This is a genomic window from Isoptericola sp. NPDC055881 (genome assembly GCF_053615895.1).
In genome coordinates, this window is the sequence record NZ_JBSHCR010000009.1 from 1 (window position 1) to 57,671 (window position 57,671).

Annotated in this window: 46 protein-coding genes and 3 tRNA genes (1 of these 49 running past the window's edge); 6 read left to right on the forward strand and 43 right to left on the reverse strand. The window is 73.9% G+C overall.

Annotated elements, in window-relative coordinates:
- Positions 1–79: 79 nt before the first annotated feature.
- The 7 genes from ACWGKI_RS04520 to ACWGKI_RS04550 form a co-directional block, all read right to left on the reverse strand.
- Positions 80–2,293 carry an N-acetylmuramoyl-L-alanine amidase gene (locus ACWGKI_RS04520; protein ID WP_452185030.1) on the reverse strand — a complete coding sequence of 738 codons (2,214 nt, stop codon included), beginning with the start codon at positions 2,291–2,293 and terminating at the stop codon, positions 80–82.
- Between the two features lie 186 nt (positions 2,294–2,479).
- On the reverse strand, positions 2,480–2,905 hold the full coding sequence (locus ACWGKI_RS04525; RefSeq protein ID WP_380242535.1) for a MaoC family dehydratase: 426 nt from the start codon (positions 2,903–2,905) through the stop codon (positions 2,480–2,482).
- A complete protein-coding gene (locus ACWGKI_RS04530; protein WP_380242537.1) occupies positions 2,905–3,375 on the reverse strand; it encodes an FAS1-like dehydratase domain-containing protein in 471 nt (156 codons plus the stop codon). The genes ACWGKI_RS04525 and ACWGKI_RS04530 overlap by 1 nt, the downstream gene beginning before the upstream one ends.
- Before the next feature lie 32 nt (positions 3,376–3,407).
- The gene (rpmG, locus tag ACWGKI_RS04535) at positions 3,408–3,578 is read right to left on the reverse strand and encodes a 50S ribosomal protein L33 (protein WP_452185032.1); all 171 of its coding nucleotides are present in this window, start codon (positions 3,576–3,578) and stop codon (positions 3,408–3,410) included.
- A gap of 90 nt (positions 3,579–3,668) precedes the next feature.
- Positions 3,669–3,742: transfer RNA gene (locus tag ACWGKI_RS04540), tRNA-Met, on the reverse strand.
- 62 nt (positions 3,743–3,804) lie between these two features.
- Positions 3,805–3,877 (reverse strand) — tRNA-Thr (locus tag ACWGKI_RS04545).
- A gap of 143 nt (positions 3,878–4,020) precedes the next feature.
- Positions 4,021–4,102: transfer RNA gene (locus tag ACWGKI_RS04550), tRNA-Tyr, on the reverse strand.
- A gap of 114 nt (positions 4,103–4,216) precedes the next feature.
- On the opposite strand from ACWGKI_RS04550, the gene rarD reads away from it, so the two are divergent.
- The 3 genes from rarD to ACWGKI_RS04565 are packed head-to-tail and all read left to right on the forward strand — an operon-like array spanning position 4,217 to position 6,650.
- Positions 4,217–5,155: an EamA family transporter RarD gene (gene rarD, locus ACWGKI_RS04555; RefSeq protein ID WP_452185034.1), complete on the forward strand. Its 939-nt coding sequence runs from the start codon at positions 4,217–4,219 to the stop codon at positions 5,153–5,155.
- A 22-nt stretch (positions 5,156–5,177) separates the two neighbouring features.
- Positions 5,178–5,675, forward strand: a complete 498-nt coding sequence (locus tag ACWGKI_RS04560; protein WP_380242542.1) for a YajQ family cyclic di-GMP-binding protein — start codon at positions 5,178–5,180, stop codon at positions 5,673–5,675.
- A gap of 54 nt (positions 5,676–5,729) precedes the next feature.
- Positions 5,730–6,650 carry an HAD family hydrolase gene (locus tag ACWGKI_RS04565; protein WP_452185036.1) on the forward strand — a complete coding sequence of 307 codons (921 nt, stop codon included), beginning with the start codon at positions 5,730–5,732 and terminating at the stop codon, positions 6,648–6,650.
- Here ACWGKI_RS04565 and ACWGKI_RS04570 read toward each other — a convergent pair.
- From ACWGKI_RS04570 to ACWGKI_RS04645, 16 genes are all read right to left on the reverse strand, one after another.
- A complete protein-coding gene (locus ACWGKI_RS04570) occupies positions 6,619–7,254 on the reverse strand; it encodes a TetR/AcrR family transcriptional regulator (RefSeq protein ID WP_380242547.1) in 636 nt (211 codons plus the stop codon). The two genes, ACWGKI_RS04565 and ACWGKI_RS04570, sit on opposite strands and share 32 nt — an antisense overlap.
- 177 nt (positions 7,255–7,431) lie before the next feature.
- The gene (locus tag ACWGKI_RS04575; RefSeq protein ID WP_452185039.1) at positions 7,432–8,337 is read right to left on the reverse strand and encodes a type II secretion system F family protein; all 906 of its coding nucleotides are present in this window, start codon (positions 8,335–8,337) and stop codon (positions 7,432–7,434) included.
- A 13-nt stretch (positions 8,338–8,350) separates the two neighbouring features.
- Positions 8,351–9,283, reverse strand: coding sequence for a type II secretion system F family protein (locus ACWGKI_RS04580; protein ID WP_452185041.1), 933 nt, complete (start codon positions 9,281–9,283; stop codon positions 8,351–8,353).
- The gene (locus tag ACWGKI_RS04585; protein WP_452185043.1) at positions 9,280–10,725 is read right to left on the reverse strand and encodes a CpaF family protein; all 1,446 of its coding nucleotides are present in this window, start codon (positions 10,723–10,725) and stop codon (positions 9,280–9,282) included. Before ACWGKI_RS04585 ends, ACWGKI_RS04580 begins: the two co-directional genes overlap by 4 nt.
- Positions 10,722–11,555 carry an AAA family ATPase gene (locus ACWGKI_RS04590; protein ID WP_452185045.1) on the reverse strand — a complete coding sequence of 278 codons (834 nt, stop codon included), beginning with the start codon at positions 11,553–11,555 and terminating at the stop codon, positions 10,722–10,724. Before ACWGKI_RS04590 ends, ACWGKI_RS04585 begins: the two co-directional genes overlap by 4 nt.
- Positions 11,552–12,274: a Flp pilus assembly protein CpaB gene (gene cpaB, locus ACWGKI_RS04595; RefSeq protein WP_452185047.1), complete on the reverse strand. Its 723-nt coding sequence runs from the start codon at positions 12,272–12,274 to the stop codon at positions 11,552–11,554. The genes ACWGKI_RS04590 and cpaB overlap by 4 nt, the downstream gene beginning before the upstream one ends.
- A gap of 57 nt (positions 12,275–12,331) precedes the next feature.
- Entirely contained in the window at positions 12,332–13,321 is a 990-nt protein-coding gene (locus ACWGKI_RS04600; protein WP_380242559.1) for a pilus assembly protein TadG-related protein, read from the reverse strand.
- The gene (locus tag ACWGKI_RS04605) at positions 13,309–13,686 is read right to left on the reverse strand and encodes a TadE/TadG family type IV pilus assembly protein (RefSeq protein WP_452185050.1); all 378 of its coding nucleotides are present in this window, start codon (positions 13,684–13,686) and stop codon (positions 13,309–13,311) included. The genes ACWGKI_RS04600 and ACWGKI_RS04605 overlap by 13 nt, the downstream gene beginning before the upstream one ends.
- A gap of 79 nt (positions 13,687–13,765) precedes the next feature.
- Entirely contained in the window at positions 13,766–13,993 is a 228-nt protein-coding gene (locus ACWGKI_RS04610) for a Flp family type IVb pilin (protein ID WP_380242563.1), read from the reverse strand.
- A 293-nt stretch (positions 13,994–14,286) separates the two neighbouring features.
- The gene (locus ACWGKI_RS04615; RefSeq protein WP_452185052.1) at positions 14,287–15,141 is read right to left on the reverse strand and encodes a potassium channel family protein; all 855 of its coding nucleotides are present in this window, start codon (positions 15,139–15,141) and stop codon (positions 14,287–14,289) included.
- 47 nt (positions 15,142–15,188) lie between these two features.
- Positions 15,189–16,082 carry a zinc metalloprotease HtpX gene (gene htpX, locus ACWGKI_RS04620; RefSeq protein WP_380242568.1) on the reverse strand — a complete coding sequence of 298 codons (894 nt, stop codon included), beginning with the start codon at positions 16,080–16,082 and terminating at the stop codon, positions 15,189–15,191.
- A gap of 250 nt (positions 16,083–16,332) precedes the next feature.
- Positions 16,333–17,745 (reverse strand): FAD-dependent oxidoreductase, encoded by a 1,413-nt coding sequence (locus ACWGKI_RS04625; protein WP_452185054.1) that lies wholly within the window; start codon positions 17,743–17,745, stop codon positions 16,333–16,335.
- 177 nt (positions 17,746–17,922) lie between these two features.
- Positions 17,923–18,504 carry a hypothetical protein gene (locus ACWGKI_RS04630; protein WP_380242574.1) on the reverse strand — a complete coding sequence of 194 codons (582 nt, stop codon included), beginning with the start codon at positions 18,502–18,504 and terminating at the stop codon, positions 17,923–17,925.
- Between the two features lie 147 nt (positions 18,505–18,651).
- Positions 18,652–18,948: a WXG100 family type VII secretion target gene (locus ACWGKI_RS04635; RefSeq protein WP_344246257.1), complete on the reverse strand. Its 297-nt coding sequence runs from the start codon at positions 18,946–18,948 to the stop codon at positions 18,652–18,654.
- A gap of 220 nt (positions 18,949–19,168) precedes the next feature.
- Positions 19,169–19,465, reverse strand: coding sequence for a WXG100 family type VII secretion target (locus ACWGKI_RS04640; RefSeq protein ID WP_344246257.1), 297 nt, complete (start codon positions 19,463–19,465; stop codon positions 19,169–19,171).
- 126 nt (positions 19,466–19,591) lie between these two features.
- On the reverse strand, positions 19,592–20,413 hold the full coding sequence (locus ACWGKI_RS04645; protein WP_452185056.1) for a hypothetical protein: 822 nt from the start codon (positions 20,411–20,413) through the stop codon (positions 19,592–19,594).
- A 95-nt stretch (positions 20,414–20,508) separates the two neighbouring features.
- Here ACWGKI_RS04645 and ACWGKI_RS04650 point away from each other — a divergent pair, with 95 nt between their 5' ends.
- Positions 20,509–20,769 (forward strand): hypothetical protein, encoded by a 261-nt coding sequence (locus ACWGKI_RS04650; RefSeq protein WP_380242581.1) that lies wholly within the window; start codon positions 20,509–20,511, stop codon positions 20,767–20,769.
- 13 nt (positions 20,770–20,782) lie between these two features.
- On the opposite strand, the gene ACWGKI_RS04655 is transcribed toward ACWGKI_RS04650, so the two are convergent.
- The 19 genes from ACWGKI_RS04655 to ACWGKI_RS04745 all read right to left on the reverse strand — a co-directional run bounded on the left by ACWGKI_RS04655 (position 20,783) and on the right by ACWGKI_RS04745 (position 55,520).
- Positions 20,783–21,433: a hypothetical protein gene (locus ACWGKI_RS04655; protein WP_452185058.1), complete on the reverse strand. Its 651-nt coding sequence runs from the start codon at positions 21,431–21,433 to the stop codon at positions 20,783–20,785.
- A complete protein-coding gene (locus tag ACWGKI_RS04660) occupies positions 21,430–22,065 on the reverse strand; it encodes a hypothetical protein (protein WP_452185060.1) in 636 nt (211 codons plus the stop codon). Before ACWGKI_RS04660 ends, ACWGKI_RS04655 begins: the two co-directional genes overlap by 4 nt.
- On the reverse strand, positions 22,062–23,525 hold the full coding sequence (locus ACWGKI_RS04665; RefSeq protein ID WP_380242587.1) for a hypothetical protein: 1,464 nt from the start codon (positions 23,523–23,525) through the stop codon (positions 22,062–22,064). Before ACWGKI_RS04665 ends, ACWGKI_RS04660 begins: the two co-directional genes overlap by 4 nt.
- Positions 23,526–23,539: 14 nt before the next feature.
- Positions 23,540–23,839, reverse strand: a complete 300-nt coding sequence (locus ACWGKI_RS04670; RefSeq protein WP_380242589.1) for a hypothetical protein — start codon at positions 23,837–23,839, stop codon at positions 23,540–23,542.
- A 124-nt stretch (positions 23,840–23,963) separates the two neighbouring features.
- Positions 23,964–28,436 (reverse strand): FtsK/SpoIIIE domain-containing protein, encoded by a 4,473-nt coding sequence (locus tag ACWGKI_RS04675; RefSeq protein ID WP_452185063.1) that lies wholly within the window; start codon positions 28,434–28,436, stop codon positions 23,964–23,966.
- Positions 28,437–28,503: 67 nt separating this feature from the next.
- The gene (locus ACWGKI_RS04680) at positions 28,504–28,767 is read right to left on the reverse strand and encodes a hypothetical protein (RefSeq protein ID WP_380242593.1); all 264 of its coding nucleotides are present in this window, start codon (positions 28,765–28,767) and stop codon (positions 28,504–28,506) included.
- Positions 28,764–29,501, reverse strand: a complete 738-nt coding sequence (locus ACWGKI_RS04685) for a hypothetical protein (protein WP_380242595.1) — start codon at positions 29,499–29,501, stop codon at positions 28,764–28,766. Before ACWGKI_RS04685 ends, ACWGKI_RS04680 begins: the two co-directional genes overlap by 4 nt.
- Positions 29,498–31,120, reverse strand: a complete 1,623-nt coding sequence (locus tag ACWGKI_RS04690; protein ID WP_452185066.1) for a serine/threonine-protein kinase — start codon at positions 31,118–31,120, stop codon at positions 29,498–29,500. The genes ACWGKI_RS04685 and ACWGKI_RS04690 overlap by 4 nt, the downstream gene beginning before the upstream one ends.
- Positions 31,121–32,860 (reverse strand): hypothetical protein, encoded by a 1,740-nt coding sequence (locus ACWGKI_RS04695; RefSeq protein ID WP_452185068.1) that lies wholly within the window; start codon positions 32,858–32,860, stop codon positions 31,121–31,123. It lies immediately after the preceding gene.
- The gene (locus ACWGKI_RS04700) at positions 32,857–33,693 is read right to left on the reverse strand and encodes a PP2C family protein-serine/threonine phosphatase (protein WP_380241934.1); all 837 of its coding nucleotides are present in this window, start codon (positions 33,691–33,693) and stop codon (positions 32,857–32,859) included. The genes ACWGKI_RS04695 and ACWGKI_RS04700 overlap by 4 nt, the downstream gene beginning before the upstream one ends.
- Positions 33,690–35,297, reverse strand: coding sequence for an RDD family protein (locus ACWGKI_RS04705; RefSeq protein ID WP_452185070.1), 1,608 nt, complete (start codon positions 35,295–35,297; stop codon positions 33,690–33,692). The genes ACWGKI_RS04700 and ACWGKI_RS04705 overlap by 4 nt, the downstream gene beginning before the upstream one ends.
- The gene (locus ACWGKI_RS04710; protein WP_452185072.1) at positions 35,294–37,840 is read right to left on the reverse strand and encodes a transglutaminase domain-containing protein; all 2,547 of its coding nucleotides are present in this window, start codon (positions 37,838–37,840) and stop codon (positions 35,294–35,296) included. The genes ACWGKI_RS04705 and ACWGKI_RS04710 overlap by 4 nt, the downstream gene beginning before the upstream one ends.
- Positions 37,833–39,194, reverse strand: a complete 1,362-nt coding sequence (locus ACWGKI_RS04715; protein WP_452185074.1) for a DUF58 domain-containing protein — start codon at positions 39,192–39,194, stop codon at positions 37,833–37,835. Before ACWGKI_RS04715 ends, ACWGKI_RS04710 begins: the two co-directional genes overlap by 8 nt.
- A 37-nt stretch (positions 39,195–39,231) precedes the next feature.
- The gene (locus tag ACWGKI_RS04720) at positions 39,232–40,206 is read right to left on the reverse strand and encodes an AAA family ATPase (RefSeq protein ID WP_380241943.1); all 975 of its coding nucleotides are present in this window, start codon (positions 40,204–40,206) and stop codon (positions 39,232–39,234) included.
- A 61-nt stretch (positions 40,207–40,267) separates the two neighbouring features.
- Positions 40,268–46,366 (reverse strand): Ig-like domain-containing protein, encoded by a 6,099-nt coding sequence (locus tag ACWGKI_RS04725; protein ID WP_452185076.1) that lies wholly within the window; start codon positions 46,364–46,366, stop codon positions 40,268–40,270.
- A gap of 186 nt (positions 46,367–46,552) precedes the next feature.
- Positions 46,553–52,582: an Ig-like domain-containing protein gene (locus ACWGKI_RS04730; protein WP_452185078.1), complete on the reverse strand. Its 6,030-nt coding sequence runs from the start codon at positions 52,580–52,582 to the stop codon at positions 46,553–46,555.
- A 237-nt stretch (positions 52,583–52,819) separates the two neighbouring features.
- Positions 52,820–53,914 (reverse strand): NAD(P)/FAD-dependent oxidoreductase, encoded by a 1,095-nt coding sequence (locus ACWGKI_RS04735; RefSeq protein ID WP_452185080.1) that lies wholly within the window; start codon positions 53,912–53,914, stop codon positions 52,820–52,822.
- Complete coding sequence (locus ACWGKI_RS04740) at positions 53,911–54,447, reverse strand: isoprenylcysteine carboxyl methyltransferase family protein (RefSeq protein WP_452185082.1); 537 nt, start codon at positions 54,445–54,447, stop codon at positions 53,911–53,913. Before ACWGKI_RS04740 ends, ACWGKI_RS04735 begins: the two co-directional genes overlap by 4 nt.
- Positions 54,444–55,520, reverse strand: coding sequence for a type III polyketide synthase (locus ACWGKI_RS04745; protein WP_452185084.1), 1,077 nt, complete (start codon positions 55,518–55,520; stop codon positions 54,444–54,446). Before ACWGKI_RS04745 ends, ACWGKI_RS04740 begins: the two co-directional genes overlap by 4 nt.
- Positions 55,521–55,672: 152 nt before the next feature.
- Between ACWGKI_RS04745 and ACWGKI_RS04750 the strand changes: the two genes are divergently transcribed.
- The gene (locus ACWGKI_RS04750) at positions 55,673–56,545 is read left to right on the forward strand and encodes a UbiA family prenyltransferase (protein WP_452185086.1); all 873 of its coding nucleotides are present in this window, start codon (positions 55,673–55,675) and stop codon (positions 56,543–56,545) included.
- Here the strand turns inward: ACWGKI_RS04750 and ACWGKI_RS04755 are convergent.
- Positions 56,542–57,270 (reverse strand): hypothetical protein, encoded by a 729-nt coding sequence (locus ACWGKI_RS04755; RefSeq protein WP_452185087.1) that lies wholly within the window; start codon positions 57,268–57,270, stop codon positions 56,542–56,544. The two genes, ACWGKI_RS04750 and ACWGKI_RS04755, sit on opposite strands and share 4 nt — an antisense overlap.
- A gap of 166 nt (positions 57,271–57,436) precedes the next feature.
- Here ACWGKI_RS04755 and ACWGKI_RS04760 point away from each other — a divergent pair, with 166 nt between their 5' ends.
- Positions 57,437–57,671: the beginning of a prepilin peptidase gene (locus tag ACWGKI_RS04760; protein WP_452185088.1), read on the forward strand. Its footprint extends 338 nt past the window's final position; only the first 235 of its 573 coding nucleotides appear in the window; the start codon lies at positions 57,437–57,439; the stop codon falls past the right edge of the window.

A 57,671-nucleotide genomic window follows, 5' to 3' on the forward strand; every position in this document is an offset into this window, starting at 1 on the left:
CCGAGGTAGTGGATTCCACTACCTCGGCGAGGCCCGTGCTACTTCGGCAGACCTGTCAGCGGACCTGTCAGCAGAGCGGTCAGTGCGGCACCACCGGACCGGTGGCGTCGGCCGTGAACGTCGCCGAGGTGTACCCCGGCGCCGACACGGTCACCTCGACCGAGAGGTCCGCGCCACGGTCACGACCGGTGACGTGGTAGCGGGCACCCGTCGCTCCGGGCACCGCCGTACCGTCCCGCAGCCACTGCACCTCGACCGTCGTGTCGTCCGACCCGGGCAGGTACTGCCCGGTGTCCACGGTCAGCCACTTGCCGATCTCGGGCGCACCCTCGATGCTCGGGCCCTCGACGTCGGTCACCACGGGGTCGTGGAGGACGACGTCGGCAGCGCGGGTGAACACCTGCCGGTGGGCGTACCAGAGCTGGTAGTAGACGTCCTGCCCCCGCACGTCCGTGCGGTCGTCAGGGATCGAGCCGTCGAACGACTTGGCGTTGTAGTAGTCGGTCGTCACGGTGTCGTCGGAGACCACATAGCTCTGGTCGACGCCGATGGTGTACTCGATCGGGGTCACGGCCTGCGGGGTGATGCCCGGGTACGGCGCGTACGCGGCCGCCTCGGGGTAGGCGCGGCCGTAGATCGCGGCCGCCTTGTCGCCCTTCACCGTCACGGTCTTGCCCGTGCTCGGCACGACGACCGGCCGGTCGGCCGGGTTGTGCAGCCAGGCCAGGGAGCCCGCCCACCACACGCCGAGCCAGTCACCCTGCACCTGCGCGACGACGAGCTTCTGGCCCGAGGTGACGCGGGCGCTGATGTCGCTGGCGTAGGTCGTGCCCGCCGCACCGTTCGGCTTCCAGCCGGGGTCGCGGGCGTACGGCGCGTCGAGGGACGGCTGCTGGTAGGCCACGGCGAAGTTGGTGCCGGCCCCCGGCACGCACTCCCCCGAACCCGGCGAGGCCTGCTGGCAGCCGGTGATCGGGTTGGCGTTGTCGTCGTAGCCGGCGACCACCTCGACGACGTCGCCGGGCGCGACGTCCGTCGTCGGGCTCAGGCCGCCGCCGATCGGCGCCCCCAGGAGCTCGAAGTAGTGGTCCCAGTCCCAGTACGGGCCCGGGTCCCAGTGCACGCTCTTCGTGGAGCCGGGCAGGATGCCGGGGATCTGGTCATGCCCGATGACGTGCGCGCGGTCCAGCGGGACGTCGTACTCCTCGCCGAGGTAGCGCACCAGCTCCGCGGACTGCTGGTACATCGCCTCCGTGAACCAGCCCGCCGTCCCGGCCCAGCCCTCGTGCTCGATGCCGATCGAGTGCATGTTCATGTACCAGTTGCCCGCGTGCCAGCCCACGTCGTCCGGCTCGAGGTGGTTGGCCACGTGCCCGTCGGAGGACCGCACCGTGTAGTTCCACGCGAGGTAGGTGGGGTCCAGGACCAGGTTGACGCTCCCGGTGTAACCGCCCTCGGTGTCGTGGATGACGATGTAGTCGATCGACGGGCCGCCCTCGCCGGTGCGGTCGGCCTGGTCGTGGTTGCCGTAGTTGCCGGTGCTGTCCGGCAGGTTCGGGCTGCCCTTCTCGTACGGCGCGGGGAGCCAGTCGCACCCCAGGTCGGCCGGGCAGTCCGCGCCCGGGTCGCTCGCCGCGGCGGTGGCCGCGTCGGGCAGCACGGCGGCGGGCTGGGCCGCGAGGGTGACCCGCCCGCCGTCGTCGGTGGTGCGGCTCTCGCCCCGGCGCAGCGTGGCGAACACGCGGTCGGCGAACGCCGGGCTGTCGCTCATCTGCGAGACGGCCGTCTCCCACGTGGCGAGCGAGCCGCCCGTGCCCTGACCGGCCGACTTCTGGTAGGAGGCGAGCAGGGCGGCCGCGCCGCAGGTGTTGGCCGCCGCGTCGGACTTCAGCTCCGCGGCCCGCAGCCCGGTCAGGGTGGCGGCGCGGTCGAGCTCGCTGACGGCGGCGCGGGGCGTGGCATCCTTGCCGGCCCCGTCAGGCGTCGCGGGCGCGTGGTCGAGCAGGTTGAACAGGCCGTAGCCGCCGTCGGCGCTGGGCGTGCCGGCGTGCTGGTCCCAGCGGGACTCCATGTAGGAGACAGCCTTGAGCAGGTCGGCCGGGACCCCGGTGGCGTCGCTCGCGGCCGCGAACGCGGACTCCTGGTCCGGCGCCGCGACGACGGCGTCGCAGCTCACGTCGGAGGACGGTGTGGTGGAAGGACCGGCCCCCGCGGTGAGGGCAGGGATGGTGACCAGGGGGACGAGCAGGCCGACGGCAGCCAGCCCGGTGGTGCGTCGTCGTACGGATCTCACGGGGAGTGCTCCTCTCGAGGACGGAGTGCGCTCGGGGCGCACCACGTCATCGAACCGTGAAATCACGTTTCATGAGAAGTGATAACCGTAAAAAATCTCGTCCTGCGGACGCGCGACGTGTCGCCGGGCCCTCTCGGGCCGTCCCGGTGGGGTCTTCGGCGGGTCTTCCGTGGGTCTTCGGTGGCCTCAGGAGAGGCGGACGGTCGCCTGCGACCGGCCGAGCACCTTGGCGCCCTCGTGGGTCACCGTGAGGTCGACGCGGACCGTGCCCGCCTCGGCGTCGATCGCCCCGATCGCGGCGGAGACCTCGACGGCGGTCGTCCCGCGGAGCGGGACCGGGACCGGCTTGGTGAAGCGGGTCTGGTAGGCCACGACGGCGCCCGGGTCCCCTGCCCAGTCGGTCACGACGCCGACGACGGAGCCCATGGTGAGCATCCCGTGGGCGATGACGCCGGGGAGCCCGACCTCCGTGGCGAAGGACTCGTCCCAGTGGATCGGGTTGAAGTCGCCGCTGGCGCCGGCGTAGCGCACGAGCCGGGCGCGGTCGAGCTCGACGGTGCCGGTGGCGACGACGTCACCGACGGACAGCTCGGCGAGGACGGGGCGGGCCATCAGGAGTCCTCTCCGCGGATCACGAGGCTCGAGGAGACCGTGGCGACCGGCTCGCGCGTCGCGTCCTCGGACCCGTCGCCGGAGATCGCGAAGATCTCGCACCGGGTGGTCACCATGGCGATGCCGGCACGCTCCGTCACCGAGTCGACGTGCAGCACCGTCACCAGCTCGTCGCCCGCGACGATCGGCCGGTGGTGCACGAACTTCTCGTCCGCGTGGACCACGCGCGAGAAGTCGATCCCCGCCTCCGGGTCCTGCACGTACTGCCCCTCGGCCCGCTGGGCGACGACGACCGCGAACGTGGGCGGAGCGACGAGGTCCGGATAGCCGAGACCCCGCGCCGCCACGAGGTCGTGGTGCGCGGGGTCCAGGGCACCGACGGCGGACGCGAACTCACGGAGCTTCTCGCGCCCCACGCTGTAGGGAGCGGTGGCCGCGTACTCACGGCCAGCGAAGTCGGGGTTCGCCACGTCGGTCAGGGGTCGTGTCGACCGCGGTCGCGTCAGCGGGTCTCGCGGTGCGCCGTGTGCTCGCCGCAGCGCGGGCAGAACTTCGCCAGCTCAAGACGGTCAGGGTCGTTACGGCGGTTCTTCTTCGTGATGTAGTTCCGCTCCTTGCAGTCCACGCAGGCGAGCGTGATCTTCGGGCGGACGTCCGCGCTCTTGGAAGCCATGGTGTGTCACCTCTCGCGCCCCCGGAAGGCGCCACGTGCGTCAAGGAACAGGCCGGTCCGACGCCGGCCGTCGTACCGTGATGTTGGCGGTAGCGAGGGCGGGGCTCGAACCCGCGACCTCACGATTATGAGTCGTGCGCTCTGACCAGCTGAGCTACCCCGCCGCGCGTGACGGAACGCGAGACCGCCGCCCGTTTCAGGGGGCGGCCCCGCGCCTTTGTCACAGAGCCCCGAAAGGGAATCGAACCCTTGACCTTCTCCTTACCATGGAGACGCTCTGCCGACTGAGCTATCGGGGCAGCGGAGAAGACTCTACACGGCTCGCGGCACCTGGCGAAATCCGCGGGACACCCGCTCGATCACACCGTGCACCGGGGTCGCGAGGACCTTCTCCGGACGTCGGACGGGGCACCACCCAGGGGTGGCGCCCCGTCCGTCGAGGTGGCAGGTGAGGGATTCGAACCCCCGAAGGCTGAGCCGTCTGATTTACAGTCAGATCCCTTTGGCCGCTCGGGCAACCTGCCGTGCGGGCTCGCAGACGAGCTCGCGGGTAGAACCATAACGCCCCCGACGGCGTCTGCGGAAATCGTCGCGCGGTGGCCCGCGTCACCCCGCCCGCCCCCCGCTACGGTGAGGCGGTGACGACCCCCTCCTCCCCCGACCGCTGGGGCCTGCCGCTCGGGCTCTCGGCGTTCGTGCTGTGGGGCGCCATGCCCCTGTTCTTCCCGCTGCTGGAGCCTGCCGGCCCGGTGGAGATCATCGCCCACCGCGTGGTGTGGAGCCTCGTGTTCTGCGTGGTGCTGCTCCTCGTCACGCGGACGTTCGGGTCGTTCGTCGCCGTGCTGCGCAGCGGCCGCACCATGGCCGCGCTCGCGCTCGCGTCGGTGCTCATCGTCGTGAACTGGACGACCTACGTGTACGCCGTCCTCAGCGACCACGTGCTCGACGCTGCCCTCGGGTACTTCATCAACCCCCTGCTCACCGTGTTGCTCGGGGTGCTCGTGCTGCGCGAACGGCTGCGCGTGGCGCAGTGGGTCGCCCTCGGTTTCGGGGCCGCCGCCGTGGTGGTCATCTCCACGGGCGTGGGCGGGCTGCCGTGGATCGCCCTCGTGCTGGCGGGCGCGTTCGGCCTCTACTCGCTGGTGAAGAACCGCGTCGGACGCGGCGTCGGCGCCCTGCCCGGGCTCGCGGCGGAGACCGCTGTCGCCACCCCGTTCGCCCTCGCGTACCTCGGCTGGCTCGGGGCCACCGGGGCCGGCACGTTCACGACCGAGGGCACCGGCCACGCGCTGCTCCTCGCGGCGTGCGGCGTCGTCACCGGCCTGCCGCTGCTGCTGTTCTCCGCAGCTGCGCGCCGGCTGCCGCTGTCGGTGGTCGGGATGCTGCAGTACCTCACGCCCGTGCTGCAGTTCCTGCTCGGCCTGCTCGTGTTCGGCGAGCACATGCCGCCCACCCGCTGGGCGGGCTTCGTGCTGGTGTGGGTGGCGCTGGTGATCCTCACCGTCGACGGGAGCCGGCAGGCCCGCGTCGCCCGCCTGGCCGGGGCCGCACGCACTACGGTGGTCCCCGAACCCTGACACCGAGCCGAAGGAGACCGTCATGGCCGACTCGTCGTTCGACATCGTGAGCAAGGTGGACCGCCAGGAGGTGGACAACGCGCTCAACCAGTCCGTCAAGGAGATCTCCCAGCGCTACGACTTCAAGGGCGTGGGCGCGTCCATCGCGTGGAGCGGCCAGGAGACGATCGTCATCGAGGCGAACTCCGCCGAGCGGGTGCTCGCCGCCCTCGACGTCTTCCAGACCAAGCTCATCAAGCGCGGCGTCTCGCTCAAGGCCTTCGACACCGGCGACAAGGAGCCGGAGTCGTCCGGCAAGGTGTACCGGCTCGCGGGCTCCCTCAAGGAGGGCCTCGCCGGCGAGAGCGCCAAGAAGATCACCAAGATCATCCGGGACGAGGGCCCCAAGGCCGTCAAGACGCAGATCACCGGCGACGAGGTGCGCGTGACCAGCAAGTCGCGCGACGACCTGCAGGCCGTCATCGCCCTGCTCAAGGGCGCCGACCTGGACGTCGCGCTCCAGTTCGTCAACTACCGGTAGCCCGTCCGAGGAAGCGGCATCGACCACCATGCACCCGCGACCCGTCACCGACAGGTGAGCACCGGGGCCCCTTCGGGCGCTCGGGCAGGGCTGCCGCGCGTCGTCGCGACGGACCTGGACGGCACGCTGCTGCGCTCGGACGGCACGGTCTCGGGACGGACGCGGCAGGTCCTGCACGCCGCGGAGGCGGCGGGCACGGAGGTCGTCTTCGTCACCGCGCGGCCGCCGCGCTGGCTGGACGTCCTCGCCGACCTGGTCGGCGGGCACGGGCGCGTCATCTGCCTCGGCGGCGCCGCGGTGTGGGACCTGGCGAGCGGGCAGGCCGTCGACACCTGCGGGTTCGACGAGGGGGTGGTGCGCGACCTCGTCGCGGAGCTGCGCGGCGTCGTGCCCGGCGTGGGGCTGGCGGTCGAGACCGCCCGCGGCCCCGCCTTCGACCCCTGGTTCCCCGACGGGGAGCCGGACCTCGACCGTGCCCTGCGCGCCGTCCCCGTCGAGGAGTCGCTCCGCCCGGCGGACGGGGCGGTCGCCAAGCTCCTCGCCGTCCGCCCGGGCACGCCGGTGCAGGGCTTCGGCGTGGTGCAGCGCGGGGACGTCCGCGACGCCGCGCAGGACGCGTTCTTCGACCGCGTGCGCGGCGTCGTCGGCGACCGTGCCGAGCTGCACTATTCGGGGGCCGCGGGCCTCGCCGAGCTCCTGCCGCCGGGCGTGACCAAGGACGTCGCGCTTGCCCGGTGGTGCGCACGCCTCGGCGTCGACGCCCGCGACGTGTGGGCGTTCGGCGACATGCCCAACGACCTGCTGATGCTGCGCTGGGCGGGACGCGGGCACGCCGTCGCCAACGCCCACCCGGACGTCCTCGCCTGCGCGGACGCCGTCGTGCCCGGCAACGACGAGGACGGCGTCGCCGGCACGATCGAGGCCGCGCTGCGGCAGGCAGGCCTCAGCGGGCAGGGACGGGCAGCCCCGCGCTGACCTGGTTGAACGCCTCCTGGATGAGCTCCACGAGGTGGTCGACCCCGCGCCCCGACGGCGCCCACAGCCGCAGCGCCGCCTGCAGCCCGGCCATCGCGGCCGCCGCGACGAGCCAGGGGTACATGTCGGCCTCCACGTCCGTGCCGGTGTGCGCCGCGACGGCCTCGCGCAGGTCGGCCTCGATCGAGGCGAACCGCGCGACCTGCGCCTGCATCAACGACGGGTGGCGCTCGACGAGCTCCAGGAGCTGGAGCGAGTGGTCCAGCTGCTCCGCGGTGCGGCTCTCGAAGAGGTCGGAGAGCACCCGGCACAGCGCCTGCAGCGGCGGAGCCTCCTGCACGGCCGCCGCGAACGCCGCCAGCAGCTGCCCCCGGTCCTCCCAGCCCGCCGACACCACCGCCTCCTCCTTGGAGGAGTAGTAGTTGGAGAAGGTGCGCGTCGAGACGACGGCGTCCCGCGCGATCTCCTCGATCGTGACCTGGTCGATGCCCTTCTCGAGCGTCAGACGGAAGGCAGAGTGCGCGATCGCCGCGTGCGTCATCTGCTTCTTGAGTTCCCTCAGGCCGATCTCGGGTGCATCCACGGCGGTCTCCGTCGCGCTCATGGCGATACCGTACCCGATCTCTCCGAATCGGTGATATTGCCTAATCTGCAAACTTACGCAACGGCGCATTCTGCCGGTAGCGCACCCCCGAGACCAGGTTACCCGCGCGACGACCCTCCTGAACCCCCCGTGCGGCTGAAGAACGGGTGACGTCCTGCGGTCCGGACGGACGGCACGTCAGGAGAACGTCTGCATGGCCGTGAGCACCGCCGGCCCCAGCAGGACGATGAACAGCACGGGCAGGATGCAGAGCATGAGGGGGAACACGACCTTGACGGGGATCTGCATCGCCTTCTCCTCCGCCCGCTGCCGGCGCTTCAGCCGCATCTCCGCCGCCTGCGTGCGCAGGACGTCGGCGATCGCGATGCCGTAGGCGTCGGCCTGGATCACCGCCCGGACGAACCGGCGCAGGTCCGGCACGTCGGCGCGCTGCGCCAGCGCCTCGTAGGCCTGGCGGCGGGCCAGCCCCATCCGGACGTCCTGCAGGGTGCGGACGAGCTCCTCCGCCAGCGGCCCCTTGCCCGTCTCCCCCGCCCGCGCCATGGCCGCCTCGAACCCCAGCCCTGCCTCGACCGCGATGGTCATCTGGTCGAGCGTGTCCGCCAGCTCCGTCCCGATCGTCCTGGCGCGTTCCTGCCCCCTGCTGTGCAGGAGCAGCTCCGGCAGGAAGTACGCGCCGACGGTCACGACCAGCGCGAGGAGCACCGGGAGCGCGCCGTCGACGGCGTCCGCGTAGAGGAGACCGGCGCCCCCGGCGACGCCGGCGAGGACCACCTTCGCGCCCAGCAGGCGCTGGAGCGGCCACCCCGGGGGCCGGCCCGCCCGCGACAGCAGCCGGTCCAGGCGGCGGGCAGCGCCCGGCGGCGTCACGAGCTGCACCAGGCGGTGCAGGCCGGCCGGGGCTCCCGGGCGGGTCGTCCCGGCGGGGTCCGACGCCGCGGACGACGCGGCAGGGTCGAGCCCCCGCCGCAGGTTGGCCACGACGCGCCGGCGGTCGTGCCGCGCCGGGTCGAGCACGAGCCAGGCGAGCAGGCCGACGGACACGCTCAGCGCCCCGACGGCGACCAGCGTCACAGGTGTCATGATGTCGACCCCTCTACCAACGGATGCGGACGGTCTTGCGCAGCCACAGGCCGCCCACCAGCATCATGACGAGCGCAGCCCCCAGCATGGCCAGGCCGAGCGGGCTGCTGGTGAAGCCTGCGACGTAGCCCGGGTTGGCCACCGAGAGGAACCCGGCGGCGCAGACCGGCAGGGCCATGAGGACGATCGCCGAGAGCTTGCCCTCGGCCGCCAGCGCCTTGACCTGGCGGCGGACCTGACCCCGCTCGCGGATGGTCGAGGCGACACCGTCGAGCACGTCGGCGAGATTGCCCCCGACCTCACGGTTGACCGCGATCGCCTGGGTGACCCAGTCGAAGTCCTGGCTGGCGGTGCGCACGGCGGTCTCCGCGAGCGTGCGCGTGAGGTCGCGCCCCACGCGGGTCTCGTTCACCACGCGCGCGAACTCTTGCGAGGTGGGCTCCTCGGCCTCGCGCGCGACCGAGTCCAGGGCCTGCAGCAGGCTGTGCCCGGCGCGCAGCGCACCGGCCAGGAGCTGGAGCGTGTCCTCGAGCTGGTCGGCGAAGGCGGCCTGCCGCCGCCGGGTCCGCAGACGCAGCCCGGCCCGCGCCCCGACCGGGACGAGCACCGCGAGGAGCAGCCCGGCGAGCGGCCCGACCAGCACCAGCCCGAGCCCGGCGATCGAGACCAGGGCGACGAGGAGCAGGAACACGGCGTCCTGCTGCCGCATGCGGATCCCGGCGAGCTCGAGCGCCTCCCCGACGCCGGCTCCGCCACGCCGGCGGAGCACCGACCCGAGGGCGGCGGTGAGGGTCGCCGCTGTCCGCTCGAGCAGCCCCGGCCCGACGGCGACGCCCGGGCGGCGGCGCGCGAGCGGCAGCCGGCCCGACGGCGTCAGCACCAGGTAGACCATGATCAGCACCCCGGCCGCCACGGCGCCCGCGCCGACCAGCACCCCCGCGCTCACCGCCGCCCTCCCGGTGCCCCGTCGCCGAAGACGTGCGGGGACAGCGCGATCCCCAGCTCCGCGAAGCGGTCCGTGAACCGGGGGCGCACCCCGGTCGGCACGGGGACGCCGAGGAACCGGCCCGAGGCGGCGTCGACCCCGGCGGCGTAGTCGAACAGGAACGCGTCCTGCAGCGTGACGGTCTGCCCCTCCATGCCCTGCACCTCGGTCACGGCCGTCACCCGCCGGGAGCCGTCGCGCAGGCGCGTGAGCTGGATGACCACGTCGACCGCCGACGCGATCTGCTCCCGGATCGCGCGCAGCGGCAGGTCCATCCCCGCCATCAGCACCAGGGTCTCGAGGCGCGCGATCGCGTCGCGGGGCGAGTTCGCGTGCACGGTCGACAGGGAGCCGTCGTGCCCGGTGTTCATGGCCTGCAGCATGTCGAGGGTCTCGCCGCCGCGGACCTCCCCGACGACGATGCGGTCGGGCCGCATGCGCAGCGAGTTGCGGACGAGCTCGCGGATGCCGACCTCGCCCTTGCCCTCGGCGTTCGGCGGGCGGCTCTCGAGCCGCACCAGGTGCTCCTGCTGGAGCTGGAGCTCGACGGCGTCCTCGATCGTCACGATGCGCTCGCCCTCGGGGATGAACGACGACAGGACGTTGAGCAGCGTCGTCTTCCCCGTGCCGGTGCCGCCCGAGACGATGACGTTCAGGCGAGCCTCCACGCAGGCCTGCAGCAGCTCCGCCATCGCGGGCGTGAGGGTGCCGAAGCGGAGGAGGTCGTGCACCTTGAAGGGGTCCTTGGCGAACTTGCGGATCGTCAGCGAGGACCCGCCGAACGTGAGCGGGGGGATGACCGCGTTGACCCGCGAGCCGTCCGCGAGGCGGGCGTCGACGAGCGGGGACGACTCGTCGATGCGCCGCCCGACGCGCGACACGATCCGCTCGATGATCCGCCGCAGGTGCGCCTCGGAGGCGAAGCGTGCCTCCGTGAGGCGCAGGCGTCCGTCCTGCTCCACGTAGATGCGGTCGTGCCCGTTGACCATGATCTCGGTCACGGTGGGGTCGTCGAGGAGGTGCTGCAGCGGGCCGTGGCCGAGCACGTCGTCCTGCACGTCGGACACCAGGCGGCGGCGCTGCTCGGCCGTGAGGGGCAGGTCCTGCTCCTCGACGACGGCGTTGAGCTCGCCGCGGACCAGCGCGTGCAGCCGCTCCTCGCTCATCGTCGGGTCGGCCAGGCGCGCGCCGAGCCGCTCGAAGAGGGTGGTCGAGGCGCTCTCCTTGAGCTTCCCGAGGCCCTCCGAGGAGGTCGGGGCCGCCGGCGGGTCCGCGGGGTCCGGCCCCGCCGTCTCCACGGCGGTGGGCGCGGTCGGCGGGGTCCCGGACGGCGCGGTGGACGGCGCGGGGCCGGCCGGCGCCGCGTCGCGGCCGGCCAGCGCGAGCCGCTCGCTGAGCCTCATCGTCGTCCTCCGAAGTGCCGTCCGCGCGGGCGCCCGGTCACGCGCGACCCCTCGTCCGTGAACCGCGCCGCGAGGGACCGCAGCGGCTTCGTGATGGGGTCGCGCACACCGCTCTGGAGCACCGGCACGCCGAGGTTCACCGACGCCGGCACCGCGCGCGACCGAGGCAGCACGAGGTCCACGGAGGTGCCGAGCGTGGCGGTGACGTCGGCGAGCGAGAGCCCGCTGGCGCGGTCGGCGAAGTTCATCGCGACGAACCGGCCGTCCGGGAACACGCCGAGGGCGTCGAGCACGTCGAGCTCCTTGCGCAGCCCCCGCACCCCGGGCACGTCCATGCTCGCGAGCAGCACCGGGTCGGTGGTCCGGTCGAGCGCCGCGAGCGTGTGCTCCGACAGGCCGGGCGCGGTGTCCACGACTACGTGTCGGAACTCGCCGGCCAGCGCCGCGAGGAGGTGGTCGACGTCGGCGCCCGTGACACCGTCGGCGTCGGCCGGGTCGTCGACGCCGCAGACCACGGACAGCCCGGTGGCCGGGTGGAGGGTGAGGAAGGTCTTCAGGACCATCCCGTCCCCCGTGGCGGCCCCGCGGACCGCGTCCGGGAGCGCGTGCTGCGGCGCGAGGTCCAGCGCGCTGGCGACGTCGCCGAACTGGACGTCCAGGTCGACGAGGACGGTGGAGTGCGGCTCCGCGAGCGCGAGCCCCACGGCGAGGTTGGTCGCGACCGTCGTCTTGCCCACGCCGCCCTTCGGCGACAGGACGGTGACGACGCGGCCGGGACGCTCCACGTCCCGGTCCCGCGGGCTCGCCGCGGGGAGGGCCAGGCTGCTCATTCGTCCACGTTCTCCTCGGTCACGGTACGGGTGCCCTGCTGCCGGGCGTCGGCGGGCTCGAGCGACAGCCAGATGCGGCCGTGCTCCTGCGCCCAGACCACCGTCTCGGCGTCGTGCGCCGTGAGGGCGAACGTGATCATCACGCTGCCCTCCGGGGCGGCGGTCGGCGGTGGTGCGGTCTCGTCGCCCCCGTCCTGCGGTGCCGCCGGGGTGATGCCGCCCTGCACGCGCGTGACGAGCACCTTGTGCAGGGTGAGGTGGGTCTCGGCCGGCTCGTCCTTGCTGACGAAGACGCCGACGGTGTCGCCCGCCGCGATGGTGCTGCCGACCACGCGCTGGGTCTCGAGCAGCACCGACACCTCCTGCATGCCCTTCGGCACGTGCGGGCCGGCGTCCTGCGCCGGGGCGGCGAAGCGCGCGGCGACGAGCTGCTCCCCGGGCACGAGGTCCGCCACGACCTCCTGCCCCGCGACCTGGTCGAGGGAGGTGAGGGCGCCGTCGGCGACCGCCTTGGCGGGCAGCTCCTCGAGCGTCACCCGGTCGGCCGCGACCGAGGCGGCGGCGCCCGCCGGGATCGGTTCCGTGACCACGAGCACGTCGGTGGTCCGCATGCCGGCCATGGCGCGGCTGTCGGAGGCGCCGACGTAGCCCAGGAGGAGGACGCCGCCCACGACGGCGAGCACGACGGCCACGAGGGCCGCGAGGAGACGACGGTTCACGGTCGGGATCCTTGGGACGAGGAGAGCGGGGCGGTCGCCGTCGAGGGCGGCGCGGGGTCAGTTCGTGAGCGCGACGACGGACGCGCCCAGGCGGGGGGCACCGGCGCCCAGGGTGAAGCTGTCGTCCAGCTCGACGATCCGGACGAAGTAGCCCTGGATGCACCGGACGTTGCCCTTGCAGGTGCCGGCGGCGCTCCACGAGTACTGGCCGACGAAGTGGTAGCCCGTGAGGCGGAAGGCGGCGTAGCCGTAGAGCCGGTACCAGGCGTTGCTGCCGGAGCTGCCCGCCTGGTCGTAGAGCGGCAGCAGCACGGTCTGGTCCTGCACGGCGGCGAAGTCGGTCGTGGTGCACCCCGAGGGCACGGACTCCCCCGGGCTCGACCACAGGACCTCGCCCACGCTGCTGCTCGTCCGGCACGAGCCGGCGTTCACGGTCAGCCACCCGAACCCGCCGGGGACGACGTTGCCGGACGGGCCGGTGCAGGACGTGCCGGAGGACTTGGTGAAGAAGATGGTGCGCTCGGTGGTCCCCGACGGGAGCCCTCCCCCGGTCTGCGCCTGGAACTCGCACCACGAGAAGGCCAGCGGCAGCACCGCGGTCCCGGCCGACGGGCCACCCCACGAGGCGGTGGCGCGAGCGGAGACCGTCGACTCGTCGACACCCAGCACGGGTGCGAACCAGTGGGTGCTGACGCCGGAGGTGCTGACCGTGACGGTGCCCCCGCCGGGCGTGGGCGGGGCGCCGACGACCGCCGCGGTGGCAGCGGCCCCCGCGTTCGCCGTGGTGAGCGTGCGGGCGGTCGTGGTCGGCGTGCCGCAGGTGCCGGCGGCGCAGTCCTGCGCGACGGCGAGGGCGGCCGCGTCGGCCGCGGTCTGCAGCTGCTGCCGCTCCGACCACAGCGCGGCCACGTCCACCGCGATGGCGGCGAACCCGATGAGGACGACCATCAGGAGGGCCGTCATCACGGCGACGGCGCCGCGCTCGCCGGCCGCCGGGGGGACCGTGCTCGTGGGGCGGCGGGCCCGGACGCTCGTCAGCCGTGGCATCTCATCGTCGCCTTCCCGGTGAGCGTGATGTCGGAGTCGAAGAACCCGGTCAGGAGGTCCGGGTGGGAGGTCACGGTGACCGTGGCGTTGGCGCCCGTCGTGCCCGCGCACGACGTGGGCGTCACGGAGATCTGGCCGTCCGTCAGGGCCACGGGGGACGCGGCAGCGCGTGTCGCCGCGCGTGCTGTGGCCGGGTCGTTCTTGAGCGCCATGGCCCGCACGCCTTCACGTGCGGCGCCGTCGAGCATGGCCTGCACGTGGTAGAGCCGGCCCAGCTCGACGATGCCGAGGACGAGCACGAGGAGAAGCGGCACGACCAGCGCGAACTCCACCGCGGCGGCGCCGCGCTCGGTGCGCTGGGTCATGCGTCCTCCTCGTGCTCGTCGGGTCGTCCGGGGGTGTCTCCCGGTGCGGCGTGGTCGGCGCACCGGGAGACGGCGGCGGTCAACCCGCGGTCGGGACCGTGCCGCCGAGCTTCGTCAGCACGGAGGTGAACAGCGTGTTCAGCTGGCCACCGAGGGCCGCGACCACGGCGATGATCACGACGGCGATGAGGCCGACCAGCAGGCCGTACTCGACGGCCGTGGCTCCCCGCTCGTCCTGGGAGCGGTCCTGCAGGCGGTCGGTGAAGACGTGGAGGGAGGTCGTGATGAAGGCAGCGACTCGGTTCATGAGGGTGATTCCTTGGGAGTTGGTGCCCCGAAGGCCGGAGCGCGTGGTCGGCTGCCATCCGCAGCCGGAGATGACTGTAGGAGCAAACATGCGCAACGCGCAAGAGTTTGCTTTAAGAACGTTTACTGCCTGCGAAAATACACAGATGTAAGGTGATTGCAGACCTGGCAAAATTGCATGATCGAGCGAGTCGGGGCGTGCCACGGGGTCGGAGCGCGCCCGCCGCGTCTCGCTGTGCTCGAGCCCGGGTGTCGCAGCGCATGCCGGTCCCGAGGATCAGCCCGGGGACCGGCTCAGGAGTCGGACTGGTCGCGCTCCGCCTGCCGGCGGGCCTCGACGATCTCGGCACGCAGCTCCTGGACCTCCGCCACGAGCAGGGCCACCTGCGCCTGGCTGACCATGCCGACAGCGCCGACAGCGCCGCCGGCCCCCTCGGGCGACCCGCCCGACGCCGTCGACGCGTCCGGGTCGTCGCCGACCGTCACGCGCTCCACCAGCCAGGACGAGAGCGTCGCCGTCACGACGCCCAGCAGGGCGATGCCGCCGATCATGAGGCAGGCCGCGATGAGCCGGCCCAGCGGCGAGACGGGGACGAGGTCGCCGTAGCCGACGGTCGTGATGGTCACCATCGCCCACCAGAAGCCGTCGCCGAGGTTCACGATGCTGGCGCCGGGCACGCCGCGCTCGGCCTGCGTCACGGTCAGCGCCCCGACCACCACCAGGAGGAACGTGCCCGCCGCCGCGAAGCGCACCACCCGGCCGCGCAGCCGCACCGCGTTGACCCGGTTGAGGCGGACGACGACGGACACCAGGAGCAGCGGGCGCAGCACCGGCAGCACCACCACGGCCAGCTCCAGGGGGTGCCGCCGCACGTACTGCCACGGGCGCGGGGCCAGCCGGGCGCGCACCAGGTAGTCCAGGACGAACAGCACCCAGACGATCGCCAGGACGATCGAGCAGACCGCCTGCACGTCCTCGGAGACCTCCGGTCGCGCGATCGGGATGGCGTACGCGACCAGGAAGAGCAGCGACATGGCCGTGAGCGGCCGTTCGGTGGCGTGCTGCCAGCGCCGCAGGCGCATCCTGCCGGCGTCCGGGCCGGGCGCTGCCGGGGGACGCTCAGAGGCGGCGGACGCGTCACGAGTCATCGCTGGTCAGCCTGGCAGAACCGGCCGCCGTCCGCGCCCGGAGGGCGTCAGTAGCGGGTGATCCCGCCGGGTCCGAACCCCGTGCCGCCGGACATCTTCTCGAGGCGCGCGATGCGGTCCGCCATCGGCGGGTGGGTGGAGAACATCTTCGCCATGCCCGCGCCGCGGAACGGGTTGGCGAGCATGAGGTGGGAGACGTTCTGCAGCTCGCGCGTCTGCGGCAGCGGCGCCTTGGCGGTGCCGGACTCCAGCTTGCGCAGCGCCGAGGCGAGCGCCATCGGGTCGCCGGTGAGCTTGGCGCCGTCCTCGTCCGCGTCGTACTCGCGGGTCCGGGAGATCGCCATCTGGATCATCATGGCCGCGAACGGCGCGAGGATCGCCATCGCCAGCGCCGCGAGCGGGTTGCCGCCCTCGCGGCGGTCGCCGCCGCCGAAGAACAGCAGGAACTGGGCCAGCGACGTGATGACGCCCGCCATCGCCGACGCCACCGACGACGTGAGGATGTCGCGGTTGTACACGTGCATGAGCTCGTGGCCGAGCACCCCGCGCAGCTCCCGCTCGTCGAGCAGGCGCAGGATGCCTTCGGTGCAGCAGACGGCGGCGTTCTTCGGGTTGCGGCCCGTGGCGAAGGCGTTCGGCGCCTGCGTGGGCGAGATGAACAGGCGGGGCATCGGCTGCCGGGCGGCCGTGGAGAGCTCCCGCACGATGCGGTACATCTCCGGCGCCTCCAGCTCCGTCACCGGGTAGGCGTGCATCGCGCGGATGGCGATCTTGTCGGAGTTCCAGTAGCCGACGAACGTCGTGATCAGGCCGATCGCGACGAACAGCACGAGCATGCCCTGGCTGCCCCGGAAGAACAGCGCCCACAGGCCGAGGACCACGGCCCACATGACGCCGAAGAGCGCCGCCGTCTTGAGACCGTTGAAGTGCTGGTGGCCCATGTGTCCTGCCGTCCCCTTTCCGTGCCCCCTGCCGTGCACGCGCACCGCAGGATCCCAGGGGTTGAACGCGCCGACCGCCCCGGCGGTTCCCGCCGTCGTCGAGCAGCGCCGAGATGCCGCGAGGTAGTCCCCTTCTCGCCGAGGTAGCGGATGGGACCACTACCTCGGCGAGGTGGGAACTACCTCGGCACGACTTGGACTACCTCGGCGAGACAGGAACTACCTCGGCGAGAAGGGAACTGCCTCGGCGTCAGGAGGACGCGCGGCGCTTGGCGATGTCGAGCATCTCCTCGCGCGGGACGACCTTGATGCGCTCGCGCCCGTGCGGCTCGCCGAGGGACTTCTCGTGCTCGTCGAGGAGCACGAAGTCGTCCCACTCGACGACGTCCACGCCGCGGTCGACGAGGAAGTCGAGCACGGCCTGCGGGTCGGCCTGGGCCGCGGTCCGTCCGCCGGTGACGTCGCCCGTCGCCACGTCGCCGCCGTCACCGACGCCGGTGACGTCCTCGACCAGGTGGCGGATCGTCTCCGACGCGTCCGACTTGGTGTGGCCGATGAGGCCGACCGGGCCGCGCTTGATCCAGCCCGTGGCGTAGACGCCGGGCAGGTGCTCGCCGTCGAGGTCGACGACGCGGCCCTCGCGGTTGGAGATGACGCCCTTGAGCTCGTCGAACGGGATCTCCGGCAGGGGCGACCCGAAGTAGCCGACCGCGCGATAGACGGCCTGCACCGGCCAGTCGTGGAGCTCGCCGGTGCCCTTGACCGTGCCGTCGCCCTGCAGGGCGGTGCGCTCGGTGCGCAGCGCCGTGACCTTGCCGTCCTCGCCGACCAGCTCGACGGGGGCGTGCAGGAAGTGCAGGTGCAGCCGGCGGGAGGCCTTCTGCGTGGCGGGGTCGACGAGCGTCCAGTCGGTGAGCGTCTTGACGACCTGCTTGGTCTGGTTGGACGACTCGACGGCGGCCATCGAGCCCTCGTCGAAGTCGTAGTCCTCGGGGTAGACGACGATGTCGACGTCGGGCACGTGGCCGAGCTCGCGCAGCTCCAGGGGCGAGAACTTCACCTGGGCGGGACCGCGGCGGGCGAAGACGTGCACGTCCGTGACCGGCGAGCCCTTGAGGGTGTCGTAGACGTTGGCCGGGATCTCGGTGGGCAGGAGGTCGTCGGCGTGCTTGGCCAGGATGCGGGCGACGTCGAGGGCGACGTTCCCGGCGCCGAGGACGGCGACCTCCTTGGCCTCCAGCGGCCACGTGCGCGGCACGTCGGGGTGGCCGTCGTACCAGGACACGAAGTCGGCCGCGCCGTACGAGCCCTCGAGGTCGATGCCCGGCACCGGCAGGGCGGCGTCCTTGATGGCACCCGTCGAGAAGATCACGGCGTCGTAGAACTGGCGCAGGTCGTCGAGCTTGAGGTCGACGCCGTAGTCCACGTTGCCCAGCAGGCGGACGTCGCCGCGGCTCAGCACACGGTGCAGCGCGGTGATGATCTGCTTGATGCGGGGGTGGTCCGGGGCGACGCCGTAGCGCACGAGGCCGAACGGGGCGGGGAGGCGCTCGAAGAGGTCGATGCTCACGTCGAGGTCGGTCTTCGACAGGATGTCCGCCGCATAGATGCCGGCGGGTCCTGCGCCGACGATCGCGACGCGCAGAGGTCGGATGCTGCTCACTGCGGGGTACGCCTTCCGGATCGGTGATGCGTGGCGTTCGATTCTAGGAGGATTCTCCTGCGAACTGGTGAGGCTTACCTCACCTCTCAGGGTCCAGCCTTACCCAGGGTGCCACAACCGTCTCATCCGGCGAACAGGCTGTCTCGCCGATCGGGCACGGATGCCACGGGCATCTGCTCAGGGCGCCGCGGTCAACTCCTGCACCGCCCGCGCCAGGTCCTCGCGGGCAGCCCCGCCCGCGGCGCGCAGCGGCCGGTACGCCGGCACCACCGTCACCGCCGCCGCGCCGTCCGAGACCCGCACCGCGCCGGCCGCCCGCGACCCGTAGTCCGCACGCGCCTCCGTCACGCCGCCCGGCACCCGGCGCACGACCCAGCGCGGTGCCTCCTCCCGGCCCACCCAGACCTCGACGGCTCCGTCGGCGACGGCGAGCGCGGCGGGGCTGCCGCCCGTCCCGGCGATCCCGTGCGTCCGGGCGCCGGCCCTCCGGGCCTCGTCGAGCGTCTCGCCGGTCGTGAACGCCGGGACGACGACGGCGCCCGGCCGCAGCCGCGTGACGTGCGCACGGACCGCCTCCGCCCGGCGCACGAGGACGGCGAGGGTCACGACGACGACGATCGCGACCACGAGGAGCGCGATCCAGACCGTGGCGCCCTCTACGCCGTCGCGCGACACGGTCAGCGCGAGGCGTCCCGCCGAGAGCGCCAGGAACAGCACGAGCGCCGTGACGAACCACCTGCGTCGCGAACGAGAGTCCACCGTGCCTCCTGAGAGCGTGTACGGATCGTGCTGGATCGTGCTGGAGGGTTCGGACCAGGTCCGAAGGGTCGGTGCCCTAGCGCCGGTCGGGCAGACGGCGAAGGGCGGCCCGGGTGAGCCCGGACCGCCCCTCGACCACGACCTCGATCAGCCGCGGATGCCCTGCGCCAGCTGCGAGTCCGCGTCCGACAGCGTCTGCGCCGCCTGCTCCAGGAACGACGCCATGCCCTCCAGGCCCTCGATGGCCTGCGTCGTACCGGTCGTGAACTCCTCGTACGACGTCTGGAACGCGCCCGACGCCTGGTCGGTCACGAAGCCCGACGACACCAGGTTGTTCACCTGCGTCTGCAGGTTGTGCAGGATGTCCGTCATCTGCTGCTGACCGTTGCGCAGCTGACCCGCCTGCGACCGCAGCTCGTCGTACGTGACGTTCATGTTCGCCATGAGAAGCTCCTTAGCTCACCAGTGGTTCGGCCGGCCCCCTAGCGGCCGATCCGTCGTCCGGGCACGACCCTAGCCGCCGCCCCGAGCACCCGTCGATGGGGACCGCTCCCCATGCGCGCGGGGCGCTCGCTCCTGCGTCCCGGGACGCGGAAAGGGCGGCCCGGGTGACCCCGGACCGCCCCTCGACCACGACGTCGAGCAGACGTCGATCTGCGGTCGATCAGCCGCGGATGCCCTGCGCCAGCTGCGAGTCCGCGTCCGACAGCGTCTGCGCCGCCTGCTCCAGGAACGACGCCATGCCCTCCAGGCCCTCGATGGCCTGCGTCGTACCGGTCGTGAACTCCTCGTACGACGTCTGGAACGCGCCCGACGCCTGGTCGGTCACGAAGCCCGACGACACCAGGTTGTTCACCTGCGTCTGCAGGTTGTGCAGGATGTCCGTCATCTGCTGCTGACCGTTGCGCAGCTGACCCGCCTGCGACCGCAGCTCGTCGTACGTGACGTTCATGTTCGCCATGAGAAGCTCCTCAGCTCACCAGTGGTTCGGCCGGCCCCCTAGCGGCCGATCCGTCGTCCGGGCACGACCCTAGCCGCCGCCCCGAGCACCCGTCGATGGGGACCGCTCCCCATGCGCGGACGAGGCCTAGTCGTCCAGGTTCTTGCGCGACAGCCTCGCCCGCCGCTGCTCCTCCACGCGCGCTGTCCGCGCCCGGCGCTCACCGGGGCTGAGCTCCGTCAGGGGGCGGTCGTCGGGCCCGGCGGCGGCCCCCGCGAACCGGCGACGGAACGCGCGGACGCCGAGCACCGAGGAGGCCACCAGCAGCCCGACGGCGACGACCGCCGCGACCAGGTGCACCGCGTCGGGCACGCCGGGCACGAGCGCCGCGATCGCGAAGGGCCACGCCAGCCCGGCGGGCAGCATGGCCAGCACCGTGCGCCCGTCGACGGTCCAGCCGGCGACGTAGTACCGCATCACCCGGTCGGTGAACGGGCTGGGCCGGACAGGCTGCAGCGACAGCGCGACGCCCGTGAGCGTCGGCGGGCCGAACGACGTGCCCCAGGCACCGCGTGTGGTGTACGACAGCCTCTCGCCGCGGTAGCGCCGGTCCAGGCTGCGCCCGACGTACACGAAGGACAGCACCGCCAGGGGCCACGACGCCGTCAGCACGTGCCACCCGCCCGCGCCGACGGCCAGGGCCAGGATCGGCAGCGCGACCACCAGCAGGCCGACCGCCCCGAGCGGGTCCGACAGCCGGTCCCCGACGCCGGCGACGAGGTCCTCGGAGTCGACGAACGCGAGGTAGGGCACGGAACCCACCAGGAGGAGCACCACGATCAGCCAGATCGCCGTCCACACGACACCGACGACCGCATACCCGGCCGGACGCAGGACGACGCTCCAGGACGCCGGCGGGACGTCGTCGCGCACCGCCGCTGCGCGGGCGTCGGCCGTCGTTCGGGGCATGGTTCCTCCACGTCGGTCCGGGTCGGGGGTGACAGACTAGCGGCCGGCGCACCTCGGGGCGCAGGCCAGGACGAGACGACGACAGGACGGACGGCATGAACAGCAAGCGGGACCAGGAGCTCGAGGCCTCGGCGAACCAGGCCATGCGGCCCGCCACCTACGCCCTGGGCGCCGTCGTGGTGGCGTGCGTGCTCGCCGTGGTGCTGAGCGCCGCCGCGCCGGACGTGTTCGCCGCCGTCGGCGGCTGGGTCACCTTCGCCCTGGTGGTCGTGGCCGCGTCCCTGTGGGCAGGGCTGTCCATCGTGCGTCGCACGCGACGGAACGCCGCGCAGGACGAGCCCGGCGCCGGCCGCTGACGCTCGCGCCCGGTCAGGCGGACGCGGCCTGCGCCTCGTCCTCGTCGTCGAGGAACGCGATCGAGTCCACGATCTCGTCGAAGAGCAGCGCGAACGGCTCCGCCGACGGGATGTCCGTGGCGTTCACCCGGACGAACAGCATCCGTGCCGGGTCGTTCGGGTGGGGCATGTGGTACTCGAGGCGCATGGTCAGGACGTCGACCGCCTCGTCCCCCTCGCCGGCCTGCCCCTGCGACATCTCCACGACGCGGGCGGCCGGCCGGCCGTTGCGCTGCACGGCGACCTCACCCTCGGGGTATGCCGCCCGGAGAGCGCCCGCGTAGTCGCCCTCGGCCAGGAGCGGACCGGCCGCGGCGGGCCACTCGTCGTCGAACATGAGGATCGCCGCGGGGAACGGCACGCCCGGGGCGAGCTCGAGGGACATCAGGTACGTGTGCACCCCGATCGACACAGCGTCGCGCGCCGTCGCCAGCAGCTCGTCGACCGCCTGCCGCCGCATGCGCGCGAGCCGGTCCGCGGGACCCACCTGGCGCCGGACCAGACGCTTGATGAACGCCGTGGCCTTCTCGGGGCTCTCCAGCGGGATGCTCACCCAGGTCCCGGGCACGATCACCCGCACCACGCCCCCGAGCACCTTCAGCTCGGGCGCCGCCGCCTGCGTCATGCCGTCTCCGTCTCCACCGTGAGCCCCGCGAGCAGGTCGACCATCTCCTGGGCCATGTCGTCGAACGTGCCCACGCTACGCGCCACCGCGGTCACCTCCACCATGTCAGCGCTCTCGGGCGGGAAGACGCCGAGGACCACTCGCTCCTCGAGCACGCCGCTGCCCTCGTCGCCGAGCTCTCCGAAGTGCGTGATCATCGCGTGCAGGCCCTCGACCTCGCCGGCCGCGCAGGTGCCGTCGAACCGGCTCGCGAAGGCGTAGTCGTGCTCCTGCGAGTCCTCGACGCCCGCGGCCAGCTGGGCGGCGAACTCCTCCCGCGCGAGGTCGGGCTGCGCCGCCACGGTCACCATCGCGTCGACGACGCCGAGCTCGGGGCGCCGCACGAGGGCCGCCGTGACGAGACCACGGATGCCCGTGTCGGCGACCGCGCGGCCGACGTCCTCGAGCTGTGCGGCCAGGCTCGCGGCCAGCTCCTGCGCGGGGACCTCGAGACCGCCCGACGTGCCCGCCTCGGCGACGATCCGCGCCGCCGTCGAACGGGCCCACGCCTCGACGAGGTCAGGCGTCTCGGTGGGCACGGCGTACCAGGACTCGGGCAGCCGCAGCTCGAACCCGGCGATGGGGCGCGTCACCACGAGCCGCCCACGTAGCCGTTGTTGCCGAAGACGTCGCCGAGCCCCGTCACGGCGCTGTTGACGTTGCCGGGCGCGCCGCTGATCTTGCCCCAGCTGCCGCCCGCACCGCTCGACGCCAGCGAGTTGCCCTCGCCGTACGCGCCCCAGCCGTCGCCGCCCGCGATCGCCATGCCGAGGCGTGCCGAGTTGTTCGCCAGGCTCGCCGTCTGGTGGAAGACGGCACCCACGGTAGCGACGGCCTGCGTCGCGCTCGTCAGCCCGTCGATCCGCAGGCCCGTCTGGTTGAAGTGCGAGACCATGTCGATGACGTCGTCGTTGCCCATCGCGAAGCGCGCCGCGCCGTCCTTGTAGGGCAGCGGGAAGTTGGACTTCTGCCACGTCTTGAACGCGTTCTTGTAGAGCCCGTTCTTCGCCATCCCGGCCACGGCCTTGTCCCCCGCCGAGCGCACGAACGGGGACTTCAGGACGTCGGTCACCCGCTGGCCCTTGGTCATCGCCATCGTCTTGCGCGAGCTCTTCAGCAGGGCAGCCCCGAACTTCGCCTTCGCCGCCTGGTTGCTCATCCGCGCCGACGTCTGGACCACCGAGCGCGCCTTCGCGTACTTCGCGAACGAGCCGATCGCCTTGCCGCCGAAGAGGCCCATCACGCCGAGGCCGACGCCGAGCAGCATCTCGCCGAACCCGATGTCCCCCCGCGCGAACTTCACGATGTTCTCGATGATGGAGATGATCGACCCGATCGCGGCGAGGACCAGGAGGATCTGGCCCAGGACCGGGACCCAGGACAGGAAGATCGCCAGGATCCCCGCGATGTCGCAGATGATCTTGAAGACCTTGTAGATGCCCTTGACGACGTTCTTGACCTTGTCCCAGGTGCTGTCCTTGAGGCCGTTGACCTTGTCGCCGGTCACGACCTCGTCGATCGTGCCGATCGCGGTGGTCGCCGCCCTGTTCTTGGCGTCGTGGCCGTCGTTCCAGTAGCCCTCCTGGACGGCGATGTCGCCCTCCAGGTCGGACACGGCGTCGTTCGCCGTCTTCGCGGCGCTCTTCGCCTCGGCCTTCTCGGCGTCGGTGGCGTCGTCGGGCAGGTCGTCCACCCCGTCGTCCGCCCCACGGGCCGTCCGCTGTGCGTCGGCCAGCTGGTGGCGCAGGCTCCGGAGCCGTACCGCCGCCGGGTCCGCCTCGTTCTGGGCGCTGCGCAGCGCGAGACCGTAGGTCGTCAGCGCGTCTCCGGTGGCGGCGTAGCGCTCCTTGGCCTTCTCGATGTCCTCGCGCACGTCGCCCGCGAGCTTGCGCGTGGCCTCCATCGACTTCGCGGTGCTGCTCGTGTCGTCGACGATCTGCTGGAGAGTGCTGACCGACCGCCCGATCGCCTCGGCGAGCTCGCTGTACTTCCGGCCCTTGGACTGGACGACGTCCGCCTCGCCGTCCAGCTCCTCCCACTGGGTGTCAGCCATGTTCGTCGGTCCCCCTACTTCTTCGCCGCGTCTTCGAGCGACTTGGCCAGCTCGCTGTCGATCTCCGTGAACGTGTCGGCGATCTGCGCGATGATGTCGGACAGCTTCTTGACGTTCTCGAGCATCTCGCCGCGCTTGATCTCCCACTTGTCGGCGAAGTCGTTCACGCGGTCGCGCAGGTCGTCGTGGCCCGTCGCCTTGGCCGCAGCCTCAGCGTTCGAGTCCGCGTTCTCCAGCTCGTCGGAGATCGCCTTGAGGTCGTCCTTGAGCGTCCTCAGCTGGTCCATGTCGATCGACAGGTCGTACCCGGCCACAGCTCCCCCTCGTCGTGTGCAGCACGTCGTCCGGCCGCCGGGCAGCACCGTAGCCGAGGGCGACCGCGCGGGTCGATGGGGACCACTCCCCATCGACCCGCGGCCGGTGCCCCGGTCGCCTGCCTCAGTCGTCCAGGACCAGCGGCAGCTGCACGCGCGTGTGCTTGCCGCGTGCGATCCATGCCCCGCGACCGACGGGGAACTCCCCCTTGGCGGCACGCGGCAGCGACGTCTTGAGGATCGTGTCGCCGTCGAGGTTCTCCGGCTGCAGGATCAGGCCGCGGCGCCCGTTCTTCACCTCGCCGAGCAGCGGCCACGTGGCCGACCAGCCCGCGGTCTCCGCCTCGGCGACCAGCAGGTGGTCGCTGCCGCGGATCGCCTTCGTGAGGTCCTGGATCGGCTTGTCCGCCGGGGACTGCAGGTACTCGTTGATCCCCTCGATCAGGACGACGATGCCGGGGTCGACGTCCTCGTCCTGGACGGCGGCGAGCAGGTCCGTGGCGAGCGCCTTGACCTTCTCCACGCCGGTCGCCACCTCGGTCCACGGCAGCTTGTCCGCGATCGCGGAGCGCCCTTGCGCGAACAGGTACATCCGCGCGTCGGGGTTGGCGCGCAGCACCGACCGGGCGATCGAGACGAGCGCGTTGCTGCGCCCGGACCCGGGCGGGCCGGCGACGACCATCGTGCCGGTCGGCGCGAACGGCACCGGCCCCAGCGTGATGCCGTCCAGGCCCAGGACCGGCTGCCCGTCCACCTGCACGGGCAGCTCGCCCGCGCCGTACTCGGTGGGCAGCACGCGTACCTGGGGCGCGGGCCGCACGCCCGCGGACAGCATGGACTGGCCGAGCTTCTCGGTCGCGGCCGCCTGCGCGGACACCGACGTCGTGCCGCCGATGACGGCCACCTGGACCTCGAGCCCGTCCAGCAGCGCCCGGCCGTTCGGCGAGTCCGAGGTGATGACGTCGCGCGGTGCGTTGAAGGCCAGGTACCCGTCGTCCGTCATCCGCAGCAGGAGGTTGCGCTGCACCATCGAGCGCACGTACGTCGGCACGGCGCCCGAGCGGTCGGCGGTGAACACGACGTGCATGCCGAGCGCGCGGCCGTCGTTGAGGATGTCGCGGAAGACGTCGAACCACTCCGCGCGGCCGGCGCCGACCTCGAAGTCGTCCCGGAAGCCGGGGAAGCCGTCCACGAGCAGCAGGATGCGCGGCACGTCGGGCCGCCCGCTGAGCTGGCGGTACTCGGTGACGCTCGACGCCGACACCGCGGCGAAGGCCTCCCCGCGGCGCTGCAGCTCGTCGCGCAGCATGCGCATGAGCCCGACGACGCGCTCGACGTCGTCCCCGCGCGCGATCGTCCCGACGTGCGGCAGGGCGGACAGCATCCGCAGCGCGCCCGCCGCGAAGTCCAGGCCGTACACGTGCACGGGGCCGCCGCGCGGCGTGATGCCCGCCGCGGCCGCGAGCGTGCGCAGGGCCGTGCTCTTGCCTGCGCCGCCCGTGCCGTACACGCCCAGGTGACCGTCGACGTCGGGCACGAAGTACACCGGCCGTTGCGCCTGCTGCTCCGGGATGTCGGCGACGCCGAGCAGGAGCTCGGTGTCGGTGCGCTGGTGCAGGCGGGTGAGGTCGTAGGCGTCCGCCATCGAGTCGAGCCACGGGCGGCGCGGCACGGGCAGGCGCCCGGCCTCGAACGCCTCGCGGACCCGCGCGACGAGCCGCTGCTGGTCGTTGGGCCCGAGGTCGACGTCGTCGTCCACGGCGGCCGACGGGTCGACCGGCTCCTCCCACCGCTCCTCGCGGCCGAAGTGCAGGCCCGCGACCTCGATCGCGGCCCGCTCCGGGTCGCGGGTGCTCCAGGCCCCCGCGTACCCGGACTGGAACGCCTGGAGCCGGCCCGGTCCGGTCTTCACCACGCCGCGGCCCGGGATGGCCGGGTCGATGTGCGCGGCGTCCTTGATGTCGACGACGTCGCTGGAGTCGGACTCGTCGGCCATGCGCAGCGCCACGCGCAGGTTCGTGTTGGCGCGCAGGTTGTCCTTGATGACGCCCGCCGGGCGCTGCGTGGCCATGATCAGGTGGATGCCGAGCGAGCGGCCGCGCTGGGCGACGTCCACGACCCCGTCGACGAACTCCGGCACGTCGCCCACCAGCGCCGCGAACTCGTCGATGACGATGACGAGGGCCGGCGGGGTCTCCGGGTCGCCGCGCTTCTCCAGCTCGAGCAGGTCCTTGACCTTCTTGCGGTTGAACAGGTGCTCGCGGTGGTGCAGCTCAGCGCGCAGCGAGGTGAGCGCCCGCAGCACCAGGTGCTGGCTCAGGTCGGTCACGAGACCGACGCAGTGCGGCAGCTGGACGCAGTCCGCGAACGCGGAGCCGCCCTTGTAGTCCACGAACAGGAACGTGACCCGGTCCGGGCTGTACTCGGCGGCCATCGCCAGCACCCAGGCCTGCAGGAACTCCGACTTGCCGGCGCCGGTCGTGCCGCCCACCAGGGCGTGCGGGCCCTGCGAGCGCAGGTCGAGGTGCTGGGCGTCCAGGCCCGCCGAGCCCACGATGGCGCGCAGCGAGCCGGCGCGCTTGCGCGGCGCCACCTGGGTGCGGTCGTAGATCGACAGGTTCTGCCGCCAGCGCTCCAGCACGGCGGCCGGGTCCTCGAACAGGTCGTGGCCCAGCAGCGCGGGCATCGTCACGGACCGCGGCAGGTCCGAGGAGTCCGCGACGATGGCGCCCGCGTCGAACACCGGCGCCAGCCGGCGCCCGTAGTCGAGCGCCGACGTCGGGTCGACCGTCTCGAGCTCGACGTCGTCCACCCAGCGGCCGAGGCGCACCATGCCGACGCGCGGCCCGTGCTCGCCCAGGTCCACGAACGTGCGGCACGCCGCCGGGAGCGCCGCGGTGTCCGCGGAGATCCACAGGGGGTACACGCCCGCGTCCGGGCCCTGCTCGGCGAGCTGCACCAGGCGCGCCCGGTCGACGTCGATGTCGTCGGAGATCACGACGACCACCGCCGGCACCGGCGACCGGGTGCCGGCGTCGGCCTTGCTGCCGCCGACCTCGCCGCCCCGCTCCAGGGCGGCGTCGTCGTCGTCGATCGCGCCGCGCCGCTGGGCGCCGCCGCGCTGGGCGCGCAGGCGCGTCGTGACGAGCTCCTCGAGCTCGGCGACGAGGCGCGCCGCACCGCTCGCCGAGTCCGCCAGGTGGTGGCCCTCGACGGGGCTCTGCGGCGACGACGTGTGCGGGATCCACGTGAGCCACTGCAGGTGCGTGCTCCACACGGGGCTCACCATGCCGGTGACGACCAGCTCCGACGGCGAGTGCAGGCCGGTCAGCTGGAGCAGCACCGCGTTGAGGCTGCCGGCCACGGCGCCGGGCGGGCCCGCGAAGCCGAGCGCGCCGGCGTCGTACAGGTTCTCCACCACGGGCACGCCCGACACGTTCTCGTACCGCTGCACCACGGCGTCCAGGCGCTCCTGGTACTCCTTGACGAGCGCGCCCCGCGCCGTCTCCTTGACCGAGTTGCGCGAGGGCATCGTGCCGATGCCGAAGCGCACGTTGAGGAAGCTCCAGTGCTCCGGGCGTCGCGTCCACAGCATCGGGCCGTGCCGCATCGACTCGGTGAACACGTGCTGGGTGGCCGGCGCCTCGCGCAGGCGCACCGACCGCTCCTTCTCCTCCTCGCTCGCGAGGGCGTCGCGCAGGGAGTCGAGCCGCTCCTCGAAGCGTGCGACGTCCTTCTCCTTGCGCGCCTTGTCGCGCTTGCTCCGCGTGAGGTAGTTCCCCAGGAGCATGATCGGCGACATCGCGATGAACACCAGCGACAGCAGCCCGCGGCCCATGGCGATCATGAACCCGCCCATGAGCAGCGGCGCGAGCATGGCGAGCAGCGGGAAGGGCTGCGCCTCGGTCTCGGTGGGCACCTCGGGGGCGTCGAACTCCGTGCCCCGGTAGCGCGCCTCGACGCGCGGCGACCGCGTGAACGGGACCGGCCCGGCCTTGGGCGCCACGCCCGTGAGGGTCTGCGGCTTGCGCCGCTCGATCGTCATCACCGTGTCGCCTACGGTGACCCGCTGGCTGCCGTCCACGCGCAGGCGCTGCACGTGGTCGCCGTCCACCAGGAGGCCGTTCGCGGAGCCCAGGTCGACGACGTCGACGACGTCCGAGACGTCCAGGCGCAGGTGCTGCTTCGACACCAGCGGGTCCCGCAGCACGACGTCGCACCCCGGCGCGCGGCCGAGCACCCAGCTGCCCTCCGGCAGGTCGATGGAGCTGCCGTCGGCGAACCGCAGGCTGGCGCGCACGTCGCGCCCGCCCGGGTAGTCGAAGCCGGGCCGGTCGAGGTCGACGACGGCCACCTCCGCCCCCGAGCCGATCCAGGCCTCGCCGAGCGCGGCGTCGGCGGGCAGCCGCACGGGGCGGTCCTGCCCGGGCAGGCGTGCCTCCAGCGTCCGGCGCCGGTGGTCCACCACCCCCGGGCCGGCCGGGTCCACGCGGGCGATCGTCGAGGCGACCTCGCCGATCGTCGCGCCCGCGTCCGCGGTGACGACGACGTCGTCCTGCGTGGTGTCCGGGCGCCGGAGCGTCACCTTGACGCGCATCGCTCTCCTCGGTTGGTTCGGTCGGGTCGTTCGGTCAGGTTCGGTGCGGCAGGCGGGACGCCAGGTGTCAGCCGTCCCGGCCGCGGCGTGTGACCGCCAGGACCACGGCCGTCACGGCCGCGGCGGCGAGGGCGCTCAGGCCCACCACGCGCCAGGTCGCGGGGTCGGTCAGCTCGCGACCGATCGCGCGGTAGAAGTCGAGGGGCACGCCCGTGCCCACGCCGTCGGACAGCACGCCGGCCGTCACCACGATCACGAACGCGATCGCCGCGCCCCCGATCGCCATCACGACCACGAGCTGCCAGGGCTCCGGGCGCTGCCGCCGGGTCATCCGGCGTCCTTCGGGGCGGCGGTGTCGGCGTCCTTCGGGTCGGGGTCCGGCGGCAGGTCGAGCAGCGGCAGGTCGTCCGCCGTGACGAGCCGGGACGCGACCGCGTACTCGACGAGGCGCGCGCGCCGGTTGGTCGCCAGGCCGCCGGTGCCGCCGCGCAGGCCCTTCACGCCGACCCGGTCGAGCTTCTCGCACACGTTGTCGAGCTTGCGGTTGAACCGGGTCGTGGTCCACCCGAGGCGGGCGGCGGCGTCAGCGGAGGAGGGGATCTCCGACAGCCCCGTGCCGTCGCGCCGCAGCATCGGCTCGCACAGCGCCACCACCAGCTGCCGCTGGCTGACCGTGAACGGGATCATCCCGATCGTGGTCGCGCCGCCCTCGGGCTCCTCCGAGCGGATCTCCGCGTACGGCGCAGGGCTGAGGGCCGCGAGGAGCTCGTACGTCGTGGGGCCCGCGGTGAAGACGATCGACGTGCTCGGGAAGACGATCGGCAGCGACGTGCCCGGCGAGAGCCAGGACTGCACGCCGCCGGCGGCGTCGCACACCGTGGCCGACAGCCGGTTGCCGACGTTGCCCAGCCACCACAGCCCCGACGCGTGCGTGAGCTGCAGGAAGCGTCGGTGCAGGTACGGGTTGTCGTCCAGGGCGAGGTCGCCCTCACGGCCGATCTCGAAGACGGCCTCGGGGTCGGGCCGGAACCACTCGCCCGCGAACTCCAGGGCCAGGTCGCTCATCCCACGCACACTCCCTGCGGCTGCACGGAGAACGCGCCGCTGCGCACGACGACGACCTCGACGCACGTTTGCCCGGACTTCTCCTTCGGCACGGCGACGGTCGGCTTGGTGACCTCCTGGTAGTGCGCCTCGCCGAGTGCCTTGGCCTCGCGCCACCCGTAGGTGTCGCCGTCCAGCGGGTCCGGGTTGGTCCAGGTGAAGACGACCTTGTCGCCCTTCACCTTCCCCTTGAGGTCGGTCACCGACGGCACGAGGCCGCCGAGGTTGTCCGCGGGCGGGGCGGGGTCGTCGCCCTGGCCGGTGGCGACGGGGGTCACTGGGTCGTCCGCGTCGGACGCGTCGGGCCACAGCACGACGGCGAGCGTCACGACCAGGGCGGTCACGACGGCGGCCAGCCCCACCACGAGGGCGACGACCGCCCCGCTGCGGCGCGGAGGCGCCGCCTCCTCGGGGGCCGGCGGCGCGGCCACGGGGGCCGTCGCCGCGGGCGCCATCGAGCGGTGCACCGTGTCGCCCAGGTCGTCGGCGAGCACCGCCGACGTCCCCGTGACCGTGGAGGAGGCCGCGGTCGGCGCGGGCACGGACGCCGTCCATGCCGGGCGGGCCGCCGGGGCGGGCGCGCCGGCCGTGGCGAGCGCGGCAGCCGCCGCAGGCCCGCGCGGGTCGACCGACACCACCTCGCGCAGCCGGGTGCCGACCTCGTCCTCGTCGGCCGGGGCGTCGCCGTCGTCGTCGCGCACCTGGCCGCGGTCGTCGAGGAGGTCGATCGGCGTGACGGCGAAGGAGAGCTCGGTCTGCACGGCCTGGAGGGCGCGGGCGAAGGCGAGCGCCGTCGGGTAGCGGGCCTCGGGGTTCTTCGCCATCGCGGTGCTCAGCACGCGCTCGAGCGACGCGGGCACGTCGTTGCGGCCCGTGGTCTGCAGCGGCGCCGACTCGATCCGGGACACGAGGTCCGCGCTGGAGTTGGACCCGCCCGGCACCTCGAACGGGGTGCGGGACGCGAGCAGCGAGTACGTGGTCGCGGCCAGGCCCCACACGTCGGTCGCCACGCCCGTGCGCGGCGGCTCCGCGAACGACTCCGGTGGCGACCACGGGATCGACATGCCCTCCGCGCGGCCGGCGTCGTCCAGCGTGGACGAGATGCCGAAGTCCGTCAGCGCGGGGTGCCCGTACTCGGTGACGAGGATGTTGGCCGGCTTGATGTCACGGTGCAGGATGCCGGCGCGGTGCGACGTCTCGACGGCGCCCGCGACCTGGACGGCGATCCGCAGCACGTCCGGGACGCTGAGCCGCTCGCTGCGGTACCGGGCGCCCAGGTTGGGGCGCGAGCAGTACTCCATCGCGAGGAACGGGCGGCCGTCGGAGGCGACGTCCGCCTCGTACATCGTGACGATGGACGGGTGGGTCGACAGCGTGGCCATCAGGTCGGCCTCGGCCTCGAAGGCCTCCCGCTGACCCTCGTTCGTCCACTCGTGCAGCAGGACCTTCACGGCCACCCGCCGGCGTGGCCGGCGCTGCTGGTAGAGGAAGACGTCCGAGAACCCGCCCGACCCGATGAGGGAGACGTACTCGAACCCCTCGATCTCGGGCGGCGGTGACGGTGGGCGCTTGCGGCTCACTCAGAGGATCCCTTCGAAGGTCAGCGTGACGCCGTCGCCCAGGTCGACGACGTCGCGCGAGACGACCATGACCGGCTCGCCCGGGTGCAGCCGCAGCGGCGGCTGGCCCGACCGCAGCAGGGTGGTGCCGTTCGTCGTGCTCATGTCGCTGACCAGCACGTGCCAGCCCTCGAGCCGCACCTCGACGTGCGAGCGCGAGATGTCCTGCTGCGGGCTCGGCACGGTGACGAGCCGCGGGACGTCGTCGCCGGTGGCCCGCGGCGAGCGGGGCTTGCGACCGACGACGACGGGGCGGTCGAGCGTGACCCGCGGCCCCCCGCCGACGGCCATCGTGCCGAGCGGCGGGCGCGGCACCTGCCGCGCCTCCCCCACGAGCGACTGCCCGCACGTGGCGCAGTCGTCGCGCTGCGGCGGGTTGGGGTGCCCCGCGGTGCACGACCGCGCGAGGATCAGGGGCCGGCCCGGCAGCGGCGCGGAGGCGAACGCCGGCCCGGGCGGCACCGGCGCGCCGGGCGCCGGCTCCGCCGCGGCCGCGGGCGTCGTGGCCCGCAGGTCGGCGATGGCGGAGGACAGCACCGTGCTGCCGTCGATCTCGTCCACCGCCTCGGGCGCGGGCGCCGGAGGCGCCGGAGCCGGGGCGGGCGCTGCGGGAGCCGGAGCTGCCGGAGCGGGTGCCGTGGGGGCGGGCGCCGCGGGGGCGGGGACCGCGGACACGATCGCGGGTGCCGAGGCGGGCGCGCCCTCGGGCTCCTCGCCGTCCTCGTCCTCGTCCTCGTCCGGAGGACGGACGGCTGCCGCCTCGACGGACGAGTGGACGGTGGAGCCCCACAGGTGCCCGTAGCCCGTCGTCTCGTCCGGGGACGCCTGGTCCGGGGTCACCCGGTCCGGGCTCACCCGGTCCGGGCTCACCTCGTCGGGGCCCACGACGTCGTCCGCCCGGTCACCCTCGCGGGGGTCCGGCGCGGCCTCCCCGTCGCCCGCGACCCGCGGCACGTCGTCGGGCACCACGGTCAGGCTGGGCACCATCGTCGCCTCCGGCGCGATGGTGGCCTCGCCGGCCAGGGCTCCCGGGGGCGCCGGTTCCGCGACCGGGACGGGCACGGAGATCGCCGGCCCCACCGGTGCGGAGGGCACCGGCGGCGCAGGCGGCGACGGAGCAGGAACAGGAGCAGGAGCAGGCGTCTGCGACGCCGCGGGCGTCGGCGCGAAGGGCGCGGCCGGACCGTCGTCCTCCCACGGCTCGCGCACGCGCTCGGGGTGCCGGACGGGCGCCGTCGGCAGCGCGTCGCCGGTGAGCCGGGCGCCCACCGAGGTCACCAGGGTCACGCCCGCGTCGAGCGGGAGGGCGCGGGCGTCCACCAGGTGCTCGGGCTCGCCCACGCCCACCTGCACGGACAGGTCCACGACCTCGTCGAAGGTCCGCTCCGCCCAGGTGGTCACACCCTCGCCGGAGACGTGCTCGCGCCCGCCGGCGCGGTCCACGGTGACGGACGTCGCGCCACGGCTGGCGACCTGCACCCGGCGACCGTCGACGACGGCGATCGCGAACGGCGGCAGCGACGCGAGGCTCGCGCCGAACGACCCGGTGAGCACCTCCAGCACCGGCACCACGCCGCCGCCGTCCCCGAGCCGCGTCCACAGCTCGTCGACCAGCTCCGGCGTCACCTTCTCCGGCAGCACCACCACGGCACCGCCCCGGACCACGGCGTACGCCGGCCCGATCACGTAGCGCACGGTCACGTCATGGCCCCCTTCCACGGCGACCGCCGCGGCACCGTGTCCTCGTCGTCGTCGTGGCTCCCGCGCCCGTCCCTCGGCGCCGTGCTCTCCAGGGCCTCCGTCAGCCCCGTGGCGTCCACCACGATGACGGTGATGTTATCCCGGCCGCCCGCGACGAGCGCCTCGCGGACCAGCCGCTCGGCGGCCACCTGCGGGTCGGCCTCGACGAGCAGCACCTCGGCCACCCGCCGGTCGGTCAGCTCCGCGGTCAGCCCGTCGGAGCACACGAGCATCCGGTCCCCCGGGTGCACGGGCAGGTACCAGAAGTCCGGCTCCGGGTCGTCGGGCGCGCCGAGCGCCCGCGTCACGACGTGCCGGCGCGGGTACGTCAGGGCCTCCTGCGCGGTGAGGCGGCCGGCGTCCAGGAGCTCCTGGACCTCCGAGTGGTCCACGCTGACCTGCTCCAGCACGCCGTCGGCGCTGCGGTAGGTGCGCGAGTCCCCCATGTTGACGACCAGCCAGTACGGCTCGCCGCCCTGCTCGGTGAGCACCACCCCGGCGAGCGTCGTGCCGGCGCCGCGGCCGGGCGCGGTCTCGATCGCGCGGACCGCGTCGTGGGCGGCGCGCACGCGCCCCCGCACGGCGTCCACCCCGACGACGTCCGCTCCGCCCAGGGGGGCGAGCGCCTCGACGGCCGCCGCGCTCGCGACCTCTCCCGCGTCGTGCCCGCCCATCCCGTCGGCGACGAAGAAGACGGACCCGCCCGCGAGGTAGGAGTCCTCGTTGAGCTTGCGGCGGGCGCCCTGGTGCGTCGCCGCGCCCCAGAGCAGCCCGAGGCTCACGGGGACGGTCATGCGCCCGCGTCCTGCCCGACGACGGTGAGCCGGCGCGCGCCCGCCTGCACGACCCAGCCCGCGCCGACCGTGACCGGCCGCCCCGCGGTGAGCTCGTGCACGGCGCCCGTGGGGTCGATGACCGCGCTGCCGTTCGTGCTGCCGAGGTCCGTGACCTGCAGCCCGTCGGCCGTGGGCACGAGCTCGAGGTGCGTCTTGGAGACCGACCGCGTCGGGTCGTCGACCCGCAGCAGCGTCGCCGGGGCGCCGCCGTCCTGCTGCGGGTGGCGGCCGACGAGCGTGCGGGTCGCGACGTGCACCCGGCGCTCCGGGTCGACCTCGACGACGATCCGCGGCGGTGCGCTGCCGTCGCCGGTGCTGCGGCGCGAGGAGACGCTGAACCGCGTGGCCTCCAGGTCCTCCAGGTCGTCCGCCACGGGGGCCGGCGCCGCGGGTTGGACCGGTCCGACGGGTGCGACGGGCGCGACGGGCGCGACGGGTGCGGGCGCCTGGACGGGCGTCGACACGGTGCCGATCGGTCGCTGCGAAGCCGTGGTGGGCGCGGCCTGCTGCGCGGGCGCGGCGGTGCCGGCGGCCCCCCGGTGCACGGTGTGCGCCTCGATCCCGGACAGCCCCGCGCCGGCAGACCCGGCGGGTGCGACGGGTTCGGCGGGTGCAGAGGCGGGTGCCGCGGGCGAGGACCCCGGCACGCCGGTGATCACGCCGCCCGCGGGTCCGTCGGCACGGCCCTGGCCCGCCGGGAACGCCCACGGGTCGGCCGACGCGGCGGCAGGTGCCCCGACGGGTGCGGCGGCGGGGGCGCCGGCGATCCCGGGGCTCGCGGGCGAGGCGGGGGCGAAGCTGCGCGGCGGCGCGTCGCGGACGTCGCGCACCAGGCTGCGTGCGGCCTTGTCCTGCCAGCCCTGCCGACGGCCGGAGGAGTCGAACGTCGGCGAGACGAGCACCAGCACGGTCCCGACGAGCGGCACCACGCCGCAGCCGGCCAGGACGAGCCAGCGCAGCAGGCCCCGCCCCGCGCCGACCGGGCCACCGCCGTCGGCGGCGACCGTCCGGATCCCGAGCAGGCTGTTGCCGACCGTGCGGCCCGCCAGGCCGTCCCACAGCGCCAGCCCGAGCCAGCCGAGGAAGCCGACCAGCCCGGCGACGACGTACATGACGACGAAGGCGCCGAGCACCTCCTGCTGAGCCGCCGTCTGCCCCATCTCCGTCGTCGCCGCGCCCAGGTCCGCGAGGCGGGCCGGCAGCCGCGTCGCGATCGCGACGACCGCCGCCACGACGCCGGTGAGCAGGGAGAGCGCCAGCAGGTCGAGGACGTAGGCGCCGGCTCGCCGGCCCACGCCGGCGAGCGGCAGCTCCGCGGGTGCTCCCGGCGATGCTCCCGGCGTCCCGGCGGCGCCCTGCACCAGCCCGGCGGGCGCGCGGCGGGTGCGCTCGCGCAGCTCCGGCTCCGTCGTCACCTCCAGGCTGGAGGTCGGCGGCCCGGAGGCCGAGGCCCCGGGCGCCGAGGGCGTGCGGTACGCGGTCGCCACCGTGGGCGTGCCGCACACGGAGCAGAACGCGCCGCTCTGCTCGCTGGCACCGCAGGCGGTGCACGTCGTGGTCATCGATCCTCCTGCCGCCGGGCGCGCTGCCTGCGGCGTCGCGCGCGCGCCATCCTGTCATGCACCGGACGGACGACCGCCCGGCCGGCCCGGGCCAGCGCCGCGGGCACCGCGGCCATCCAGCCGCGCAGCACCGCCGGCAGCGGCGGGGCGTCGGCGCCGCGCACCGAGCGCAGCGAGAGCCGGGCCGCGACGCGGCGCCGCCACGGCACGCCGGCGCGCATCTCCCCGACCGCCGAGTCGACGTCGGCCCAGTACTGCGCGACCTCGTCGTCGGTGGGGGTCTCCGCCCCGAAGACCGAGGCGTCCGCGCGGTGCGCGAGCAGCACCGTGCCGCTGCTCGCCGTCGGCAGCCTCTCCGCCAGGAGGCGTGCGCCCTCGCGGCGGGTCGCCGCGCGCGGCACGCCGGCCCCGAGGTCCGTCGCCACGTCGACCACCTCGCGCCAGCCGCCCGAGACCCGGTCGGCGAGCACGGGGGCCGTGCGGCGGCTCCGGCGACGGCGGCGCTTGTAGCCGAGGATGAGCAGCAGCGGCAGCGCGACCAGCGCCAGCGGCACGCCGACCGTGACCGCGATCATCGCGACCTGCCGCCAGTCGATCGCGGACTGGTCGTCGTCCTGGTCGTCCTCCTCGACGTCGCCGGCCTCCGCCTGCGGCGGCTCCTCGGGCGACTCGGGCGTCTCGAGGACCGGCGGCTTCGGCACCTGCTTGGAGCGCGGCAGCGGCTCCACCTTGTTGTCCTCGTCCGGGATGACGTCGAACGGCACCCAGCCGTACCCCTGGAACGGCACCTCGACCCAGGCGTGCACGTCCTCGCCGGTGACGACGTACGGCTCGCCGGACTTCAGGGCGTCCTTGTCCGGGTAGAAGCCCATGACGACGCGGGCCGGCACGCCGGCCTGCTGCGCCATGAGGGCGAACGCCGTGGCGAACTGCTCGTCGTCGCCCACCATCTCGTCCTGCGCCAGCAGCGCGTCGATCCGCGCGGCGGAGTGGCCGGGGCGCGACGGCGGCTGGTTCTCCAGGCCGCTGGAGTACACGCCGGTGGCCTTGAGGGTGTCGCGGATGTTGACGAGCCGCTCGAAGGGGTCCGTCGCGTCCGCGGCGAACTGCGCCGACTTGCCCGGGACGGCGTCGGCCACGTCCTGCGGCTTCGGGAGGTCGACGTGCTCGATGGGCGTGGAGGCGAGCGTCTTCTCGTCCGGCGGCGCCGCCACGACGGCCTGGAGCTCGTACCCGTCGCCCGGCTGCAGGCCGGCCGTGGTCAGCGCGGTGCCGGACGTCGCGTTGTAGTACGTGCCGGCGGCGAGCTCCGCGGCCCGGTCCCCGGTGTACGTGATGCCGGCGAGCTGCCCGACGTCGGGGACCCACACGCCGGAGTACCCGAGGACCGTCACGTCGACCGGGCTGCGCGTGCCCGCCGCGACGGTGTCCACGACCTCGCCCGCGCGGTTGAACACACCGGTCGCCCGGCTGCTGGACGCGTCGTAGACGGTGCCGGCGTACGTGTCGAGCGTCGCGAGCCGGACGCGGCCGCCCTCCGGCATGCCGGTGACGCTGAACAGCTCGGTCTCGGCGAGGTCCTTCGTGTAGTGCCGGAAGCCGACCAGCGGGCTCGTGTACTGGTGCAGGTCGAGCGGCGGCGTGATCAGCTCGCGCAGCGCCATCCGCTCGCCCTGCGCCGCCTGGGGCGCGACGAGGACGGCGGCGACCCCGCCGAGGGCGAGGAGCACGGCGCCGCCCCGGACGCGCTGGGCGCGCAGGCGACGGGTGGCCGACCGGCTCGCGTCGGACAGCAGCCGGTTGGCGCCCATGCGGCTCTCCGCCGCGCGCCACGACGCCCACAGCAGGCCGACGACGGCCACCACGAGGCCCTGCACCAGCGGGTACGCGGGCAGGATCGTGCCCAGCAGCGCCACCCCGGCCAGCGCGACGACGACGGGCAGCAGCGCCCAGGCCGCGTGCCGCGCGCGCCACGCGATCGTGCCCGCGAGCACCGCCGTCAGGTACAGCAGCAGGTACGGGACCACCGCGAGGTCGGGGAACGACGCGATGGGCGGCACGGTGGTGACGAACGCCTTCCAGCCCTGCACCGCCCCGACCGCGAGCTCCTGCAGGGTCTCGAGCGAGGGCACGACGCCCGCGATCGCCGTGCCCGGCAGCGCGAGCACCCCGCCGAACAGGAAGTAGGCCAGCACCGTGGCGCCGGTGGTCAGCAGCACCGACCAGCGCAGCCACGCGCCGAGCCAGGCGACGAGCAGGCCGAGGACGGCCCCGCCGAGCGCGGGCACCAGGTAGCCGGTGGTCCCCCACGCCGGGCCGAAGCCGACGGCGACGACGCCCAGCAGCGCGAGCAGCACGCCCCCGTCCACGGCGCCGGCGGCCGACGTGGCGCGGCCGCGGTCCTCGCGGCGCGCGGCGGCGCGGGTCGTGCCCGCGCGCACCGACGTGCGCGACGTGCCGCCCGTGCGTCCGGTGCTGCCGGTGTGCCCCGCGTGCGAGGTCCGGTCGTCCGGGTTCTCGGCGGGGGCGTGGCCCTCAGTCATTCATCCTCCGCAGCGCGTTCGGCAGGTCGGCCAGCTCGCCGAGCGTCAGCACCTGCATGTCGGCCACCCGGCCGCGGCTCACCTTCGCGCCCGGCACGCACTGCATCGCCACGAGGCGGGCGTCGACGGGCAGGCGCACGGCGGCGGCACGCAGGTCGGTCGGGGTGACCCGGGAGCCCACGACCACCGCGACGACGGACGCGTCGGTCACCGTCGCGGACGCGACCCGCGCCACCTCCGCGAGGCTGGTGCGGGCGGGGCTGAGCTCGAGCCGGGTCAGGTCGTCCAGCAGGCGCGTGCGGTGGTCGCCCCGCACCCGGCCGCGCTGCACCAGCACGGTGAGGCCGCCGTCCTCGCGGATGGCCTGCAGGCCGAGCGACCCGCACACGGACACCGCGAGCTCGAACTCCTCGGGGTCGGCGTAGTCGTCCTCGCGCGTGGAGAGGATGACGGCCAGCCGCGAGCGGCGCGTCTCCTCGAACTGCCGCACCATGAGCTGGCCCGTGCGGGCCGTGGACTTCCAGTGGATGTGGCGGCGGTCGTCGCCCGGCACGTAGTCGCGCAGGGCGTGGAACGACACGTCCGAGTCGGAGATGTCCGGCGTGACGCGGCCCTCGAGGTCGTGCAGGAGACCCGTGGACGACCCCGACAGCGGCAGCGTGCGCGGGTGCACGAACAGCTCCTCGGGCTCCGTCCACGTGAGCTCGCGGCGCAGCAGGCCCAGCGGGTCGGCGCGCACGGAGCGCACCGGGCCCAGGGGGATCACCGCGCGGCGGTGGGTGGGGACGGCGAAGATCTCCTCGTGCTCGCTGTCGGGACGCAGGCGCGGCACGGGGAACGTCGCGATGCCCTGCCCCACCTGCAGCTCCATCACGGCGGGCAGCATGGTCCGGGTCGAGCCGTTGCGCACCAGCAGGCGGCCGACGGCGCGGTCCCCCACGACCACGCGGCGCGACGCGACGTCGAGCGTGACGTCGTAGCGCAGCCGGCCGAGCACGAAGACGACCGCGCCGAGCAGCGCCACCGTCACGGTCGCCGCGACGACGGCCCACTCCTCCCAGCGCAGCGCGACGCCGGCCCACCAGGCCGCGGCCGTGAGCGCGAGGACGGCCCAGCCGAACGGCGACACGACCCCCAGCACGGGGCTGGTGCGCGCCCAGGCGCGGGCCACGGCGGGGCGGACGGCGCCCACGGCGGAGGCGCCCGCGCCGCGCACGCCCGCAGTGAGGCGGCCAGGGAGGCGGCCAGTGAGGCGGCGCGGGGCACGACGCGCGGGCCCGGCCGCGGGCTCGGGCGTCGCGACCGCGGGCTGCTCGGCGGGCGCGTCGGTCTCCCGGTCGGTGGTGGTGGTCATGGGGTCGCCTCCTCTCGGCGTCGGGCCGTGCGGACGGTCAGGCGGAGCGGCGTTCCTGCGGGGCGGCCACGTCGCTCAGCAGGCGGGAGATGGTGCCCTCGGCGGTGGCGCCGCCGAACTCCGCCTCCGCGTCGAGGACGAGACGGTGCGCCCACACGGGCTGCAGCAGGTCCTTGACGTCGTCGGGCAGCACGTAGTTGCGCCCGTGCGCGGCCGCCCACACCTTCATGCAGCGCACCAGCGCCAGCGCGCCACGCACCGAGACGCCGACGTGCACGTCGGCCGCGGCGCGCGACTCCTCCGCCAGGCGGGAGACGTACTCCAGCACGGCCGGGTCCACGTGGGTGGCGGCGGCGAGGTTCGCCATCTCCACCACGGCCTGGCCGGTGATGACGGGCTGCAGGGCGGCGCTGCGGTCGCGCACGGCCGAGCCCGCGAGGATCTCCACCGTCGATGTGAGGTCCGGGTAGCCGATCGAGGTCTTCATGAGGAAGCGGTCGAGCTGCGCCTCCGGCAGGCGGTAGGTGCCCGCCTGCTCGATCGGGTTCTGCGTCGCGACCACCATGAACGGGCTGCCCGCGTGGTGGGTGACGCCGTCGACGGTGACCTGGCCCTCCTCCATGACCTCCAGCAGCGCGGACTGCGTCTTCGGCGAGGCGCGGTTGATCTCGTCCGCGAGCACGATGTTCGCGAAGATCGGGCCCTTGTGGAACTCGAACGTGCCCGTCTTCTGGTCGTAGATCGTCACGCCGGTGACGTCCGACGGCAGCAGGTCGGGCGTGAACTGGATGCGGTGGTTCGTGCCCTGCACGCTCGCCGCCATCGCGCGGGCGAGCATGGTCTTGCCGGTGCCCGGGGCGTCCTCCAGCAGCAGGTGGCCCTCGGCCAGCATGCACGTCAGCGCCAGCCGGATCTGGTCCTCCTTGCCGAGCACGGCCTGCGCGACGTTCCCGACGATGCGGTCGAAGGTCTGGGCGAACCAGGTCGCCTGCTCGGGGGTCATCGTGCTCATCAGGGGGTTCTCCCAATCGTCAAGCTCGGTCTGTCGGGGGTGTCGGCGGTCGGCACGCGGGTCACCGCGGCCACGCCCTGCGTTCGGTCCACTCCGGGTGGCCGTCGACGGTCAGCCACACGTCGGCACCGTTCATGATCCCGGCCACGCAGTACAGGTTCACGTACCCGCCGGCGGCCAGGTAGGCGGTCTGGGTCGAGAACATGCTGGTCGAGCCGCCGGAGTTGTCCCAGCAGTGGAAGTCGTACGTCCCGGACGGGAAGTCGGCGTTCGCGTTGGCCCGCACCCGGGTGCAGTTGCTGGTGTTGCACCCGTTCACCCGGTACACGATGCCCGAGTCTGTGGCCCAGATCTTCGGGTTCGGCGGCGGCGGGGCGGTCGTGCGGCCGCTGTCGGAGGCCGACACCGACCCCGCGCTGTTCGTCGCCGTCACGGTGACGCTGTACGACTTGTTCCCCGAGGTGTAGTCCGGGGAGCCGCTCACGTCGATCCGGCCGGCGGAGCTGCCCGACTTCGTGCCGTCCGACCCGGTGAGGGTCCACTTCAGGGAGCCCGAGTCGCCGTGCCAGGAACTCGGCCCGCTGACGGTGAAGTACCCGTCGGTCGACGACGCCTGCGTCCAGACCACCCGCGGCGCGTCCGGCTTGGCGTACACCTTGACCCCGCCGGTGCTCCCGCTGAGGGCCGAGGTGCCGCCAGCGTTCGTGGCCTGCACCTGGAAGGTGTAGGTCGTCCCCTCGGACAGCCCCGACGTGAACCGCAGGCTGCCGGCGCCGCCGGAGGCCGTCATCGCCTGTCCGTTGCTCGCGACGACCCGGTAGGAGGTCACGGGCGAGCCGTTGGCGTCGGCGGCGTTCCAAGAGATCACCGGGACGCCGCTGCTGTCCTGGGCCTTCACGCCGGTCGGGACGCCCGGCTTGCCGTACGGCACCACCTGGTTCGACGCCGGGCTGGCCGCGCCCTGGCCCGCCTTGTTCTCGGGCACCACCGTGAACGTGTACGCGGCCTCGTTGTCCAGGCCCGTCGCGTGGTAGAGCGTCTCGGTGGTGTCCTCGGTCTTCACCACCGCGCCGCCCTGGAGGGTGGACACGTGGTACGTGATGGCGCTGTCGCCGTTGCCGTCCGGTGCGGGCCAGGTGACGTCGATCCGGCCGCCGAGCTCGTCCGCCACGCGCGTCGCGGACGGCTGACCCTGACCGAGCGGCACGCCGGCGGGGATCTCCTCCGCCGAGGGGGCGCCCCAGTCGGACGGGTCGGGCGCCTTGTTCACGGCCTGCACGGCCACGGTGTACGCCGTGCCGTTGGCCAGGCCCTCCCAGGTGTACGACTGGCCCGTGACGCAGGAGACCTCCGAGACTCCGGTCGCGGGAGCGGGCGAGATCCGCAGGTTGACGCACGTGATGGCCGAGCGGTCGGTGTAGGACGCGTTGACCCAGGTGACGTCGATCGCCTTGTCGCCGAACGCCAGGGTCGGTGCCGCCGGCGGGTCCGGCTTCTCGTCCGGCCGTGCCTCGGCGGAGGCCGGGGACGCCGGGGAGTCGCCCACCTCGTTGGTGGCCACGACCTTGAACGTGTACTTCACGTCGTTGGTCAGCCCCTCCAGGGTGCACGTGGTCGTGGGGCAGTCGAACGAGTCGCCCCGGTTCGACGTCACCGTGTACCCGGAGATGTCCGCGCCGTTGTTGATCGGCGGCGTCCACGACAGCACGACCGTCTCGGAGCGCACCTCCTCGACGACCGGCGTCGCGGGCGCCTCCGGCACCCCCAGGACGGTCAGCGTGATGCGGCCCTCGACGAGGCGGTCGGGGTCCTTCGTCGCGTCCTGCACGCGGTAGGACGCCACCAGCGTCCCGACGAAGTCGCCCGCGGGCGTGACGACGACCTTGTCGCCGTCGACGACGGCGTCGCCCTCGCCGGTCTCCACGCCGCTGCCGATCAGCTCCAGCCCCTTCGGGTCGAAGGGGTCGATGTCGTTGGCGAGGACCGGGACGGCGACGGCCTTGCCCTGGTGCGCGCCGTCGACGCTGTCGGGGTTCGCCTTGGCGAGCGGTCGCGTAGACGCGACGACCGTGGCGGCGAGCGTGCCCTGCACGGGCTTGTTCTCGCCGTCGGACACCGTGAACGGGATCGTCAGGCTGGCGCCCTTGACCGCCTCGGGTGCGGCCTGCAGCGTCACGACCGAGCCCGTCAGCGACGCCGTCAGCCCCTGCGGCGCGGAGCCGAGCGAGAACGACAGCGCGTCACCGTCGGGGTCCGTGGCGAAGCGTGCCAGGTCGACCGTGCTCTCCTCGCCGGCCGCGACGGAGCCGGACGGCGCACCGGGCTCGGGGGGCAGGTTCTCCGGGGGCAGCACCGTGATCGGCACCTGCACCACGGCGGTGTGCGCCTCGTCCTCGGGGCCCTCGCCCAGGCCGTCGGTGACCAGCACGCTCACGGCGGCCGGCCCCACGTAGTCCTCCTGCGAGGTGTACACGAGCCGCTGGGCGTCCTTCACGACGACGGTGCCCGCGACGGCGCTGGCGCTGCCCGCGTCCGCGATCGCGACCTTCCCGCCCTCGGCGACGACGACGGCGTCGCGGAGGTCGACGGTCAGGGCCTCGCCCGACTTCACCTGGAGCGGCGAGAAGCTCGGCTTGAGCATCGGCGCGGGCCCCTCGGGGTCCTCCGCGTCGTCGGCGCTCGGCTTCTTCGTCGCCGGCACCTGGACGAAGGCCTTGCCCTGCAGCCCGTCCTGGTCGGTCACGGTGTAGGTGAGGACCTGCCGCTCCGCGGTGAGGCGCACCTCGATCGTGCCGTCGGTGCCCACCGTCGCGGTGTCCGCGTCGGCGGTGACCTGCAGGTCGCTCGCCGCGCCGTCCGGGTCCTCGTCGTTGTCGAGCACCGGCACGGTCACCGACGACTGGTCGGGCGTGATCGCGCCGGGCAGGACGATGTCGTCGCGGGCGATCGGCGGGAGCAGCGGCGCGTCCGCGGCGACCTCGAGCGTCACCGCGCCCATGGCGCGCGCACCCCACGTGTCCTCGATCGCGTAGTAGAAGCCGTACGAGCCGTCGTCGTCCGGCGTGCGCACGACGACGCGACCCTTCTCGACCTTCGGCGCCAGGGGCTCCTTCGCCTCCAGGGCGCCCGGCACGAGGCCGAACTGGTCACCGTCGGGGTCGGAGTCGTTGCGCAGCGGGGCGACGACGACGTCGCGGCCGGGCCGCGCCGTGACCACGTCGTCCTCCGCGACCGGCGGGTGGTTGGTCGTGGGCGGCGGCGCGATGCCGATCCGCACCGCGCCCTCCGCCGTCGCGCCCCGCGCGTCGACGACGGCGTACGTCAGCGTGTCCTGGCCGACGACGCCCCGCGTCGCCTTGAAGTCGATGTAGCGGCCGTCGACGATCTCGGCGATGCCCTTGGCCGGCGGCCGCACGAGGTTGACCAGCTGCACGGAGTCGCCGTCCGGGTCGGCGCCGTCCAGCGGCACCTGCACCCGCACGGTCCCCCCGGACACGACGCGCGCCTGCGCGTCCGGCGGGGTCGGCGGGCGGTTCTCCTTGCCGTCGCGCACGTGGATCGTGACCTGGGCGGAGTCCTCCTGCCCGTTCTCGTCCGTCACGGTGTAGATCGCGTACGCGGTGGTCGCTTCCTTGCCCGCCCGGAACCGCAGGACGCCCTCGGAGACGAACAGCTCGCCCTGGTCCGGCTCGACGTCCTGCACCAGCTCGTCGTCGAGGGTGAGCTCGAGGCCGTCCGGGTGCGTGTCGTTGTCGAGCACGTCGATGTTGACGTAGTCGCCCACGCGCACCGTCACCTCGTCGGCCGCCGCGCTCGGGGGCTGCAGCCGCGTCGGCGCCGGCACGGGCAGCACGCGGACCTGGCCGGTCGCCGTGCCCGAGCCGTTGGAGACCGTGTAGGTGAGCGTGACGACCTCGGAGATGCGGCGGCTCTCGGTGACGCGCAGCATCTGGTGCCCCAGCACCGCCACGGCCACGCCCGCGTCGTCGGGCACGTCGACCGACTGCACCACGAGCACGCCGCCGCCCGGGTCGCTGTCGTTGGCGAGCACGTCCACCAGGGTGGACCCGCCCGCCGGCAGCAGGGCCGTGTCCGCCACGACCACGGGGTCGCCGCTCAGGGCGTCCGGGTCGAGCACGTCCACGCGCACGACGCCCGTGGTCGCGCCGGGCCCGTCGGTGACCTGGTAGAGCACGTCGTAGGACTTCGGCTCCTGCGCGAGGAACGTGAAGGTGCCCGCGTCGTAGTTCGGCGTGATCCGGGCCGGCGAGGCCTCCGAGACGCTCGCCAGGCGCAGGTCGTCGCCGTTCGGGTCGGAGTCGTTCTTCAGCGGCTCGACCGTCACCGGCTGGCCGGCGGCCACGACCACGTGGTCCCCGACCGCGACGGGCGGCTTCTGCGTCGCGCCGACGACGTCGACCCACAGGGTCCCGTCGACGACCTTGCCGCGCCCGTCGCCCACCGTGAGCGCGACCTTCTTGCGGCCCGTCGTCTTGCCGTCGTCCCGGAACTCGACCGTGCCGTCCGGGTAGGCCCGCACCTCGTCGCCCTTGACCGTGGACGACGCCGTGGCGAGGAGGACGTCGTCGCCGTCCGGGTCGCGGAAGTACGACAGGACGCGGATCGAGCCCTTGCCGCCCTGCGGCACCGTGAGCACCGGCTCGCCCGACTGCTCGGGGGCGTCGTTCTGCGACCACGGCACCACGCTGAGGTGGACGGTCGCCTCGTCGTGCCCGCCGCGGCCGTCCGACACGACGTACGGGAACGTCACCGACCCGGTCGCGTCCTCGGGGACGACGGCCTGCAGGGCCGCCCCTCCCAGCACCTCCTGCACCGTGACGCCGTCGGGCTGGTCGCCCGCCAGGCTCGCGGTGATGACGTCGCCGTCCGGGTCGAGGTCGTTCGCCAGGACGTCGAGCACGGTGGCGCGGCCCGGCCGGACCCCGAGCTTGTCGTCCTTCGCGACCGGCGGGTCCTGCTTCTCCCGGTCGACGATGCTCTGGTCGACCATCTCGGGGGTGTCGTCGTCCGCGTTGGGGTCGTCGCCGTCCCCCTCCTCCGGCAGCTGGATGTCCCAGTCGTCGACCTTCTCGTACTCGTCGAGCGCCATCCACAGCGTGCCGGCGGTGAGGTCGTTGAGCACCACGTTGCCGCGGTTGACGCGGTAGGTCAGGCGCGTGTCCTGGTCGATGCCCTCGAGCACCCGGTCGACGTCGCGGTCCGTGCCCTCGCAGTCGCGCACGATCTGGCCGCTGCCGGACCACGCGCCGTAGAGGCAGCCGCCCAGCTGGACCGGGGCGGCGGGCGTGCCGGTGGCCCGGCGCGTCGTCGCGGCGCCGCCGTCCAGCGGCTGCACGGCGAGCGCGCTGCTCGTCGCGTACGCCACGGCGGCGGACCCCGCGCCCGGCAGCTGCAGCTGCGCGCCCTGCGCGTCCGCGACGTCCACCACGTCGCCGCCCGGCAGGCGCAGCGAGCCGCGCGTGCGGTCGAGGACCACGAGGTCGTCCCCCACCGTGGTGAGGACGACGTCGTCGCCCTCCGCCGTGAGGCCCAGGTCGGTCGTGCGGGGGGCCTCCCCCGGCGCCAGCGTCCACAGCACGTCGCGGGCGGGCACCACCGCGTACACGATGCCGGTCTCGGAGACGACGACGCGCGCGGCGCCGTCGAGGTCGACCGTCGGCTTCGCCGGCTTCCCCTTCGTGCTCGTCAGGTTCAGCGCGCCCAGGCGGTCGACGGTCGTGACCCACAGGGAGCCGGACTCGTCGTCGACGACCGCGACCCGGCCCCCGCCCATCGAGGTGCGCGCCCCGGCCGGGACGTCGGTGCTGGAGTCGAACTTCAACCGCGCCGGGTCCACCAGGTTGGCGCTGTTCGAGCCCTCGTCGGTCACCAGGACCTCGCTCGCCTGCTGGTCCACGTCGAAGGCGGAGCTGCCCGCGAGCATGGTGCCGTCCAGCGAGCGCGCCTCCGTGTTGAAGCGGCCGACCAGGCCCGAGGACTCGTTGGTGACCCACACCCCGGAGTCGTCGAGGTCCATGTCGGCGGTGGCCTCACCCTGGGAGAGCACCGCGGCGGCGACGAGGCCCCCGGAGAGCGCGAGGACCACCGTGGTCGAGATCGACGCACGACGATCGGCGCGCAGGCGCGAGAGCACGCTCACTGTTCCCCCGGAGTGTGATGGCGCCGGCCCGCCGACGCCCCTCGTCGACCGCACCCAGCGCCCGCACAGGATAGCCAGAAGCGACACGCCCGGGACAGCGGTTCCGCGCCTCGGTCATGGGGAGAGGTCCCCATGACCGAGGCGCAGCCGGGCAAACGTCACGAGCCGGTCATGTGCTTGTCCCGGTCACCAGATGACGGTGTTGCTGGTCAGGCCGAGGCTGGTCGTCACCTTCACGCTGGCGCCGGCGCGGCCGTAGTAGCACCAGAGGTCCCGCGGTCCGGCGTTGCCGTTGGCGTCGGTGCGGGTCTGCTCCGCCCGCTTCCAGTTGGTGCCCGCCGTGTTGAACTTCTCGCCGTCCGCGATGCAGCTGTACGTGAACGTGGTGTTCGGTGTGGAGTTGCGGATGGTGACCTGCAGGTACGCGCAGGCGCTGCCGAAGCACTCGCCGTACTGCGTCTCACCGTCCGCGCTCGAGCCGCGCTGCAGCGTGAGCGTCGGCTGCGGCCTCGCGTCGGACGTCGCCGCGTCGCACTTCTGCGCCGACTGCCCCTCGTTGTCGGTCGCCGTCACACAGATCTGCTTCGTGTCGGAGTACCCCGCGCTCACGGTCTGGCTGCCCGACTTCGCCGTGCTCGACAGCGCGCCCGAGACCTTGACCGTGATGGGCCGGCCGTTGGTGCTCGTCGACCAGCTGAACGACACCTTCTGGTCGCCGCCGGTCGCGGACACCTGCGGCGTCGGGACCGGCCCGAACGGCGTCACCGCGCCCGAGTAGGCCGTCCAGTCGGAGCAGCCGCCCGCGTTGCACGCCTGCACGCGGAACCGGTACGCCGTGCCGTTGGACAGCCCGGAGTACCGCGTCGACGTCGCGGTCGTCGTCGTGCTGCCGCCCTGGTCCGTGGCGACCGTGTACGTCACCGCGGCGCCGTTGTCGTCGGCAGCGCCCCACGACACGTCCGCCTGCCCGCTCATCCCCGTGCCCACGCTCGCGCCGGGGGTACCCGGCGTCGTCGGCTTGCCGTACGGCGTGACGGCGTTCGAGGCGGCGCTGGTGGCGCCCTTGCCCGCCTTGTTCTCCGCGGTCACCGTGAAGGTGTACGAGGCCTTGGTGTCGAGGCCCTCGAACGTGGTCGACGTCGCGCCCGTCACCGTGCGGCTGTCGACCGCGGACCCGCCCTTGAGGACGTCCACGGTGTACGCCTTCACGGCGTCGCCGTTGGCGTTCGGCGCCGTCCAGGACACGTCGACCTGACCGCCGTCGGGGGCGATCTCCGAGCTGACCCGCGTGGCCGTGGGTGCCGCGGGCGCGTCGGGCTTGCCCGCGGGGATCTCCGACGTCGACCACGAGCCCCACTCCGACGGGTCCGGCGCCAGGTTGGTCGCGCGGATCCGCACCTTGTAGGCGGTGCCGTTCGAGAGCCCCTCCCAGACGATGCGCTGGCCGGTGACGCCGACCTTCTGCGTCTCGCCGTTCGCGGGGGCGGGCGAGATCTCCAGGTCCACCGACTGGATGGGCGACCGGTCGCTGTACGACGCGTTCACCCAGGTGACCGTGAGCGAGCCGTCGCCGAACTCCAGCTGGGGCGCGGCCGGCGGGTCCGGCTTCTCGTCGGGCCGGGCGTCGGCGGACGCCGGCGAGGCGTCCGACGCCCCGACCTCGTTGTTCGCCTCCACGGTGAACGTGTAGGTGACGTTGTTGGTCAGGCCGTCGAGGGTGCAGGTGGTCGTGGCGCAGTCGAACGTGTCGCCGTGGTCGGACGTCACCGTGTAGCCGGTGATCTCGGACCCGTTGTTCGCCGGCGGCGTCCACGAGAGCACGACGGTCTGCGAGCGGACCTCTTCCACCACGGGCTTCGAGGGCGCCTCCGGCACGCCGATGACGTTCACCGTCACGCGGCCCTCGACCTCCCGGTCGGGGTCCTCGGTCGCGTCCTGCACCGTGTAGCGCACGACCATCGTGCCGACGAAGTCCTCCTTCGGCGTGACGACCACCTTGCCGCCGTCGGACGTCGCGTCGCCCCGGCCTGTCTCCACGACCGGCTGGCCGACGAGCTCGAGCGGGCCGCGGTCCGCGAACGGGTTGGAGTCGTTCGCCAGCACGGGCACGGAGACGGGGTCGCCCTGGTGCGCGTCCTGCACGACGTCGTCGACCGCGCGGGCGAGCGGGCGCGTGGAGGCCACGACCTCCACCGCGAGCGTGCCGTCGACCGGCGGGTGCTCGTCGTCCGTCACCGTGAACGGGACCGTGAGGGAGGTGCCCTTGGGCACGTCCGGCGACGCCTCCAGCGTCACGCGGCCGCCCTGCAGCGTGGCGCCGAGCCCACCGGGCAGCTTGCCGAGCTCGAAGCGCAGGTCGTCCCCGTCCGGGTCCTTCGCGGACCGCCCGAGGTCGACGGCGCTCTGCTCCCCCGCCGCGACCTGCGCGGACGGCGAGCCCGGCTCCGGCGGCAGGTTCTCCGGCGGCAGCACCGTGATCGGCAGCGTCAGCACGGCCGTGTGCCCGTCCGGGTCGTCCGGGCCGTCGCCGTCGGTGACCTCGAAGGTCACGCCCGCCGGGCCGGTGTAGTCGTCGTGCGACGTGTACGTCAGGGTGGTCCTGCCGGTGACCTCGACGCCGCCCTCGAGCGCCGTCACCTCGTCCTCGGTCGTCAGGCGGGGCGTGCGCCCCTCCACGACGAGCACGTGGTCCGTGATGTCGATGTCCAGCGGCTCGCCCGCGAGCACCTCGAGCGGGGCCTGCCCGGGCTTGAGGATCGGCTCGGCCGCGGCCAGCCCCGGCACGACGACGAACGCCCGCGCCGTGAGCCCGTCCATGTCCGTGACGGTGTACGTGATCACCTGGCGCTGCTCCGTGAGCGTCACGTCGAGCTCGCCCGTCGGCGACACGGTCACGCCCGCCGCGTCGGTCGTGACCGCGAGGTCGTCGGCGGCGCCGTCGGGGTCCTCGTCGTTGTCGAGCACCGGCACGGTCACCGACGTCCGGCCGAGGACGTCGGCCACTGCCACGGAGTCGTCCCGTGCGATCGGGGCGAGCAGCGGCGCGTCCTTGGCGACCTGCACGCTCACCGACGCCGACGCCCGGGCGGCGTAGGTGTCCTCGATCGCGTAGAAGAACGTCGTGGTGCCCTCCTTGCCCGGCGTCTGCACCACGATGCGGTCCTGGGACACCTTGGCCCGCAGCTCCTCCCCGCCCTGGATCGCCCCCGGGACCAGGCCGATCTGGTCGCCGTCGGGGTCGGAGTCGTTCTCCAGCGCCGGCACCGCCACCCGGCGGTCGGGGCGCACCGTCACCTCGTCGTCCTGGGCCACGGGCGGCTGGTTCGTCCCGGGCGGCTGCGCGATGCCCACGCGGATCACCCCGGTGGCCACCTCGCCCCGCGCGTCCTGGACCGTGTAGCGGAACTGGTCCAGGCCGCGCGCGTTCTTGCTCGCCTCGTAGTCGACGTAGCCGTCCACCACGTCGGCACGGCCCTGGGTCGGGCCCGTGGCCAGGCCCGTCAGCTGCACCGAGTCGCCGTCGGGGTCGATCCCGTCCAGCGGCACCGGGATGCGGACCGTGCCGCCGGACAGGGCCCGGGCGTCCACGTCGCGGGGCAGCGGCGCGGCGTTGTCCTTGCCGCCACGGATGTGGATCGTGACCTGGGCGGAGTCCTCCTGGCCGTTCGGGTCGCGCACCTTGTAGATGGCGTACGCCGTGCCGGGCTTCGAGCCGGCGCGGAACCGGAGGCGGTCCTCGGAGACGAACAGCTCACCCTGGGCGGGGTCCACCGACTGCTCCAGGTCGTCGGCCAGCGTGAGCTCCAGGCCGTCCGGGTGGGTGTCGTTGGCGAGGACGTCGATGTTCACGTAGTCCCCGACCCGGACCGTGACCTCGTCCGGCGCCGCGCTCGGCGGCTGCAGGCGGTCCGGCGGCGGCACCGGCAGCACGCGCACCTGCCCGGTCGAGGTCTCGGTGCCGTTGGAGACGGTGTAGCGCAGCGTCACGACCTCGGAGATGCGGCGGGTCTCGGTGATGCGCAGCATCTGGTGGCTCAGCACCGCGACGCTCACCCCCGCGTCGTCGGGCACGTCCACCGACTGGACCACGAGGACCCCGCCCGCCGGGTCCGTGTCGTTGGCGAGGACGTCCACGAGCGTCGAGCCGCCCGCCGGCAGCAGCGCGGTGTCGGCGACCACCACGGGCGCGCCCTGCGCCGCGTCCGGGTCCCGGACGTCGACCCGCACCACGCCGGTGGTGGACTCCGGCCCGTCCGTCACCTGGTACAGCACGTCGTAGGACTTCGGCTCCTGCGCCAGGAACGTGAACGTGCCCGCGTCGTAGTTCGGCGTGATCTCGGCGGGCGCGGCGTCGGCCACCCGGGCCAGCCGCAGTTCGTCGCCGTTGGGGTCCGAGTCGTTCTTGAGCGGCTCGACCGTCACCGGCTGCCCGGCCGTCACCACGACGTGGTCCCCGACCGCCACCGGCGGCGCGTTGCCGTCGCCGAGCACGTCGACGTCGAGCGTGCCCTCGACGACCTCGCCCCGACCGTCGCCGACCGTGAGCTTGACCTTCTTGCGGCCGGTGGAGGTGCCGCCGTCGCGGAACTCGACCGTCCCGTCGGGGTACGCGCGCACCTCGTCGCCCTGCACGGTCGGGGACGCCGTGAGGAGGATGACGTCGTCGCCGTCCGGGTCGCTGAAGTACGGCAGCACCTTGGTCGACGCCGACTTGCCCTGCTCCACCCGGAGCACGGGAGAGCCGTCCTGCTCCGGTGCGGAGTTCTCGTCCTCCGGGACCACCCGCAGCCGCACGGTCGCCTCGTCGGTCCCGCCCCGGCCGTCCGCCGCCTCGTACGTGAACCTCGTCGAGCCCGACGCGTCGTCCGGCACGACCGCCTGCAGCGCCTTGCCGCCCATGACGCGCTCCACGCGCACGCCGTCCGGCTGGTCGCCGACGAGGGACGCGGTCATCACGTCGCCGTCCGGGTCCAGGTCGTTCGACAGGACGTCGAGGACCGTGGCACGGCCCGGCCGGACCCCGAAGTCGTCGTCCTTGGCGACCGGCGGGTCCTCCTTCTTGCGGTCGAGGACGGTGGTGTCGACCAGCTCGGGCTTGGCGTCCTCGGCGTCCTCGTCGGACCCCTCGGCCTGCTCCGGGAGCTTGATGTCCCAGTCGTCGACCTTCTCGTACTCGTCCAGGGCCATCCACAGGGTGCCCGCCGTGAGGTCGTTGAGCACCACGTTGTCGCGGTTGACCCGGTACTCCAGGACGGTGGTCTGGTCGATGCCCTCGAGCACCTGGTCGAGGTCGCGGTCGGTGCCCTCGCAGTCCCGCACGATCTGCCCCGACCCCGACCACGCGCCGTACAGGCAGCCGCCGAGCTGCACCGGCTGCGCCGGCGAGCCGGAGGCCTGCCGCTGCGTCGCCGCGCCGCCTCCCAGCGGCTGCTGCACCAGGGCGCCCGACGTCGCGTAGGCGACCGTCGCGGAGTTCTCGCCCGGCTGCTGCAGCGCCGCGTCCTGCGCGTCCTCGACGGTGACCGTGTCGCCGCCCGGCAGCCGCAGCTCGCCGGTGGTGCGGTCCAGCACCACCACGTCGTCGCCCACCGTCGTGAGCGCGACGTCGTCGCCCTCCGACAGCATCCCGAGCTCGGTGGTCCGCGGCTGCTCGCCGGGGGCCACCGTCCAGAGCACGTCCCGGGCGGGCACGACGGCGTAGGTGGTGCCCGCCTGCGACACGACGGCCGTCGCCGACCCGTCGAGCTCCGCCGTCGGGTCCGTCTTCGTCGTGTCCAGGCCGGCGAAGCGGTCGACGGTCGTGACCCACAGGGAGCCCGACTCGTCGTCCACCACGGCGACGCGCCCGCCGCCCAGGGACGACTCGGCCCCCGCGGGCAGCTTGGTGGTGGACCCGAACTTGAGCCGCGCGACGTCGACGACGCTGCCCGCGTTGGAGCCCTGGTCGGCCACGAGGACCTCGCCCGCCTGCTGGTCGACGTCGAAGGCGGAGCTGCCGGCGAGCATCGTGCCGTCGAGCGCCTTCGCCGCGGTGTTGAACCGGCCCACCAGCCCCGAGGCCTGGTTCGTCACCCAGACGCCCGAGTCGTCGAGGTCGACGTCCGCCGTCGCCTGACCGTCGTACAGGACCGCCGCCGTGACCATGCCCGCGGAGACCGCCAGCACCACCGCCGTCGACACGGACGCACGGCGGTTGCCGCGTAGACGCGTGAACACGCTCAAGACTCCCCTGGTGGACGACGACGGGGCCCTTGCTCCCCTGCCCGGGCCGACGTCGGCCCGAGGCGATCGCGCCGCCAGGATAGCCAGAGTTCACCCGCTCCCGGCAACGGTTCCCGGCCCTCGGGCATGGGGAGAGGTCCCCACCGGGCCCCCGCCCGCCCTCGCTGTGGGCGGGCGTTTGGCCCTGTCTCGCGACCGAGACGGGGCCGAACGCCCGCTCGCAGCGCTCTGTCAGCGGGCCAGCCGCTCCACGACCGTCCCGTACAGCCGGGGCAGGCGCGCCGCGGCCGGGACCACGCCCCGGCGCAGCGGCGAGCGCGCGGCGGCGACGAGCCCCGTGGTCAGCACCCGGTAGTCCCGGGTCGCGGCTGCCCAGGCGCGCTCGTACGCGGCAGGGCGGTCGAGGTGCTCGACGGCGGCACGCGCCTGCGCGAGCCCCACCCGCAGCCCCTCGCCCGTCAGCGCGTCGACGTACCCCGAGGCGTCGCCCACCAGGCGGACCCGGCCCGCCGTGCGGGCCCGCGTGCGGACCCGCAGCGGGCCGGCTCCACGCAGGGGACCGTCGGGGACGGCACCCTCCAGCCGCGCGGCCAGCTCCGGCAGGGTCGCGAGCTCGGTGTCGAAGTCCACACCCGCCGGGCCCAGCAGCGCCACCCCGACGACGTCGTCGGCCACCGGGGTCACGTACGCCTCGACGTGCGGGCCCCAATGCACCTCGACGAGGTCCGTCCACGGCGGCACCCGGTAGTGCCGGCGCAGCCCGAACCGCCGGCCCCCACGCCGCGGCGGCGTCTCCAGCCCCACCTCGCGCCGCACGCGCGAGTGCAGGCCGTCGCACGCCAGCAGCCAGCGTGCCCGCACGCCGGCGGCCACCACCGACGTCCCGTCCTGCAGCACGCCGCCGACCCGGCGCGGCAGGACGACGGCGCCCGCGGCGGTCGCCGCCTCGTGCAGGGCGCCCTGGAGCACCGTGCGGCGCACCCCCCGCCCCACGCCCCGGTCGAACCGGTGGTCCGCGACGACACCGCCCTGCCGGTACGAGATCCCGGCGAGCGGCCGGCCCTCCGGGTCGACGCCGAGGCGCCGCACCGCGGCGAGCGTGCCGGGCATGAGGCCCTCGCCGCAGGCCTTGTCCACCGGTGCTGCGCGCGGTTCGAGCACCACGACCCCCCAGCCGGCGCGGCGCGCCTCGATCGCGGCGGCGAGCCCGACGGGGCCACCGCCGACGACGAGGACGTCGGTGCGGACGTCGACGTCGGGCTCGGCGTCAGGCTCGACGCCGGGGTCGACGCTGGGGTCGACATCGTGGCCCGCGGCCGCGGTCACCGCGTCGGGCCGTCCGCGAGCCGCAGCGCGCGCTCCTCGCTCGGGATGCGGAACCCGAGCAGCAACCACGCGTTGAGCACCGTGAACGCGACCGCGGTGATCCACGCCGAGTGCAGCAGCGGCAGGGCGAAACCCTCCACCACGACGGCCACGTAGTTCGGGTGCCGGAACCACCGGTAGGGGCCTCCGTGCACCAGCGGGAGGCCGGGGACGACGATCACGCGCGTGTTCCACCGGGGTCCCAGGGTCGCGATGCACCACCACCGCAGGCCCTGGCTCGCCAGGACGAGCACGACCATCGGCCAGCCGAGCCACGGGAGGAACGGCCGGTCGAGCGCCACCACCTCGACGACGCACGCGACCAGCAGGCCGGTGTGCAGCGCCACCATCGCCGGGAAGTGGCCGCGCCCCGACTCCGCTCCGCCGCGCGCGAACGACCAGCGGGCGTTGCGGGCGGAGACCACCAGCTCCGCGAGTCGCTCCAGCGCGGTCGCCGCGACCAGGGCGACGTACAGGGCGACCGACGCGGTCACGCGTCGTCCCGCCCGCGCAGCAGGACGAGCTCGGTCGAGACCCCCGGCCCGAAGGCCATGAGCACCGCCCACCCGCCCGGGGGCGGCGCGCCGTCGTCGAGCGTCGCGGCAAGCACGTGCAGCACGGACGACGACGACAGGTTGCCCTGCGCGGCCAGCGTCGCGCGCGTGCGGGCGAGCGCCGCCTCCTCCAGCCCGAGCGCGTCGCGCACGGCGTCCACGATCTTGGGGCCGCCGGCGTGCACCACCCAGGTGCCGACGTCGCCGAGCTCCAGGCCGTGGGTGGCGAGCAGGTCCTTGACGTCTCCCGCGAGGTGCGCGCCCAGGAGGCTCGGCAGCTCCGCCGACAGCACGATGGCGAACCCCGTGTCCCGCACGTCCCACCCCAGGTGCTCCGCGGTGCCCGCGTAGATCCGGCTCCGCGTGCCCACGACCTCCGGGACGGGGCGGCCCGCGGGCGCCGCGACGTCGTCGCCTGCCACCACCACCGCGGTGGCGCCGTCCCCGAACAGTCCGGACGACACGAGGTTCGCCGTCGACGGGTCGTCACGCTGGAAGGTCAGGGAGCACAGCTCGACGGAGACCAGGAGGGCCACCTGGTCCGGGTGCCCGACCAGGTACTCGTGCAGGTGGGCGAGCCCGGCCGCGCCGCCGGCGCAGCCGAGGCCGAACGAGGGCATGCGCCGCACGTCCGGGCGGAGCCCCAGCCGCCCCACCAGGGTGGCGTCGATCGACGGCGCGCCGACGCCGGTGACGGTCGTGAAGAGGAGCAGGTCGACGTCCTCGGGGCCGAGGCCGGCCGCCGCGAGCGCCTCCTGGCACGCCTGCTCGGCGAGGTCCGTGCCCGCCCGGGCGAACCGGGCGTTGGCCGCCCCGAAGCCCGCCAGGTGCGCGTAGTCGGCCAGGGGGAGCGCGAGGTGGCGGGTGCGCACCCCGGAGGCGGTGTGCAGGCGGCGGGCCAGCTCGCGGCGCGGTCCCGCGGGGGCGAGCAGCGGCGCGACGACGTCGGCGATCTCCTCCTGCGGGTGCGCCGGACCGGGCAGGACGGGGGCGACGGCGAGGACTCGCGACATGCTTCGCATCGTGGCACCGGTCACGTCACCCGGCCACTGCCCACCCTTCTTCCGCGCCGAACAGGTGGTTACGCCCCCTTTCACAGCTCAGAACGTGAACAACCACCTGTTCGGCGAGATGGGGGCGGCCGGGGAGCGGTAGTTTCCGGGTCATGGGCGGCGACGCGGCGGGCACGACGACGCGGGTGCGGGGCATGCTCGCGGCCACGCACCCGGCTCCGGCGGCCGTCGTCACCGCGCTCGCCCTCGTCTTCGCCCTCGGCGTGGGGCTCCCGGCCGGGCGGACGGTGCTCGTCACCGCGGCGGTCGCGGCCGGCCAGCTCTCGGTGGGGTGGAGCAACGACTGGCTGGACGCCGCCCGGGACGGCCTGGTGCGGCGCCAGGACAAGCCGACCGTGGCCGGCACGGTCACCCCCCGGCTGCTGCGTGCGGGGGCGTTCGTCGCGCTCGGCGTGTGCGTCGTCCTGTCGTTCGCGACCGGGGTGGTGCCGGGCCTGCTGCACGTCGCGGCGGTCGGGAGCGCCTGGTCGTACAACGCCTGGCTCAAGTCGACGCCGGTCTCGTGGCTGCCGTACGCGGTGAGCTTCGGGCTGCTCCCGGCGTTCGTGGTGGCGGCGGGCCTCGACGGGCGCGTCGTGGCGGGATGGACGGTCGCGGCGGCTGCCCTGCTCGGCGTGGGCGCGCACGTGGCGAACGTGCTGCCCGACCTCGAGGACGACCGTGCCACCGGCGTCCGCGGGCTGCCGCACCGGCTGGGGCGGCGGGCGTCGAGCGTGCTGGCGCCCGTGGTGCTGGCGACGGGCAGCGTGGTGACCCTCCTCGGACCGCCGGGTCCGCCCGCCGCGCCCTCTGCCGTGCTGACCGGGGCGTCGCTGGTGCTCGCCGCCACCGCGGGGGTGGTGGGACTGCGGCGGCCGCACAGCCGGGCGCCGTTCCTGCTGAGCATGGCGGTGGCCGCCGTGTGCGTCGCGCAGCTCGTGCTCGCGGGCGACGCGGTCGCCGTCCTGCCGGGTCAGTACGGCTAGCCCGCCGCCCCGGGATCGGCGTCCGGGGGGCTGTCGGCCATGCCGCACCTCTCCTCGGGTACCTGGGACCCGCACAGGTAGAGGTCCCAGTCGGCCTGGACAGCGTGCTCGTCGCCGTCCTGCGTGACGTAGGTCAGGGTCAGGCCACCCACGTGGGCACCGCGTGCGTCCGCGGTGAGGCTGACGAGGATCTCGTCCGTCGGCCGGCCGTCGTAGCCGAGCAGGTCGGAGCAGCCGACGTCGACCTCGTGCCCCTCCACGCCCTCGTGCAGGCGGAGGGACCCCATGTCGACCTGCGGGTCCCTGGCGTCTCCCAGCATGCTGCCGATCGGTGTGTCCGTCGACGAGTCGAAGGTCCGCACGTACGCCACCGCCGCCACGGGGCGGGGGCCGGAGCGGTCGCCGAACGTCAGCCCGGTGATCCGGAGCGGTCCGACGTCCTGCACCTCGCACGGGAGGATGCTGCCGAACGTCCCGCTCCATCGCTCTCCGGGGCGCAGGTCGTTCGGCGGGCGGAGCGAGATCGTCCCGGAGCCGACGTACCCCGTCTGCAGCAGCCCGCTCCCGTCAGGTCCCGGTGGGCCGGCGCTCGAGCAACCCCCCGCCCCGAGGACGAGCACGGCACCGACGGCGCCGAGCACCACCGCGCGCCGCACGCGCACCCGACCGAGCCGGAGGAGCGGATGCCCGCCCTGCCTCCGGCCGCCCGCCCCGTCGCGTGACATGGGTGGAACGTACGGCTCGCGGTTTCCACCGTCAACGGTCACTGCGGGTGAAGCCGCGCGCGAAGGACCGGTGGCCGAGCTCGCACCACCCTGACCGCGCGCCGCCCGGGGTGCAGGGGGCTGTGGGTGACCGGCCGCGGTCCCCGCAGGCGTCGCATAGCATCCGATGGTGTCCTCGGTCTACCAGCGCGCCCGCGACGAGATCGCGCCGTACCGGCGCTGGGTCGCGGTGGCCGTGGTGGTCGCGGTCGCCTGGGCGCTCTGGGTGAGCGGGCCGGGCTGGTCCTCGCCGGCCCTGGTGGTCGCTGCCGCCGCCGGCGCCGCGCTCGGCGTCGTCGACGCCCGCACCCACCGGCTCCCGAACGCCCTCACCTATCCCGCGACCGCGGCCACGGCGGCCC

Bases quoted from the DNA above. Each gene is read 5' to 3' on its own strand.
- ACWGKI_RS04600 (WP_380242559.1), bottom strand. From the start codon at position 13,321: ATGCCACGGCTGACGAGCGTCCGGGCCCGCCGCCCCACGAGCACGGTC.
- ACWGKI_RS04685 (WP_380242595.1), bottom strand. From the start codon at position 29,501: ATGAGCGACCTGGCCCTGGAGTTCGCGGGCGAGTGGTTCCGGCCCGAC.
- ACWGKI_RS04705 (WP_452185070.1), bottom strand. From the start codon at position 35,297: ATGACCACGACGTGCACCGCCTGCGGTGCCAGCGAGCAGAGCGGCGCG.
- ACWGKI_RS04615 (WP_452185052.1), bottom strand. From the start codon at position 15,141: ATGACTCGTGACGCGTCCGCCGCCTCTGAGCGTCCCCCGGCAGCGCCC.
- ACWGKI_RS04645 (WP_452185056.1), bottom strand. From the start codon at position 20,413: ATGCCCCGAACGACGGCCGACGCCCGCGCAGCGGCGGTGCGCGACGAC.
- ACWGKI_RS04590 (WP_452185045.1), bottom strand. From the start codon at position 11,555: ATGAGCAGCCTGGCCCTCCCCGCGGCGAGCCCGCGGGACCGGGACGTG.
- ACWGKI_RS04560 (WP_380242542.1), top strand. From the start codon at position 5,178: ATGGCCGACTCGTCGTTCGACATCGTGAGCAAGGTGGACCGCCAGGAG.
- ACWGKI_RS04605 (WP_452185050.1), bottom strand. From the start codon at position 13,686: ATGACCCAGCGCACCGAGCGCGGCGCCGCCGCGGTGGAGTTCGCGCTG.
- htpX (WP_380242568.1), bottom strand. From the start codon at position 16,082: ATGGGCCACCAGCACTTCAACGGTCTCAAGACGGCGGCGCTCTTCGGC.
- ACWGKI_RS04720 (WP_380241943.1), bottom strand. From the start codon at position 40,206: ATGAGCACGATGACCCCCGAGCAGGCGACCTGGTTCGCCCAGACCTTC.
- ACWGKI_RS04755 (WP_452185087.1), bottom strand. From the start codon at position 57,270: ATGTCACGCGACGGGGCGGGCGGCCGGAGGCAGGGCGGGCATCCGCTC.
- ACWGKI_RS04575 (WP_452185039.1), bottom strand. From the start codon at position 8,337: ATGACACCTGTGACGCTGGTCGCCGTCGGGGCGCTGAGCGTGTCCGTC.
- ACWGKI_RS04570 (WP_380242547.1), bottom strand. From the start codon at position 7,254: ATGAGCGCGACGGAGACCGCCGTGGATGCACCCGAGATCGGCCTGAGG.
- rpmG (WP_452185032.1), bottom strand. From the start codon at position 3,578: ATGGCTTCCAAGAGCGCGGACGTCCGCCCGAAGATCACGCTCGCCTGC.
- ACWGKI_RS04610 (WP_380242563.1), bottom strand. From the start codon at position 13,993: ATGAACCGAGTCGCTGCCTTCATCACGACCTCCCTCCACGTCTTCACC.
- ACWGKI_RS04700 (WP_380241934.1), bottom strand. From the start codon at position 33,693: ATGACCGTCCCCGTGAGCCTCGGGCTGCTCTGGGGCGCGGCGACGCAC.
- ACWGKI_RS04675 (WP_452185063.1), bottom strand. From the start codon at position 28,436: ATGCGCGTCAAGGTGACGCTCCGGCGCCCGGACACCACGCAGGACGAC.
- ACWGKI_RS04680 (WP_380242593.1), bottom strand. From the start codon at position 28,767: ATGACCCGGCGGCAGCGCCCGGAGCCCTGGCAGCTCGTGGTCGTGATG.
- ACWGKI_RS04525 (WP_380242535.1), bottom strand. From the start codon at position 2,905: ATGGCCCGCCCCGTCCTCGCCGAGCTGTCCGTCGGTGACGTCGTCGCC.
- ACWGKI_RS04635 (WP_344246257.1), bottom strand. From the start codon at position 18,948: ATGGCGAACATGAACGTCACGTACGACGAGCTGCGGTCGCAGGCGGGT.
- ACWGKI_RS04665 (WP_380242587.1), bottom strand. From the start codon at position 23,525: ATGGCTGACACCCAGTGGGAGGAGCTGGACGGCGAGGCGGACGTCGTC.
- ACWGKI_RS04650 (WP_380242581.1), top strand. From the start codon at position 20,509: ATGAACAGCAAGCGGGACCAGGAGCTCGAGGCCTCGGCGAACCAGGCC.
- ACWGKI_RS04655 (WP_452185058.1), bottom strand. From the start codon at position 21,433: ATGACGCAGGCGGCGGCGCCCGAGCTGAAGGTGCTCGGGGGCGTGGTG.
- ACWGKI_RS04745 (WP_452185084.1), bottom strand. From the start codon at position 55,520: ATGTCGCGAGTCCTCGCCGTCGCCCCCGTCCTGCCCGGTCCGGCGCAC.
- ACWGKI_RS04750 (WP_452185086.1), top strand. From the start codon at position 55,673: ATGGGCGGCGACGCGGCGGGCACGACGACGCGGGTGCGGGGCATGCTC.
- ACWGKI_RS04640 (WP_344246257.1), bottom strand. From the start codon at position 19,465: ATGGCGAACATGAACGTCACGTACGACGAGCTGCGGTCGCAGGCGGGT.
- ACWGKI_RS04585 (WP_452185043.1), bottom strand. From the start codon at position 10,725: ATGAGGCTCAGCGAGCGGCTCGCGCTGGCCGGCCGCGACGCGGCGCCG.
- ACWGKI_RS04715 (WP_452185074.1), bottom strand. From the start codon at position 39,194: ATGACCACCACCACCGACCGGGAGACCGACGCGCCCGCCGAGCAGCCC.
- ACWGKI_RS04710 (WP_452185072.1), bottom strand. From the start codon at position 37,840: ATGACTGAGGGCCACGCCCCCGCCGAGAACCCGGACGACCGGACCTCG.